Genomic DNA, 57,671 nt, shown 5'->3' with positions numbered 1-57,671 from the left:
CGGTATAAAAGGGGGATATTTTCCCGTTCCTCCGGTTGATTCCTTGCACGATATTCGTTCCGCCATGTGTCTTGCACTGGAAGAACTGGGTATCGAAGTCGAAGTACATCATCATGAAGTCGCGACTGCCGGACAGTGTGAAATAGGTACCAAGTACAGCAGCCTGGTGAAGCGCGCCGACTGGACCCAGGTATTCAAATATGTCGTGCACAATATCGCGCACTCTTACGGAAAAACGGCGACTTTCATGCCGAAACCCATCGTCGGCGACAATGGTTCCGGCATGCATGTGCACCAGTCGATCTGGAAAGCCGGACAAAATCTATTTTCCGGAAATGGTTACGCGGGCCTCTCGGAAATGGCGTTGTATTATATAGGCGGCATTATCAGGCATGCCAAAGCCCTGAACGCCATTACCAATCCGGGTACCAATTCCTACAAGCGCCTGGTTCCCGGTTTCGAAGCACCGATCAACCTTGCTTATTCGGTAAGCAACCGTTCCGCCGCAGTGCGTATTCCCTACGCCAACAGCCCCAAAGGAAGGCGCGTCGAAGTGCGTTTTCCCGATCCGACCGCTAACCCTTATCTTGCTTTCACTGCATTGATGATGGCCGGGCTGGACGGTATCCAGAACAAGCTTCATCCAGGTGACCCCATGGACAAGAATCTTTATGACCTTCCACCCGAGGAAGCCGCCAGGATTCCCAACCCTTGCGCCTCGCTGGATGAGGCACTGGATAGCCTGGATAAGGATCGCAACTTTCTTACCCGGGGTGGCGTGTTTTCGAATGATATGATAGATGGCTACATCGAACTCAAGATGGAAGAAGTGACGCGGTTTCGCATGACCACCCATCCGGTCGAGTTTGATATGTATTACAGCTTATGAGGATGAAGCCCGTTCGCCCCTGATTCCACAACCGCCGAACCAGCCTGGATGGTACCTGACAGGACATAATAATCGATGAACATCCTTATTGTTACGTTACTCGCCGCACCCATGCTCATGCTTGCCGGATGCGGCGAGAAAGCGCCGGCGACCGCCGCCAAAACGGAAGCGCAGACCCGGTTGCCGGATGAATTCACATCGGAAGCACAAATTCCGAGCATCCTGGAAAATGAGCTGACCCCGGAAGAAAAATCGGCGATATTAAAGGAAATCATGCCGGGGGGCTCGGAGAATGAAGCGACGCCGGAAGAAAAATTCCTGCAATTAAGGAAAGATGCCGAGGCTGGCGATGCCAAAGCCCAAAACGGACTGGGCGTCATGTACTACACCGGGGAAGCCATATCCAAGGATTCATCCGGTAAAATCCTGAGCAATGACCCTGTTACGGCTGCTGCCTGGTTTCATCGATCCGCTGCGCAGGGATATGCGGATGCCCAGTTCAACCTCGGGCTGATGTACGCAAATGGTGAAGGTGTCGCCAAAGACCCGGTCAAAGCGGTGGAGTTATTTCAAAAGTCGGCTGAGCAGGGCAATGTCGATGCCGAAAACAACCTCGGGGTGATGTATTTCGCCGGCGAAGGAATAGCCAGGGATACCGATAAAGCCAAGGAATGGTTCACGAAAGCCGCCGCCCAGGGAAATGCTGATGCAAAGGCCAACCTTGATGCAATGAAATAAAACGAATTGAACCCCGCCTCCATCGAGATCATTGGCGCACTGCTGTTTGGCGTCGCGCTGATCCACACCTTCTCGACCAAATATTTCGAGCAATTGGCGCATCGCCATCCCGCTCACGCAGGCATCTGGCATTTTCTCGGCGAAGTCGAGGTTGTTTTCGGCTTTTGGGCCATGGTCCTCGTCATCATGATGTTTGTCACGGACGGCAGGCACGCCGCCATCGCTTACCTCGATCGACAGAGCTTTACCGAGCCTATGTTCGTGTTCGCCATCATGGTCATCGCGGGCACTCGCCCGATCCTGCAGTTCGCCATGCTCAACGTAAAAACGCTCGCGCGGCTTATTCCCTGGCCGGAGGGCAGCGCGTTCTACTTCATCACATTATCGTTTGTTCCTCTGCTGGGCTCATTTATCACGGAACCGGGGGCCATGACGTTAGCCGGACTGATTCTGCTTGAGCGTTATTATTCCAGGGGGATTTCCACCCGGCTCAAGTATGTCACGCTCGGTGTGCTGTTCGTCAACATTTCCATCGGTGGAACAATGACATCCTTTGCCGCACCGCCGGTTCTCATGGTGGCGGGCAAATGGGGATGGGACACCACCTTCATGTTTACTACATTTGGCTGGAAGGCAGCGATCGGCGTGCTGGTGAATGCCTTGGCCGTCACTTTCCTGTTTCGACATGAATTATCGGGATTAAAAAATGAAGCGCGCGCCACACATGCCAAAGTCCCATTACCCGTGGTACTTGTGCATATCGTATTTCTGGCAGGCGTGGTAGTGTTTGCGCATCACCCTGTCGTCTTCATGGGGTTGCTGCTCTTCTTTCTGGGCTTTGCGAGTGCCTATGAGCGCTATCAGGACCGGCTGATTCTGCGCGAAGGATTGCTGGTGGCTTTTTTTCTTGCCGGGCTGGTTGTCCTTGGGGGACAACAGAAGTGGTGGCTGCAGCCCTTGCTGTCTGACATGGACAACACTGTGCTTTTTTTTGGCGCCACTCTCCTTACCGCGATCACCGACAATGCAGCGCTCACTTATCTGGGTTCTCTCCTGGAAGGCACGAGCGCAGAGTTCCGATATTCGCTCGTTGCCGGCGCCGTTACCGGCGGAGGGCTTACAGTCATTGCAAACGCACCGAACCCGGCAGGCTTCTCCATATTGAAAGGTTCGTTCAGAGATGGAGCAATACATCCTTTAGGCTTGCTGGCAGCCGCACTTCCGCCCACGATCGTAGCCATTCTTGCATTTCGCCTGCTTTAAACCTAAATCCGGTAGTTGATCGCTCACTTAATAAATCAGTGCCCATGCGGTAGTGCAGATTCGTCGTTCTTCAGCGCATTCAGGCTGTCATTCTCCGAGCGCAATATTTCGACTTGTTTACGCAGGCGGCTTATCAGAATTCGCTCATGCAACATCGTGGGGACCGTAATCAAGGCACCGATGAGCGTTCCAAGGCCGAAGCAGGCAGCAATCACAGAGGAAAGCGACGCATCGATGCGCCACAGCAAGAATACAACGCTTACCGCCACGGCGTTCTGAACCGCGAACATGACAATCAGAAAAACAATGATGAGCGCGACAATCAGTTGTAATTGCATGACAGCTCCTTCCCGGGCGAATGCTCGCTTCCTGGTGCTACGCAATGCCCTACCTGGAGGAAAATCAAGCGGCGATCCCGAATATCGAAATCCGCCGAATACTCGATATCGGCGCGATACCCCAGCATCAGTGGCACATTGAAGTGCGGCCCCATGCAGAGTTAACAGGACAGAAACTTTTTCCGGGTATGTATCAAAAAACTTCTTTCAGACCGAGGGTCAGGTATACGCCACGCGTTAGCCCACCTTAAATGGTCTTCCTCAAATATATTACCCCCGAACTTTACGAGTGAACCCGATCTCCATCCATTTCTTGATGCGGTTGGCGTCACCGATACGTGAGTTCTTTCCCCAGGAATCAAGCAATACTATGATAATTGCTTTACCCGTTATGTTAGCCCGCATGACAAGACAGCGTCCGGCTTCACTAAGAAAGCCCGTTTTCGATAAATCAATATCCCAACTTCCGCTACTCACCAGGCGGTTGGAATTGACGAACTGCATGCTGTGGTCTTCATCTGCAAACGCCACCGCATGCGCAGCGGTCGTCGAAAATTCACGAATGACATCGTAGTCATGCGCAGCGCTCACCATTTTTGCCAGATCACGCGCAGTGGAAACGTTGGCACTATTCAGCCCAGTGGAATCAACAAAATAGCTATTGCCCATGCCAAGCTCGAATGCCTTCAGATTCATTGCGGCAACGAACGCATTGATGCCCCCGGGATAGGTGCGCCCCAGCGCTGCCGCGGCACGGTTCTCGGAAGACATCAATGCCAGCCGCAGCATTTCCTGGCGAGTAAGGCTTCCCCCAACGCGCAAGCGCGAGCGGGTATTTTTGAGAACATCGATATCAGCGGCTTCAATGACGATTTCCTCATCCAGAGGCAATTTCGCATCAAGCACAACTATTGCTGTCATGAGTTTCGTGATGGAAGCGATCGGCATCACGTTATCCGCATTTTTGTTAAAAAGGATATGCCCATGCTGAGCGTCCATAACCAGGACCGAATGCGATCTAAGATTCAGCCCACCCTTCTGTGCGAAAGCCCCGCCAGTAAAGGCGAACATGAGGCAAATCACCAAGATAACTTTTTTCATTTGTCATTATCTGCCAGAAAATTCATCCGCCCCCCGCGGATTGGGAATTTGCGCGCAGTTAAGTTAACAAATATCGCGTAATAGGGAAAGGACTTTATAGCAATTGGGAGCGGTTAAACCTGAGACGAGAGCGCTATTGACGGTGAGCCGCAAGCTCATCCTTCAATCAGTGATCCGTTGCTCATCGGTATCCGATAACCTTTGATAAGCGCCAGCGAGGCACACTCGAGCGGAAGGGGTCGTGAAAAATAGAAGCCCTGCATTTCGTCGCAACCGTGCTTTATCAGGAAATCAAGTTGCGATCTGGTTTCAACACCTTCAGCTACCACCTTCAGCCCCAGGCTGTGGGCCAGCTTGATCATCGCCACGGCGATGGTTGCATCGTCGGGATCGGTGGTAACGTCCCGGATGAACGCGCGGTCAATCTTGATTACGTCCAACGGAAACCGCTTGAGGTAGGCAAGACTTGAGTAACCCGTACCGAAATCATCCATCGATATCTGCACACCGAACGCTTTCAGGTTTTGCAGCGCATTGGCGGTTGTTTCGGCTTCTTTCATCAATATCGACTCAGTCAACTCGAATTCCAGCAAATGGGGATCAATTCCGGTGACCTGCAGAGTCTTTCCAACACACGAATCGAGGTCTTGCTGCTGAAACTGCCGTGCCGACAGATTGACCGATATCGGATACAAGGAAAGCCCTTGGTTCTGCCATGTTTTTATCTGTTCACAGACTGTTCGCACCACCCATTCGCCAACTGAAACAATCAGTCCCGTATCCTCGAGCACTGAGATGAACTGAAGCGGCGGCACGAGCCCATGCGTTGGATGCTGCCAGCGCAGCAACGCCTCAAAACCGGTGATTTCGCCACTGACCAAACTTGCCTTCGGCTGATAGTGCAGCACGAACTCGCGCCGCGCGAGCGCACCACGAAGCTGAGTTTCAATTTTGAGGCGGGCTACTGCGCGCTCATTCATCTGCGGCAAATAGAAGCGATAAATGGCTGGGCCCTGCTCTTTAGCCTGGAACATCGCCGTGTCGGCATTCCTGAGCAAGCCATCCGCATCCGTACCATCTCCCGGATAAATGCTGATTCCAAGACTCGCTGAAATATAAATTTCCTGCCCTTCCAACTCGAAGAGCAGCGAGAGAGCACTAATTACCTTTTCTGCAACCAGGGTTGCGTCTTCGGCCTGAGCCAGATCGGTCAGAATGAACGCAAATTCGTCTCCACCCAATCGCGCAACCGTATCGCATGAACGCACGCATCGTTGCAGCCGTTGCGCAACCTGAACCAGTAATTTATCGCCAGTGCTGTGACCCATCGTATCGTTAACAATCTTGAAGCGATCCAGATCAGCGAATACGACACCTACCCGGCATCGGCTACGTTGCGCATGCTCCATCGCCCGCCTGAGACGATCGAGGAAAAGGCTTCGATTGGGTAACTCCGTCAGGGGGTCGAACTGGGCCAGATAGGTGAGGCGCTCCTCTGTAGCCTTACGGTCGATAGCAGTTGCAATAATATTGGCCAGGCTCTGCAAGAAGTTGATACTACCCGACGTGAAGCGGAGCGCTTCGCGGGAATAGGCCCCCAGTATACCGTACGGGCCGCCGGCGCCTGAGATAAGCACATCGGCACTACTGCGGATACCATGATTTCGCAGAATATTCGAAGGCTTGAAACGGGTTTCGGCGTGGAAATCTCCTACGATGACCGGTTGGTGACTCGCGAGAACAAACCGGTTCTGGCTGTTTTCATAAGTGAATGATATTTTGCGGCCTATCCAGCCGGCTTGCCAACCCGAACCTGCCTTGAGTACAAAAGAACGTAAATCCGGCGCAAGCTGGAGAACCTTGCAAAAATCGATGTTCAGGCCCTGGGAAACAATTACCGCAGCCTGATCCCATAGCTCGTCAAGATCGGCGCTGGCGAGTGCCCGTTGCCCGAACGCTGCAATAAGGCCCTGCTGCATGGCGTGCTCCTGAATTGCCAGTTCGGTCTGCTTGCGCTTCGTAATGTCAATGGCCGTGCCTACTATTCGTAGGTCGTTACAGTTCGTGCTCCATTTCACCGCTTTGGCGATATGCAGGTGACGTATGGTTTCGTGCCCGCGCAAAATCCGGAAATCAAGCTGTGCACGCCCATTTTCCGCACTGATTTTTTTTAGTTGCGCTTCCTGCTTGGGCAAGTCGTCGGGATAAGTATAGGATCTCCAGATTTCATACGTGATTGCGCTCCCGCGTGGGGCGCCATAAATCTCGTACATGCGATCGTCCCAGATGATGTTGCCGGTAACCGTGTTCCACTCCCAAATACCTATCGCGGCGGCTTCAGTGGCAAGAGAAAGCCGGGTCCTTTCTTCCAGTAAAACCCGTTCTCTGCGATTTGATTCGGCCCGGAGCCAGACATTTTCGATGACAGTGGGCAACCGTTGAAGATAACCCACGCTTTTCACCACATAATCAGCGGCGCCCAATTTGAGAGACTGCCGCGCAATTTCTTCGTCGCCGGAACCGGTAACCAGAATGATCGGCAGATCAAACCCGCGCACCTGGCACAGCTCCTTCAAAATATCGGTAGCGGAAGCACCGGGCAAATAATAGTCGAGTAGAAGAACGTCAATGGCAGCATCCGGACCGGAGGCTGCAAAACGCTGAAAAACCTGCTCTGCTGTCTGAACCGATTCAATGTGCAGGTGTGGAGCGATGGAAGCCAGTTCTCGCTTGGCCAGATCGATTTCATGAGCATCAGGTTCGACGTAAAGAATCCTGAGCACGGCGGCTCTTCTATAGGTTTCCGTGCGAAACTTGTCGAATGCAGCACGCAGCACCAGCGCCAGCGTTTCAAGGAAGCCGTCACGCTTTATGACGTAATCGTCCGCGCCGGCCCGGAGTAATTCGACTAATACCTCTTCGTCGCTCGAACCGGTAAGCACGACGACGGGAAGCGGCAAATGCTGACTGCGAACCCGCGCCAGCAACGTTCTACCACTGCCATCAGGAAGATTGAGATCGGTCAGGATCAGATCGTAGCGAGGTGAAACATCTTCCTCCGCTCTCGCGATCACGGGGGTTTCCAGACTGGTTCCATAAATTTCATGGAACCGTTCGATCCGCGCCAATGCCTCGGCCAGTGTCCCGACTACGTCCAGTTGAATATCCGGCGCGCGTCTCTTCAGCTCCAGCCGCACCAGATCGGCGTCCAGCGCATTATCCTCCAGATAGAGGATTCTCATTATGCCGGCTTTGAAAAGCTATGCATATTGAGAACTGTCCAATAGAGCTCGATCTGCCGCGCCACATCAATGAATTTTTCAAAATCCACCGGCTTCACGATGTAGGAATTTGCACCAAGCAAATAGGCTTTACGAATATCATCATCCTCGGCCGAAGACGTAAGAACCACGATTGGGACAGTTCCGATATGGGGGTGCGCCCGAATGACGCTCAGGACTTCCAATCCGCTGATTTTTGGGAGCTTCAGGTCGAGCAGTATCACGGAAGGCACGGGATCTCCTGCCCTCCAGCCTGCCACGAAATCAATTGCTTCCTGACCGTCACGCATTACTTCGAGGGGATTGGCCAGATTGTGCCGGATAAACGCGCGCCGGGTCAGGTCCACATCCATTGGATTGTCTTCAATGAGCAAGATTGGCAACGTAGTATTCATCGATAGTTATTGCTAATCCAGCTCGGAAACAGCTGAAGTCACTGCTGTAGCGGTACCGTATAGAGGTAATTTGAGATAAAAGACCGACCCACCGCCCAGTTCGCTTTCTGCCCAGACGCGCCCTCCCATCCGCTCCATGGCTTTGTGCACCATTGCAAGCCCGATACCCGTTCCGGGGTAATCCTCGGCTCGATGGAGGCGCTGGAATATCTCAAAAATCTTGTGGTAAAAACGCATATCGAATCCAATTCCATTATCCCGAACCGAGAGGATGCAGTAACCATCCGCAGGCTGCGCAAGAATTTCGATAGCCGGTTCAAGGACAAATCGGGAAAACTTGAGCGCGTTATCGATCAGGTTACGCAATGCAATTGCGAGACCATCCGGATCGGCACTAATGCGCAAATCGTCGACTTTGACCGTTAGACGCACATTTTCAATGCTGTCCTTGAACTGGTCCAATAGCTGGGGCAGGAAGCTGGAAAGCCTAACGGCCGTTGTAGACAGTTTTCGCCGTTCAAGCTTTGAATAAGAGAGCAAATCTTCAATTAAACTGCTCATGTGCGTCGTTGCCACACCGACATTCTTCAGAAAACCCCGGCCTTCCTCATCAAGACACTCGTGGTAACTTTCGAGCAGAAGACGGCTATAGCCCGCTATCCCGCGAAGGGGCGCCCTGAGATCATGCGATACCGAATAACAAAAATTTTCCAGCTCTTTGCTCTTGGCCACGAGCTGAGCAGTGCGCTCATTGACTTTATGCTCGAGGTTTACCTTGGCATCCCGCAGCGCTTCTTCCGCACATTTACGTTCGGTAATATCCTTGATCATCATAAACGCCAGGTCTTTATCATTGCCATACTGCAAGATTGCGCCGGAATAACTGAAGATACGCGTCCATTCTCTATCCAGGCGCCTGACGCGCAGCTCCAGATCATGCAGCTGCTCACCCCCGAGAATGCGTGCCAGCGGCCAGTGCTCGATAGGCAAAATGGCGCCCTCAACAGTGGATAACTCATAGAGCCGTGCAAAGCTGCGTAGATTGATCAAGACCCCTTCCGCATTACCGATGTCATGCATCCTCAGTGCTGCCGGGTTCCAATGCAGTAATTTTCCGCTTGAATCCGAGATCACAAGACCTTCACTCATGCTCTTCATCACCACCTGAAGCTGTTTTTCAGTTGCGCGCCGCGCTTTCTCCTCCAGCCTCTGATCGTTTACATCGGTATTGGTACCAAGCCATTGCACTACTCGGCCTTCCGCATCCTTTAACGGCTCCGCCCGTGTCAGGAACATCCTGTATTGCCCATCCGCGCCGAGTAGGGGAACTTCCATGGCAAACGCCTGCCCGGCGACTGTAGCTTCGTTCCATTTTTCTATTACCCCAGGCAGTAGCGCTGGATCATGCACCCTGCGCCAGCCCCAACCTTTCATTTCTTCGGGCGTTGTGCCTGTGTAGTCATACCAACGCTGGTTGTACCAAGACCTGGATCCATCGGCTTCCGATATCCATGCGAGCTGCGGGATGGTATTGGCAATGATTCGAAAACGCGCCTCATTTTCCTGCAACGCTACCTGGGCACGACGGCAGTTCGTAATATCCAGCATAATGGCAAGAATTTCTCTGCGGTCTGATTGCGTAACCAACTGCAGGTGGACTTCGGCTGGGTAAAGGGTGCCATCGGCACGCAAGCACATCGTTTCGAAAATCAGAACCTCTTTTTCGCCATTGACAAGTGGACTGATCATGGTTCGGAACGACGCTTCGTCCAGTTCCGGCTGGATGTCGAGTAGCGTCATCAGGGGTAGCTTATCCATGTCATAGCCCAGATTGCGCCGTACACCCTTATTCAAATAGTGAAAATGCAAGGTCTGAGCATCAAAAAGACAAATCTCGGTCAAACTTTGATCGAGAATATCGGCAAGTCTGGCGTGCGCATTCTGTATTTGCATAGCCCCAGCTGTGTCATATCGGGCCCCCGAAGCGCCCGCAACACTTTTTGCCCAGCCTTTATATGAAGATGTCATTAAGAAAATCTGGAGCTACCGGGAAACCTGGCTGGCTCAGATAATAATCCGGAGAAATAACAGCACTATGAAACCCTAAAACAAGGTGTGTGAATAGCTGTAAGATTTTACAGCTTGGCAGGTGAGAATCAGTTCGAGAATCCCTCGCACAGGAGGAAGAAAATGCCACCCATGATCCCGCATCGATAAATTCCTGCCGATAATGAGCGAGAATGATTTTCTAACTACAATAAGCGAGAATAAGTGCTTTTCCCGGAAGAGTAAGGTATAAGCCGTAACCCATAACTACAATCCTTCATACCTCTCGGCCGTTGCGCTTCGCTCGAGCCATCTTGCCGAAAACGGTATCGGTCTTCATCTTATAATCCATCTATTTAACAAGCGGACATATCACCCGTTCGGAGATAAACATGCAAGAACTTCATGCAACCTGGACCGCGCTAACGCTCGGCGGATTTACTATTTTGCCGTTGTCTCTGCTGGCCGTCATCGCTCTGGCCATTATGCTGGAGAAGGGATTTGTCTATTGGCGCTACGCTCGCCTCTCGCACGATCTGCTGAACCTCGTCGAAACCTATGGCTTTGAATGGCACGACCTCGAAAAAATACTTTCGGGCCTGGATGAGCGCCACTACTACAAGCGATTTTTCGAGGTCGTAATCAGCAATCGCCACCGTCCATCCTGGTGGACTGAATCTCGGGCCGCGGATGAAGCCCAACTGATAGAAAAATCCCTCGCCCGCAGGCTATGGTTTCTGGAAACCACCGTTACCGCCGCGCCCCTGCTCGGACTCGTAGGGACGGTTATCGGCATGATGCGCGCATTCCAGATAATCGGCGGCGAGGGCATCGTCAATCCAACCGCTGTAACGGGCGGCGTGGCTGAAGCGCTTATTGCGACTGTGGTCGGCCTGATAATCGCGCTGATTTCCCTCTTTGGATTCAATTACTTCTCTGGTTTGCAATCACAGACTATGGATGAGATGGAGCGTTTGGGTACGCGCCTGATCGACCATATCCGATTAGACCAGGAGGGCGACCATGAAGCTGCGTAAACCGAGGGTTTATCGCAAAGGCCGAATCGAGATCATCCCCATGATCGACGTGATGTTCTTCCTGCTTGCCACATTCATGCTGGCGTCATTGTCGATGCAGAATCTGGATTCCCTTCAGGTAAACTTACCCCAGGGGAAAGCCGAAAAGCTCCGTACCAAGGCACCTGTAACGCTGACGCTGACAAGCGACAGCAAAATCTTCATTAACCAGACGTCCGTTACCCTGGAAACACTGGCCGATACGCTGAGGCCATTACTCGAGGATTCCGAACAGAAACTGGTGGTATCCGCAGATAACGATGCGCCGCAGGGTATCGTCGTGCAGGCGATGCTGCGAGCCCGGTCCGCTGGCGCGCAGCACTTTTTGATTGCGGTCAAGCACCAGTAATACATGCTGACACTGAAGTCCAGGCCGAAGGAAGTCCAATTCTGGTGGCCCGTGCCGCTAGCGGTCATCATTTGGGTGATCATCATCTGGGCATTCGGATTTCTTTTTGCGTCTTCAGAGGGCGAGACCGAAACGCCACCGCCGATCGAAGCAAGCTTTGTTGAACTGCCTGAAGAAAAGCCCGCACAAAAGGCGTTGCCGGTTCCCCAGAAGAGCACCAAAATTCCTCCCCCTGTCAAGCCTCAACCACAGCCTAAGCCGCCGCCACAGCCCCGCCTGGGCGCCGAAAAAGCGGAACCCGTGAAACGTCTCGCTGAAAAAGGAACCGTAAAAAGCGAGGCCCGGGCGGATAGCTCATCAGCCGCAAAGACAGCGCCAGATTCAGCGCAGCCGAAAGATATGCTGGCCTATATGAATGAAGCGCGGGAACGCCGCCGTGCGGGTGGAATCTTCGAGGATGAACCCAAGGAGCCGGAAGCTGCCGAGCGCGAACCTTCCGCGGAAGAGCTCAGGATGGCGAACGTCATGCGCAACCTTAAAGAGCCCGGCGCAAGCGGAATATTCCAGATCATAAGAATGGGGCCGCACAACGCGCAATTCCTGTTCCGCGCTTGGAAACAGAACAGCAACATCCCGCGGCGGGAGCTGATCGAAGTGAATGCCGGACCCGGTGTAGATATCCAGCGTGCTGTCGTCCGGAAAATGATCGAGCTGATCCGTGAGTATCACAAAGGCGATTTCAATTGGGAGTCATATCGTCTCGACCGGGTCGTTGTCCTCTCGTCGCGCCTGGAAGACAGCAAGGGACTGGAGGATTTCCTGATACGCGAATTTTTTGGCGACAGCGAGGCACCGGTTCGACGACGGTAGCAGTGGAATCGAGAACAGGTATCCAATGAATTGAATGATTGTGCAAGCGGTAGGGGCGTCAACAAACGCCCGCGGAACGTTTGGCGATTATCGGCTGCACGTTCGCTTCATTGATGGGCTGGACCTTGTCAAACCTTCCGGGTGGACGTTTCAACTCGATTACGCCCCGCCTTTTTTGCTCGATAAAGCGCCTCATCAGCGGCTGAGATGAGCATGCCCGCATCTTCGCATTGTCCGTAGCCCGTAGCGACGCCCAGGCTCACAGTCATGGAGATTTCTCCGAACCGACTGTTAACAGGCTCTGCGCTGATAGAACGACAGATTCTTTCGGCAAGGGCTTCAGCCTGACTCCCGTCACAACCCGATGCTATGATGAGAAACTCTTCACCGCCATAGCGCCCGATGCGGTCATAACCATGCAATGCAAGTCCCATGCGCCGGGCTGCCTCTTGCAATACCTCGTCGCCTGCCGGATGCCCATAAGTATCGTTGACTCGCTTGAAGTGATCGAGGTCCGCTACGATAACGCTTGTGCAGGTACCTTGGCGCGGCCCCCGCTCCAGCTCCTTTTGCAAATAAGCCATGATTGCGCCTCGATTCCATACGCTGGTCAGATGGTCATGCGTTGCCTGGATATGCAACCTGCCATGTAAACCCAGTATCCGTTCGGCGACCCGTAGCCGGGCTGCCAGCTGTTCTTCATCGAATGGTTTGGTAATGAAATCATCGGCGCCTGCGTCCATGCCTTCAAGATAGCTGCCCTTGCTGTCCAGCGACGTAAGAAGAATAACGTAGGTATATTGCAGGCCAGGTTCTCCGCGAATCATTCTGCACAACTGCAAACCATCGATATGCGGCATCATCCAATCAGATATGAGTAGAGGATACTCGCCCTGTTGCCAGGTTTCCCAAGCCTCGTGCCCATCCTCTACAGCCGTTACCGTATGCCCCAATTTTCTGAGGGTAGCGCTGAACAAAAGGCGTGAGGTGGTATCGTCTTCCGCAATGAGTATTTTCATGATGGATCCGTATCCGGCGGGAGCAGGCAATTTTCCGCAATCTCGCTCTTGACACGTTCAAATTCGCCTTCGATTTGTTCTATCAAAACCGCAGCTCCGCTCATGCTGCCTGCTTTACCCAAGAGTTCCAGTTGTTGAGCAATATCCGCCATGTGATGTGCACCGATATTCGCACTGGCACCTTTGAGAGCGTGGGCGGTCTTGCGCAGAAGTTCAGGATCGCCTCCATCAAGCGCATTTTGAAGCTTGTTGAGGCGTTCGACCCCATCGCTCAGGAACGACGTGAATATCTGCCCGATCAAGGATGGCTCCGTCGCTTCTGCCAATGCGCGCAAACGGGCAATGACTGCCGGGTTCAATGCGGAGGAAATGTCCGGGAGAGATGAGGAGACTGGAAATGGAGGGCAGTCAGGTGAATTAGCGCTGCCCGCCTTTTCATCACTCCTTGTTATGTGCTCTTGGGCTTCACACCTATGTTGCAGTTCTTTACTGGGCACCCAACGTGTCAATGCCGCGGCAAAATCTTCCTGCGTTACCGGTTTACTGATGTAATCGTCCATGCCTGCGAGCAGGCACCGTTCTTTATCGCCATGCATTGCCTGCGCCGTTACCGCAACGATGGGGAGCCTCGATTTAAGGTCGGGCCGGCGACGAATCGCAGCAGTGGCTTCAAAACCATCCATCTCGGGCATTTCACAATCCATAAATACGATATGATAGGAAAATGCATCTATCATCTGCATTGCTTCCCGGCCACTGGCAGTGACATCTACATTACAGCCCAGATTCCGCAGCATCATTGCTCCGACAATCTGGTTAGTAGCGTTGTCCTCTGCAAGCAGCACGCGCGTACCGGCAAATGGGCGTTCCAGGTTGTGGGCCGACTGTGTCTCACGGGTTTCAGGGAGAGAAGACTGACTACTGATGAGGCTTACAGACCGCTGGTGACAGTGTGCGTCCCAGATGCTCACCAGAGTCGACAATAGTTCTGATTGCCGCGCCGGCTTGACCAGATAGGCCGCAAAACCAACCTTCTTGAGCCGCTCCCTGATATCGCCTTCTTGTCCCAGCGAACTGAGCATCACTAATTGTATGTTGTGGAGCAATGGATCCGCTTTAATGATTTGACCCAGCATTTCTCCGTCCATCTCCGGCATTTGATAATCAAGGATCGCGATCTGATACGGATCGCCTGCAGCATGGGCCTCGCGCAACACCCGGAGTGCTTCCACACCTGATACGCAACTCCCGATGCGCATCTTCCAGACGCGGAGTTGCTCTTGCAGCACCAAACGGTTAGCTGAGTTATCGTCCACGATCAACACACGAACACGTGCAAGCTCAACATGCGGTCTCGTGTCGACCGGCTGCTCTCTCTGTAAAGGCAGACGCAGAGTAAACCAGAAGGTCGATCCAACGCCAACCCGGCTTTTTGCAGCGATGGTGCCACCCATCAACTTAACCAATTGCTTGCTGATAGCCAAGCCCAGACCGGTACCTCCGTAACGTCGTGTAGTGGTGTTATCGGCCTGCGTGAATTTGTCGAACAGGCTCTCCAGTTTATCTGCCGCGATGCCGAGTCCGCTATCCTCCACGCTTATACGGAGCGAGACGTCGTCTTCGCCGAGTTCGTCGGCCTCCACATCGATGAGTACGTGACCCTTGTCAGTAAACTTGATGGCATTGTTGGCCAAATTAGTCAGTATTTGACGGATACGCCCCAGATCGCCAAATACATAGCGCGGCACATCCGGCGGATAACGCACTATTACATTTACATCTTTCTTTCTTGTCGGCTGCATGGCAATCATACCCGCCACCTCTTCAATAGCCTGAAGCAGGTCAAACGGAGCAGGCAAAATAACAAGTTTTCCTGCCTCGATCTTTGAAAAATCAAGAACGTCATTGATAATGGTCAGGAGTGTCTCGCCGCTGGCACGTGCCAACCCTGCCAACTCGCGCTGTGACGCCGTTAGTGAGGTATTCAAAAGCAGGCCGACGGTGCCGAGCACGCCATTCATGGGCGTGCGGATTTCATGACTCATATTTGCGAGAAACTCGCTCTTGGCACGGTTCGCCGCCTCTGCTGCTTTTCGGGCTTTCTGTAGCTCTATCTCAATATTTTTCCTCGCTGTAATATTCTGGCCCGAAAAGTAGAATTCCCGAACATCCTGTATTGTCGCCACGTTCCATAAAACCCAGCGGGAGGAACCATCCTTGCAGCACATCTGGCTTTCAAAGGAAACGGGAATGCCGGTCATAAGCTTATCCAGCTCTGCCGTAGTATCCGCACGTGAACTGGAGAAGACGAAGTCTATGAACGGCCGAGACAGCAGTTCCTCCGGTGAATAGCCAAAAACCTTGGCCCAGGTTATGTTCAATCGTCTGAAGTAACCATCGAAGCCGCTGATGGCAAGAAAGTTGAGAGATTGATTAAAGTAACGGTCTCGTTCAGTTTGAGCGGCGGTAAAGGCACGGGAAAGATTACCGATCTCGTCATTTGAGTCAATCCGGAACTGAACGGCTTGGTCCACGTCTTTGATATTCCGCGTCTCATCTTCGAGCTGCACGAGATTTTGTACTTTTCGTCGCACAACCCGATACGAAACAGCGAGCCAAACCATGAAAAAGGCGAGTGTGAGAAAGACGGCGTAAACATAAAGGGTAGAGCGGCGCTCGGCCGCAACTACGGCACGGAGCGTGCGCTCGTCGAACAGCTCGTAAAATTCGTTCACCAATCGCATGATCCCGGCCTTTGCAACATGATAGCTTTCATCATACAAGAGGCGACGGGCCAACTCGGGATCGGGTGTGCCCTTCACATTAAACTGGCCGGCCGGATCCTGAAACCGCCCTTTCATCGCACCAAATGCCTTGCGCTCCGGCTCCATCAACAGGCGTGAACTGTTTTGGGCTTGCTCGAGCTTTGCAAGCTCTGCCGCCGTGAATCCGAGCGCTTCCATTCTCGATCTCAGTGAGAGCTTGCGCCCAGGACCCGGTCGGAAGCCCGCATCACCAATCATGAGGTCCCAGTAACCGCGCTCATAGTGCGGCGGGCGCTCGTGGCCGCCGTCGCGGATCGCAATTATATCCAGGTACATTCGTTCAAACTTTGGGTTGCTGGTGGCCACGTAGGCACGAGCCATGCTCGTCAGGTCGTCGGAAGACCGGCGCAACTCATCCGCGGCAAGGAAGGAAGCGTAGCGAACATTCAGGGCATCATCCAGTTTCCGGTTCTCCAGGAAGCGAAGCGCAATAAATAAGGTAAGCAGGGAGATAAGCACCCCTGTCACAAAGTAAAATATGTAACTCATTTTCCGAATTGTCATTGATCTCCTTCTGTTTTGCTCTGGCTCCATCGGGCTGCTGCGGCGCGTGGACTTGTGATCTAAAGGTGGCTCAGTTATTAACGGATGTCTAATTCGAATCCTGTGCCGATTTACGCGGACGGGAGCAATTACGACCGATCTCTCGGACAGCATCCTGACCGCGACGTAAGAGCAAGTCCGTAATGGTTATATGCTTGGCCGTTGCACCCAACCTGAACATGGCGACGGGTGGCATCGCTGGCCGCCAGCTATTTATCGCATGCTGGCAAAAACCGGCTTATCGAAGTCACAGCAGAGGAAATTTCGCCTGAGATGCTGGACCCTCTGGGTTTAAAGCAGAGCCATTCCAGTCGATGAAGAAAATATGATCCTTTACGGGCTATCCGGTCCACTCTCATACGGCGCAACGTGCTTCGCTTATTGGGCCAGTCCCAGGCGGAGTCCGGTTATATCGTCTATTCCCCGTCCTTCGTTACATCATTGCCTTTCAGATACTTGTCCAGAAACTCCAGTATCCGGCGGTTGGCCTCGATCTGATTCTTCTTCTTGGTGAAGCTGTGGCCTTCATCCGGAAAAACGATATATTCCACCGGGACATTATTTTTTTTGACGGCTTCCACGATCTCATCGCTCTCTGCTTTGACCACGCGAGGATCGTTGGCACCCTGGATAACCATTAAAGGCTTTCTTATCTCCCTGGCGTGAAAAAGCGGCGAGGTGGCGACGAGGATATCGATGTCATTTACAGGATCGCCGATCTCATCATAAATCGCCTTACGGACCGATTCCCAGTAGAGCGGTATGCTTGCCAGCGTTCGCAACCAGTTGCTCACTCCAAAAATATCAATGCCCACTTTAAAAGCCTCGGGGCGAAACGCTAAAGCTGAAAGCGTCATATAACCACCATAGCTGGCGCCCATGATGCCGATGCGCTCATGGTCAATGTAGCCGAGGCTGGCCAGGAAGGTCTTGGCCTCTATGCAATCCCAAAGGGGCTCACGCCCGTGCTTGCGATTAGCTGCGGTAAAAAAGGTTTTGCCATATCCGGAGCTGCCGCGGTTGTTGATACCCAGCACCGCATAGCCGTGGTTCACGAGATATTGGATCTGCGCGTTATATCCGCGCATCGTTTGCCCGCCCGGACCGCCATGGACATAAATAATGGCGGGCACCTTGTTTGTCGCGGAGGCTTCGTGCGGCTTGTAATAAATAGACGGTATGACCATTCCGTCGAAAGACCTGAAACGGACCACCTGCGCATCCACCAAGTCCAAAGGGTCGATTTCCTTGCTCAAGCTCTGGGTAAGCTGCTGAAACTGCTCCGTATTGAAATCGTGAACGAACAGGTTATCGGGAGAGCGATCCCCATTCACGTAGAACGCCATGCGGGCGCCACTCTGCGAAAAGACGACGCCCCGGATTTCTCCCTCAGGCAGTGACAGCGACGGGAGAGCCAAGGGTTTCTCTTCCTCCGCTGCGCCCTCGCCTGCCACAATCTCCACAATCCGAACCACCACGCTACCGTCCTGATTGATTGCGGTAACCCGAAATCGTCCATTCCTGGAGAAATAGGTGTTGATCACATTCCAATCGGCGCTTTCATGATCTTTGACCACTCTGGTGGTCAAGTCATAGGTGCACAGACGCTTGAATTCGCTTCCCTCATTGGTGAGAAAAAATAGTTTTTGCGAAGCCGGGTCGAAAGTCTCGGCTTGCAAGCTGATGGCGCCCTCATGAGGGGTCAGGTGTTTTACGTGCTGCCGGGTGGCATCGAACAGGTAAATATCGCTATCGGATGTGGTATGTGCCCTGTTCAGTGCAATCCATCGCTCATCGCGGCTGATGGGGCCAAGGTCGAATCCTTCCTCGTTCCTGTATATTAAAACGCGGGCATAAGTCCGGGCGTCATACCGGTACAGATCAAAGAACCTGGGATCCCGCTCATTGCTGGAAACAAAAAACGCGCTTCCATCCGGCCTCCACCCCATGAATTGCGCCTTGAGCCCATCTCCCGGCGTCAGATCTTTTTCCGAACCGTCTGGAGCAAGCAGAAAAAGATGATAATTCTCATCGCCCCCTTTGTCCCTGGTAAACAGCACCCGGTCATCGTGGGGGAAAAAACTGACGGAAAATGTACTGTCTGATGCGGACCGGGTCAGAGGCTCTGGCGGGCCTCCCTCTACCGGCAGCGTGTAAGCGTTGAAGATACCCGATGCATTGCTGCTGAAAAGAATGCGCTTCTCGTCAGCGCTGAACGAAGCGCCGGCTATAGAAATTGTCGCCATGAATTGCTCAATGGTATAGCGTTTCATGTAAGGATAGGCCTCATTGATAGGTATGCCGGCGTTCTCGAGAACACAGGCAGCGGAAAAATGAAGCACGCCCGATTTGCGCCGACACAAGAACTTTACAGGATATGCATCAGCGTTTTTGCGCTTTCGCGCCGATAGCAGCGTGGTGAGAGGTCGTGTCGAGAATAATACAAATAATTTCGGATAGAGTATCTTTAGTAATGATGAAGGCCGACCGATATGGCGGCGCCCGGCGATAACCGTTTACTTGATCCCGATCACCATCAAGTCCGCCCCGGCCAACGGCTCTACACGCATGGTGGAAAAGCCGGCTTCCTGCATCCATCCTTTGCAATCGGCACCCGTGTAATCGAAGCCTCCCGGCGTCTCCAGCAGCATGTTCAGGCTCATCATTAATCCAAATGCGTTCTTTGAACGGTCATCGTCGATGATGGAGTCATAAACGATGAGCGCACCGCCTGCGGGAACCGCATCATACGCCTTGCGGATGAGCATTTTTTTCGTGGGCAAGTCCCAGTCATGCAGGATATGCCCCATCAGCACGACGTCTGCCCTGGGCAGGTCATCCTTAAAAAAATCGCCGGATATGAACACGACCCGGTCCGCGACACCCGTCGCCACGGCATACTGCTGAAAGACCGGTTCAACTTCCATCCGGTCGAACCCCAGGCCGCGCAAGTGAGGGTTCGCAAGCGCGATCTGCACAGCGAGGTCTCCCTGGGCGGTACCGATATCGACGAAGGTCTGGTACCTTTGCCAGGGGAAAGCACTCGCGATGAGCGTATTAGACGCGTGGCTGACGCCGGTCATGGCCGTAAGAAATTCCCTCAAGCCCGCAGCGTCGCCATAAAGGGTCTCGAAGAGATCCGCTTCATTATTCTTGCATTCGTTTTGCGGTTTGCCAGTGCGGAGCGCTTCGGTCAGGTTATTCCAGATCGGATAGAGGCGGCGATTTGCCATCTCGAGGATGCCACCGATGTATGAGAGTTTCTTCCGGTCGAGATACAGATCGGTCTCCGGCGTATTGCTATAACGATCGCCCTCCCGCTTCAGGAAACCAAGCGCTACCAGCGTATCAAGGAAATCGCGCGACGCACGAGGATGCAGACCCAACCGTTCTTGAAGTGAATCAAGGTTCACCGGGCCTTGCGCCAGTTCCGTGAAAACCCCTATCTCGACAGCGCAGAGTAAAGTTTTAGATGGCCAGAAGGCCATGCCGGTCTGCAAAATATTTTCGGGAGTAAGCTGCTCTTCCATAGATTCTCCAGATGAGGTAAATGACGATTACGGGAAGCTAAAGCCGTCCCGATAGGCTGCGCTTCAGCTGCACCTGGGGGCTTCGTTACATTATCCTACCACTCCGCTATCGGACTTTTTATATTCGGACCAAGACATCCAGCTAACCATGAGTACCGACGCTGAAACCCGATAGTTCAATTGCCAAGGCGCGACAAGTTAAAGCATCAAGTAGCATCCTTACATTTTATTTCCCATAAAAGCTCCCTGGTTCCAGATTCCGCTTCTATCGATTGCAAAATCACAGGCGTTTGCTCATTGATGAGTATGTATTGTGATTTACATATCTTATTAGCACGATTTGTCAATGTTCTGATTGCCCAATCCCGACTTATTTGACAAGGTTTATAATTGGTCTTGATGAAATAGTGCATCCCATCATTTAATTTCTTTGAAGTCTGCTCATACTCGGGTGAGCTAGCACAACCCGCGAACAAGGAAACCACCAGCAAACCGACTGCAACACGTTTCATATTTCTCCTTTCAGAATTTAATAACCCGGCTCATAGCCCTGCTGTCGCTCCCGGTCATATTCCCGCTCATGGCGTTCGGCTTCCCTGGACCGACACTCATTTTGCTGGCGGTCGCTCAGTCGACTCATTGAACCGATAACAGATTTCCCACCGATCATACTATTCGAGAAGCTCGCGCCATGTTGCGTGCGGACGAGGCTTGTAATCGTTAAGATCGTGCGATCGGTCGGGATAGTCAACCTTGAGTCTTTCCGCCGCTAGGTCGATTGCTTCATCCAGCCATTGTGCCATAACAGTGATTGGACCGGCCGGGGCCTCGGATGAGTCGATCGGATGAAAAGTGATTTTGTATTCACGCATAATTATCTCCTTATCTGGTGTCGCTAATTCATGATAGCGATAGAAATTCAAATATCAATCTCTTTAATACCCATCGCCGCAAGCGTTTTCGCTTCAACCCGAATCCAGGTGGGCAGAATGAAACGAGCAGGTTCAAACATTGGTATGCCGCAGGCATCGTGGACCTGAAGCGTGGAAATTGGAGAAATTGCCCAGGTGCAGGCGCATTTTTACTTGAGGAACAGGGCTAAAAAAATAGCTGTAGGAACATACAGCTTGTCAGGACCAAATGAAGGATTAGAATCGCCAGCCAGCCTTGATGTTCCCCCACTTGCTTTTGGACGCCGGATATCGAGGACTTGATCTAGCCCCCTTACACGCAATGGGTAGTCAAAGAATGCATAAGCTTGAGGTACTCTTAATTGGCGGATACTGGCCCGAACTGATGCTGACGGCGCTTGGTTTATTGACACGGGCCGGGTTTACCGTGGATGTGATTTCGACCAATGCTTTCTTTAAAAAAAATAGATCGATACGAGATTATTTCCTTGCGGAAAAAAATGATCTCCTCGTGAAAATTGCTTCAGAAAAGATAAAAAAAGAATACACATTAGTTGTTATCGCAGATGATCCCACATTAGGAAAAATATTAAATTCCCACCTGTCCAATGAAGAAAAATTAGCGTTGCTTCCGGTTTCGTCGGATAAGCACTTTGCTCATATCTTTTCTAAAATTGGCTTGTCCCAGGCTTTTAAAAGAAGTGGACTGCTTACGCCCGATTTCCGGATCGCCAATGATGAACATGAACTGAAAAATGCTGTAAGAGAATTAGGCCATCCTGTCGTTATCAAGCTCGATTCATCTTCGGGCGGCGCAGGGGTATTTGAAAGTTCCCACGACGACGAATACGGGAATTTGATAACCAGCATAAAGACCTATCCCGTCCTGGTGCAAAAGAAGATAAAGGGCGTCGAGGTGTCCATCGAGGCTTTTTATCAAAATGGCAGGCTTATTCATTTTGCCTGCTCGATGCCGGAAAAATACAAATACAAATTCGGACCCACCTCAGTCAGGCGATACGTACAACTTTCTCAATTGGACGAAAAGGTTTTTGAGGATCTCAGGTTACTGGGGAGGGCATTGGGCGCCGATGGTTTCGTAAACATCAGTTCCATCCGGTCTGACGTGGATCAAAAACTATATTTTTTCGAGGCCGATATGAGACCGAATTTGTGGGCCAATCACTCGCGCCACTTCGGCGATGATCCAGCCAAGGCGATCAATAGCTATTTTTCCACACGGGAAATCCTTAAGTCTCCTTATCCTGTTAACCCCGGCTACCCGGAACAGATCCTGCTATCGCATCCTTTTAGAATAAGCCTGGACGATTTGATCTTGAACCATTATCAGGTTTGGACGCACCTTCCAGAGAACTTCTTATATTTAATGTTGCGCTACCGCGCCTGGGCATGGGTGACAGACGCCATGGCCAAACGGTATAAGCGTTTATTGCCCAAACCATACCGGGCGCTCGTTAAAAAACACCTTTCATCAATTAAATATTCGTTTTCAAGCGGCTCAGGGTAGAAGGCGCAGGGTAGAAATAAGGTGAAACAATCCCGCCCGCTGTTTTTCCTGTTTGCAGCTCATTCCCGACCGGATGTGCCTGACTGGATTCTTGTCTCCGCTACGGCATCCGGAATTTTATTCTTCGGCAAACGCGTGACTTTGGCGCCAGAGCGGTTTGAAGCCACCTCTGACAGTATCTCGAGAACCTCCCGTGCGTATCGTTCCTGCGTAAACCTGCTCTCTGCCCATTGTTGTGCAGCGCGTCCGATGCCGAGGCTCGCCTTCGGGTTATCGTGCAGGAACTGTATTCGTTCAACCAGCTCTTTTACATTTTCCCATTCATAGAGAAGGCCCGTCTTGCCGTGCTGGATGATCTCCGCTGTTGCCCCCCTTGCGCTTCCTATGACGGGCTTTCCCGCAAGCATCGCTTCCACAGCCACCCGGCCGAAAGCCTCCCATCGGGAACACACAAGCACGACATCGGCATTACGTATGAGGGGCATCGGATCTTCGGCATAGCCGTAAAATTTTATCCGTTGCGTGACGCCGAGGGTCATTGCCTGCTGCACCAGTTCCGCGCGGTAGCGTTTCCCATCGTCCCCCACCAGCAACAAATGAACATTGATGTTCTTGCCGGCCAGCTCCGCAAGCGCAGAGATTGCCTGGTGCTGGCCTTTCCACCGATGCAGGGAACCGATAATAACGCACTGGAAGAATATTCGATCCATGACCATGCCGGTTGAATTCCCGGTATCGAGACATGGAGTAACCGACTGGTAAATTACGCGGATCTTGTCCATATTACGGAGATGTTTGTAATCATTCCCAACAGATTGGGAAGTGACAATAATCGCATCGGACAAACGATCCATGAGGTACGAGACGGCAGGTTCGCCCAGATCGAATCTCTGGCTGGGATTGTGACGCAAGGACTCGTGCGAGTGCCAAACGTGCGGCAGACGTAGAAGTCGCGCGGCGAGCGCGCCGACCCCGGTTACTATCGTATTGGTGTAGACAACGTCCGCCTTCCAATTTTTAATTACCTGGGCCACCCGGATACTCATGAATGCTGTTTTCAGGAGGCGCATCACACGATATGGAAGCGCCCTTGGGCGAGACATCCAGACAGGATAGCCGACAATTCGCCATTCAATGTTCAGGCGGTCAAGCTCGTCCAGAAGCGGCCCCTTCTTGGGAACCAGTACCAGGATCTCGATATCTGAATGAAAAAGTCCCTGCAGCAGTTCGAGCAAAGCCAATTCCGCGCCGTACCGACCGGCGGAATGAGAAATGAAGCATACGCGCATAGGAGAGTTCCCGTGAGCCCAGACGAAAACTGGAAATCCAGCATCAATAAATTGAGAATACCTGGCCGACGATCTTCTTCGGGTGGCAGTTATTCATTAGGCACGAGAATTGATGATAAAAACAGCTGTAAGAAATTACAGGTGAGGGCAGCGAAGAAGGTTTAACTCAGGTATTTACGAAGAAAGAGGCAACGATTTACCGTCCTCCAGCCGGTGGATCGTAGCCCATAACGCAAGGCTGTGCCATTGCAAGTTGCATATGCTGAAGCTTGGCTGCGGAACAGGTGGAATTGAGCGGGAATGCCGATGATACTGCCATGCCGCGATGTCCATTTGCTGCCCCCCGCGTCCTCCATCTTCATACGATGCATTGCCGTTTGTATCTTAATTTGTGGTATTTTCGATTTTATATAATGGGAAGATGTTACCTACTTAAGCACGGAATATATCAACCTTAGTTTCAAGACATTTTCTTAAACTGAGGTCGTTCGCACCTACCTCGAACCAACCCCCGGGCTTCTGGTAGAAATCAAGCCCGCGACCGATCTTGATGATCCAACCGTTGTCGAGGCGGATTTCGCGGTCATGGATGTTGGGGTGGAATTTCACCTCCAGCTCAACATCCAACTCCAGGAGGCTCTGTTTGAGCTCGTCGAGTTTCTCGGCAATGTCAGCCAACTGGGTCTTATCGTCGTAGCCTGTGATCAGGCTGATTTTTTTCACGGTGCCCGCCTTCAGTACTGTCTCGCAAAAGCGCACGAAATTCTGAATCTGATGCTGGAGCCGGATATAAGGATCTTCGATGACAACGGTCTTCGCGCCATGGAGATAGGGTCTGATGATCGACTCATAGCTATGGCCGGTGTCCCCGTAGAGGATCGTGAAGTGCTGCTCCTTGAGTTCCGTCGGGGTCGATGCCACCGCGGCAGGTACCGGTTTAATCGGAGGCGGTGCGGCTGAAGGCGCAGCTTCGATGGTTGGCGCAGGCTGAACGACTGACTGCACGTCAGCTACTGCGTCGGGGTGCTCACCCGGCTGAGTCAACCTGCGACGGGCAGGCTCTTGCGTCGCCGGCGCATCCTTCGACTCCGGGCAGAACACGACGACTTCCTCTCCGCTCGCCTTGTAATAGGACAGGTTAATACGTGCAAACTCGTCGTCCGGCTTGCGCTTGTTCATCTGCTCCTTAACACGGCGGCGGCATTCCGTCGCGTAGGCCACATACTCCTCGAACTCGTCGTCCGCGGGTGGCCCGTTTGGGTGCAGTATCTTTAAGAAGGCGCAGACGGTTTTCTTGATGCCTTTTTCATCGCGTCCCTCGATCGACTTGCCGAGGCGAATGCGCTTGCTGACTTCCTCATACCGGTTCGTGTGCTTGAACTGGTAGTGGAAGGCCTCGGCCAGATAGTCGGTGATGAATCCGTAGCGGTTGGTCAGGAACTCGCTGCTGTTCTTGGGCATTTCCCAGCCCGGAATATAGGCTGCAAAGCGGTCCATCACGGCCAGATCGAGCTCTGGGGGCAGCGGCTGGAACAAGTCGTGTTCGTTTGAGTTCACCACTTGCTGCACGGAGACATCGATATTGCCAACGAAGCTCAAGCTGGCATCGGCAATGACCTCCGCCCCGCGTGAAAAGCGACCGTTGGCCATGAAGTCTTTCATGATCTGTATGGTGTCCGGATCACGCACCTTGATCCCGCCAACTTCGTCAAAGGCAACGGTGTCCCAAAAGCCGACCAGACCCACCTTGCGGCGTGCGTTGTTGTAGAACAACGTAGCCTTGGTTGCCTGACCGCCCGAGATCAGCGTGGCATAGGGCGAAAATTCACTGAAGAAGTAGGACTTGCCGGTGCCGCGCGGGCCTAGCTCGATGTAGTTGTAGTTGGGCTCCACTAAGCAAGCCAGCCTGGCGATGTAGTGCATCTGTACGCGTTTCGACAGCTTGCTTGGCTCCAATCCGACCGACCTTAAAACAGCCGCGATCCACTCATCGCGGGTGAAATCCGCGCGGCCTTCGGTGTAGCGCTCGAAATCAAAGCGCGAAAGTTGAATCGGCCGTAGATCCTGGATGGAGAAGGCATAGTCGTCATCATCGATATCGTTGTGTGCCAGAGTCACTTCGGCCCAAATACCTCCCTCCAGCAAGCGGTCGTTGTCTCTATAGAACTTCTCGCTAATGGCAATGCGCTGAGAGTTGAAGTTTTCCAGAGACGCCCAATGGCGCTTCTCCTTCTCGACATAGCGGACATGAATCTTGTCAATGAAACGGTGTTTGCCCTTGGTCGCCACTTTCGATTGCGCTGCGTTGGCTTCATCCGAGCGCACATAGTTTTCCTGTAATGTCGAAAGCACCGCCCCCATTCCGGCATCCATCTCCGCTTGGTCATTACTGGCGCAATACTTGGCAAGCAGAAACTCTAGGACGAACGTCGGGACGTTGGTACCTTTCTTGATTCGATGCAGCAAGTCCTTGCGAAGCACTTTGCCGTCGAAAGTCGCGTTTAGCTTTTGGTCCAGTTCGTCCATAGGGCTTATTCCGTATAGTCGGTTTCAATAGCAAGCGCGCAGTATGCCGCGAGCGTGGTTGGATTCAGCGCTTTGACAGAGAACTTGCCCCTGAACTCGTCATCCATGCGCAAGGCAATCTGTTTGCGCTGGCCCGGCATCAAGGTCACCGTTCGGGTGGCGGGATTCACATCACCGCCAAGGCGTGGTTCACCGACCACATTGCCCTTGCTGTCCTGCGCTTCCAGCAAAATATCGACGCTCATCTCTTGCGAAAACATATCGTCGGCAATCAGTATGACTTCGATGACCGGCAGCCTCGTAGTGATTCGTTTTGCGCCGTTCTTGTAGTTGAGCTCCACCACCACTTTGCGCAGTTCCGCATGGCCCACGGTATCCAGACGAGCAACCAGCACCGGTACAACGGCCTCCGCCAAGGACACCCCACCGTGGAAATACAGGTGCCCCGCACGATAGGGCGCCATGCTGCGAGGTAGAGCCACTTGGGAGAAATCACCTCGAATACCAACCTTCTCCGCGCTGACGACCAAGCTATGACCGTCTGCCGACCCGTCGCCCAGCATCATGCGGTCGTGTGCGTTTACCGGCCATTTTCCCTGGGGTTTGACGCACACATCCCCAGCCTCCGCTTGCGCGTTGAGGAAGAAGCCGTGGTCGGTCACGATGACCGCTTCCTTGAAACCCATGCCACGCAACTTGTGCAGTGCAACGCGGATCAGCTTGAGTGTGCCGGGAATCAGACCCAGCGTCGTCTCGGGGTTGCTCTCCAGTTGGCTGTCGATCTCCGTAGAGCGCAACACCAGCAGGTCGACGGTTTCCGCAATCTTCGGTTTAGCTTTGCCCCGCACAAAATCGTTGAGTAACATTTCCGAGAAGCGGTCACCGTAACGCTTGGCCAGCACATTCATGCGCTGCGGGACGTTGCCCACCGGCGCCCCATCCAGCTTGGGTACGAGCGCATCGTTCTCCAGTGACAAAGCCAAGCCCGTGCGTGCGCCAGGCAGCAAGCTCGCCATGCCCACCAGGGTGATGGTCGGCAGTTGCGCGTAAGCTGCTCGCAGCTCGACCGGCCCGTCCTCTGCCAGCAGCTTTTCAAGGGCGACGCCCAACTCGTAGCGCAAGGCGTCCACCATCAGGTAGGCCACCTTGCGCCCGCTTTCCTTGAGGCGATCTGCCACCAAGCGATCAAAGGCATCGGCGTTGGCCAGGCGCCCGGCAGGTGGCCAGCCAGCGGTCTCGATGTGTTTCACAAACACGCCTTGAACCTTTTCGGCCAGGCTCCGATAGCGCGCCCGTGCCTGGCCGATCACTTCATGCATCAAGCCGTGCTGGTCGAGAAAGTCTCCCGCGGCCTGCTCAAACTCGCGCTGCGAGCGGTCTGCTTCACGCAAGCTGCCGAGGTAGAAATCGATCAGCTCCGCCTGGGAACGGGCGTGGTCCGGCAACTGGCGTTCAAAGTCTTCACAGGCCTCGACCAGGCTCAGGCCGGTCCGTACCAACTCCCATTGGGCCTGGCTTTCACCCTTACCCAGCCAAACCGAGTTCTTATGGCGGGCCAGCACCCGACGTGTGGCATCGGTGTCGCCAGTCACAATGCCCTTGATCGCCTTGCGCAGGAAAGTTCGCTCCTCGAAGGGGAAGGTGTCGCGCTCACCCAGGTCTTCAATCGCCCCACACAGATCGGCGAGATTGAGTTCCGCTTCGATGGCCTCGGCCCGCTCGATGTACACCGAGCGTGACTTCGGATCACTGCGCAGCCGGTCGCACACATCCTCGACGATGGGCCTGGCTTCCATGGGCGCATGTGGCACCCCTTTCAGGGTTTCTGGCAATGCCCCCGGCAAATCAAAAACGAACTCGCTGAACAGCACGTAGCGCCAAAGTTCATCTGCCAAGGCGGCCCAGGTCTTACCGCGCGTCTTCACGCCCAAGCCCAAGGTGGCGCGGAGGAAGTCACGCGCCTCTTGCCCCCAACCTTCCTGCTCCTTCAGCGCTTCGGTTTGGCTGATGCTCGGCGCCAGTAACGCGGCCAGAATCTCCCGGCCGGACTCCACCCGCAAGGTCGCGCGCAACTGGGGCCAGCTCACGCCGCCACCGATGGCATCAATCACTGCAAAGGTCGGCCCCGCAGGCGACCCGGTAAACACCTGGCGGATCTCAGTGGCGTGATCCGGCCTGGCACGCAGGCAAAGGCTCAGGTATTCGTCTCCATCGTCTTGCGGGAACACCGCACCGCATTCTGCGTACAGCGCGAACGGGTCCGCCTGCTTTTGCTCGTCGGTCTCCGGCCGCTTGGTGGGCACATAGATCAATACTCCTTCGAGCGGCGATCCTCCTTGTTTGGGAGGCTGCCCCACCTCGCGCAGTGCCAGCAGTGCCGCCTCGCGGCTTTCAATGCTGCTTTCCGAGGCATCCACCACCCGCACTTTGTCGGTTGCTAGATCGAAACATTGCTCGCGGTATCGCTTGTCGGCGTCGTACACCACCAGGGCGCCGGCCTGTTTCAGGCGCGGTCGCAGCACGCTCTCGCGAATAAATTCAGCAATACTCATTCATCACCCCCGGCCTTCTTTTTGCCGCGCGCCTTCTTTGGTTTGGCCTCGGGCTCGACATACAAATTCTCCAAATCGTGCGCGATGGCCAGCGACTTGTCGGTCTTGCACTTTTCCCGCACGCGCTCGGGCCAGTAGTTCATGGCCAGGTGTGCCCAGTCGTAATCGCCTTTCTCCAGCTTCGCCGAAGTGTCCTTGAGCACCTTCTGCCAGGGCTTGTGGCGGAACAACAGCCACAGCGGCGCGGCGCTAATCTGCACGCCGTCGTCGTGGTTGGGCTTGTAGGTGGGTGCGAGCTTGAGCAGGGTGTCGCGCAGCTCGATCAACTCCAGTTCGAAAGCTTGCAAGGCTTCGAACTGCTTCTCGTCATCCCGGCTGCGAGCAGAACCCTTGTTGCGCAGCGTCGTCACGTCAGCGCCAATCTGTTTTAGCTTGGGCTCAATGAAGTCGTTGATGGCGGTGTACAGCGTTTGGCTGGTGAGGCTGGGGTAATAGACCCACAATGTGTAGCTGCCGGACGTCGTGCTCAATGGCCAGTAGATGGGTGCTTTACGACGGCTCTTGGAATAGCGCTGCAAGTGGAAGGGGAAGAAATCACGTTGAAGCCAGCGGCGCACGTCGCTGGGCACGGGAGCATCGACACGGGCCAGCACTTCTTCGACCAGACGCGCCAGGTCGTGCGGGTGGCCGACGTCGTCCACCAGGATTCCAGCGTGGGCATGAAACGGCGCCGCACCATCGGGCAACATGCCGGGACTCTTCGCGGGTAGTGGGTCGAAGGGCTCCGGCTCGGCGGGGGCGGCGCGTTCGCTGGTGGCCAGGCGCCAGTCGAAGCGACTAAAGGCCACGCCGACGGCCCAGGAGAGCAGGCTGTCGGTTTGGTCTATGGGCGCGGTGTTTCCTTCTTCATCGCCATCGTCATCTGCATTGGTTTCGGCATCGCCCTCATTCGCCGCACCCTGCCTGGGCTGTAAAGCAGCGCGGTCGGCCTCGCTAAAGCCGTAGAGGTCGAAGGCGATGGCGTCGATCTTAGCCTGGATGCGCCCCAGCTCAGCTTCGATGATAGGTGGGTCGTAACCGTCTAGGCGAGCGCGCAATGCGGCGGGCAGCACAAACGCATGGGAAGTTTCTTCGATTGTGTCCAGCGTGCGCTTAAGCGACCAGGCGCGACGGGCCAGAGCAACGAGCGCAACTTGCTGATCGGAGCTGAGGTTGGGGACGGGGGTTTGCTGGATTAGTCCCACTTCGAAGGATTGCGCTAACTCCACACGCGCCAACTGCACCGAAACCAATAGGCCAAAGGCTTGGCTGTTGACCAGGGCGCATAGTGCGAGCAAGGCATCTGGCGAGTCATCGGCGACAAAGGCGGTTGGCCCTTTGTGGCCAAAGATGCAGTCACGAGGAATGGCGCGAAAACTAAGTCCATTGGTACGCAGCGGCCAAGTGAGGCCGGAACGTCCAAAGAAATTATTGGCCGTGTCACGTAGCATCCAGACATTGGATCTCACCCCACCTTTGTCGTTCAGGTTGTTCTTGATCTGTGCACCGCTTTGCGACCAATTGACCTGCAAAAACACATCCGAATAGAACGGGGAAAAAGCACCACCCTTGGCAAAGCCGAACCATCCGTCGTGGTCTCCCTCCCACCACACATGAACAAAGCGAAAATCATCAGCCGATGCAAGCCCTTGCTTCGTGGTTCTGTAATCTGACTCAAGGGCTGGGATTTTCTTGAAGAGCTGACGCACCGTCTCATTCACCCAATACGCAAACGGTGCCCCCGGCACTGCCCGGAACGACTCCGGCGCCACCTGAAATACCCGCGTATCGTTTTCCGCCGCCCGCAAAGCCGTACAACTGGTCAGCAGATTGGTAGCTTTGTCTTTATCCGCCAACAGGCGCAAGAAGGTGGTCATGCCTGTTTCTCCAACACATAAGCTGCCGCCTCAACGGCAGCATCGTCCATAACGCCAAAACCCAGGTCAGCCATCACTTCGGGGCGGGCAATGCCCAACACCACGTCCTCACGCCATTTCTGAAAGCTGGAGAGGAAAAAGCAAGTACGCGAAGTGATGGCACCAATGCGTCCTCCAGCGCGCAGCAGCTCCAGCCCGCGCTCGACCATGATGGCCAGCAGATCGTTCTTGCTGCGTGGATAGGCTTTGGCGAGTTGATCTTTGGTGTTGGCAGCCAGCGCCCCAAAGGGCGGATTCATCACTACCACATCGAACACCTCGCGGCAGAGATCGATCAGTCGCAAGCCCTGCAAGGCATCCTGGGCGAACAGGCGGCCTTGGTAGGTGGCTTTGGCGGCTTGGGAGAAATCGGTAAGCGCGCTGTGTAGGTCGGTTTCGATCTGCGCCCAGGTCTTGGCTTTTTGCCGGTCGTTGAACAGGTCGGTGTTCTTGCCATATACCTTCTCGATCAGGTGAGGCAGATCACGCTCCACTTGGAGCAGAACGCCCATTTCCGGCAGACCCTTGAGCAGTTGCAAAGTCTTCTCGAACAGCTCTGCATCGCGCTGATCCAGGCTGGTGGCGAACTGTTGGCGCAGCTCTCGTTCTGCCGGCGGCGCAATGGCGGCCACCACATGCCCACGGCAGATTGGTGGCCGTTCTTTGGCCTTGACCCCTGCGTCATGCCAAGCCCGCTGTGCCCGCAGCCATAGCGCAAGCGAGGCGATTTGCGCTGCGCGCGGATCGATGTCCACGCCATAGATGTTGTGCTCGATGATCAGGCGGGGTACGTCACGCTGAAATGTCGCCTCGTCCTCGTAGGTCTGGCTCATTGGCTTAAATGCCGCCTGTGGATGAGTGGACACATCCAACGAGCCGGGGCCGTTCTGCTGCTCCCAGACCCATGTCTCACGGTAAATCTCGGCGAACAGGTCGAAGGCATACAGGCCGAAGTGCATTGAGCCGCAGGCCGGGTCCAGCAGTTTGAGGGTGCGCGGATCGCGCAGTTTGGTGGTAGCCTGCGGCGTCTCGTCGGGTTTTACCAGCAGGTATTGGCACCGCTTGCGCAATGATGTTTGCCCGCCGGTAGCGTTGAACCACAGCTGGCCCAGCGTGTTGTCCACGAGGAATTCAACCACGTAGCGCGGAGTGAAGAACTGGTTGCGCACCGCCAGCTCGCGGCTGTTGCGCGGCGCCTGGCTGGCATCGCGCATGGCCTTCCGCTCTTCCTTGGAGTTGAAATACTGGTAGATCCAGCCGATGGTCTCATCCTCACTCCATAGCGTGGCGATGTCGGCATCGTTGATCAGGTTGAGCACTTGCAGCAGCGCAGCTTCGCGCGGGAACAAACGGCCCTGCGGCGAGAAGCGGTCGAAGAGCCCGGGCAGGTCTTGGCTCAGCTCATCGAACACACTGAACAAATAAGTGCGGTAAGCATCGCCGGTTTCACCCAGCCCCGTGCCAGCAAGGCGGGCATAAAGCTGAAACCCTTTGGCCTGGAAGCCGTTGCCCACCGACTCGATCAACAATCCACGCGCTTCGGCCATGCGCAATGCCGCCAAGCGGTTGAGCACCGTAAAGGCCTGCTCGCGAACGATACGGTCCAGCCCCTGCTTGGCATCCATGTCGCCACCGGCGCAGTAGTGCGCCAGGGTGTCGCGCAAGATGCGCGCGGATTCGCGCTGGGCATCATTGATGTGATGCAGGTTGGCCAGTTCCGTAACGCTGCCTGCGTTCGGGTCCATGCCATAGTCGTTCTGGAATTGGCGAGTGAACTCCTCTTCCAGCACGCGGCGCGCGTCGTTGACGAAGCGCTGTAGGCGGTTTCTTGTTGTTTGGTCGAAGGCCATCAATCGATTCCTATTGGTCCGTGCCGGTGTCATCTGCACCGGGGGCTTGCCAGTGCTGACCAAAGAGCGGGCGCAGTTCCTCGATAACAGGTGGCAAGGCACCGCCACAGGTCACGCCCAGGTAAGTGGCGGCTCGTGTGGTGCCTACGTACAGGTATTTATCGAAAAGCGACGGGTACAGCGCCGCGAGTTGGTCAATGCCGATAAAGAAGACTGCCTCGAACTCCAGCCCCTTGATGTGCTGGATGTCGAACACGCGCACATTGGTTTCTTGCCCAACGGCCTGGCCCTCGCGGCAGGCAATAACTTGTATGTTGTGCTCGGCCAGGGCGGCATTCAGTGCCTCGGCCACTGGCGCCACATCGTTTTCTGAGTTCACGAAGATGGCGGTGGATGGCAACTGGCCGACGAAGCGCTCGATCTCACGAATGCGATTGGCCAGCCAACTGACGATGACGGGCTCTTCGGCTGCATGCTCCAGTAAGGCAGGCGCCACACCCACGCCGTCCACATGCGCTGGCAAGCTGGCGTTCTGTTCGGTACCGCCCACCGCGCGAATCATGGCGCGGGCCAAGTCGTTGAGGTGTTTGCTCTGCCGATAGGAGACGGTGATCTCCTTGATGTCCAGGTCTGCAAAGACCCAATTCAATTCGTCAGCGGAGCGCGCACCCCAGGTGGTCAGGCGCTGGTTGAAGTCGCCGCAGGCGAAGAACGAACGCAGCCGTGGATGGGCCAGAGCCGCCATGCAGGCGAGTTGAATGGGCGAGAAGTCCGTCGCCTCATCCACAAGGATCTGGTTGCGGTAATGCCCCAGGATGGGCTGGAGCGATGACCAGGCGGGGCTGTCGATATCGCGTTGAACGTTGGGTTTGCTGATCAGGTCTCCTGCTGCGCGCAGGATGGCCAGCAGCACAATATCCAGTTCGAGCGGGTGGATGTCGCGGGCTTCAAAACCCTTGTTAAGGTACCAGTTGCCGGTTTGCTGGCGTTCACGTCGGAACGCACGGTAGCGCTTGGGAATACCGTCGAGGTACCGCTTGACCGGATTTACAAAGCGGCGGGCGTTGCTCTGCACCAGAAGGCTCGCTCCCACTTCGGCGCGATCCGCTTCCGTCAGGGTGCGGTCGCCTAGCCATTCGATGATCTTGCTGTTGCGAGACGTCTTGCTGAGCGTGCGTTTGGAGGCAATTGCGCGTGCTTCTGCCCGCACGGCTTGCATATAGGCGTTGAGTGCCGCGGCCCGTCCGGTGCGGGGTACCGTGACGTCTTCTTCCTCATCGGCATCGAGGTCGTCTTGCTCGTCGGCGTCTGTTGTCTGGGTCTGCTGCAAGCCGTCGATGAAGCGCGCCAGCTCATCCAGGAACGCTCGGTTGCGATTGAGCTGGAAATTCAGCGCGGCTTTGATCTTGCCGTCAGAGGCTTCTTTCAGGCTGGTAACGAGTGCCTGTACCTTGGGGAGCTCTGCGGCCAGCGATCCGAACGTGGATACCAAGACGCCATCACCCGCCCGAGTCAAGATAGCTTGTAGGCTTGCACCGAGGCCCTGAACTTCTGGCATTTTGGCATCATGAAGCAGAGCCGCCGCTTCATGCAGGTCCTGCCCGTAGGCGTTGCGCTGCCATGTGTCGAAATTTTCGAACCACTGAATGGGATGATCGAGCGCTGCTTCGCTCAAGCTCAGCAGTCCGTCCTTCAGGACAAAGGTGCCACCACCCGAGGCGGTCCTGAGCACGCCAAAAGTATTCCTGGCGAGCTCGCGTCGGTAGTCCTGCCAGGTTCTGATTCGCTGATCAGGGGCAGGAACGCCCTCGCGTGCGAAGGCTTCTTTGAGGTACTGCTTGAGCAACTCGGTTGGCGTGAACATCAGCCAACTGTTGGCGTGCGCAATGCCTTGCGCCGCACTTACCGTCTCGACAAGGCGTTGTTCACCTTCTTCAAGAAATGCGGTGTCAAGCTTCTGGCCCAGGCGGCGGATCAGGGTCGTGGTCTTGCCGGTACCGGGTGGCCCCAAGATCAGCAAGCGCTTGTCGAGAGGCAGCCGGAAAATTTCGTCTTGGTACTGATCGAGAATGGGCTGATCCCTCAGCCCCATCTTGGTGATGACGCTGCGCCGCACGCCGTTGATGATATTGGCCTTGACGGTCTCTTCGGCCAGGAGTTGGCCTAAGATGTCTTCGGTAACTTCTTCGCCCTCGACGTCCGTCAACAGTGCCCGCAACGACTCGATGGTAATCGAGCCGAAATGCTCAGCTTCAACCACGGTGTCACGAGAATCCCAGCCGTCGGCGAGTGCGGCAGGCCGGAGTTGGGCGCGCTCCAAGACCTCGACAACCATGCCATTTGGCAAGGTGAACTCGGTCCCAATCGCCAGGGAGGCCAAGCGCCCGACAGGGGCGCGGTAGCTGGCGAGATTGGGGAAGCCTGAGACCGGACTGGTACGGCAGATGTAGTAGGTGCGCTCTTCGCCTTCCTCATCCATGACCACAACACGGGCAATCGCCGGCTCGGCCGCCAATACCTGATAGCTCTCTCGGTTTGCCTGGTTGATCTGATCCAGCTTCTGGATGGCCGAACTGGACGTCATCGTGTTGATGCTCGCCAATGCGTCAGACCCCAGCGTCCGCTCATCGTGAAGCTTGCTCTTGGCTGCAGCAGCGATACTTTCGAGTTGTGTCAATGCCTCGCCCGCGACCTCTTCAACGTGCTGCCTGAATTCTGTTGTCAGCTCCATCGTTAGTCCCCTTCTATTCCAGGCTGGTCGCCGACGACAAACGTCACTTCGATCTCCGCATAGAGGGCGAGCTGTGCCTTGATTTCATGAAGCTGCTGGATTAACGCGTCGATGTCCGAAGCCGATGTCATCTTCACGGGCACAGAAATCGACCTGGAGAGCTTGGCAGAACCTTTCTCGCCGGTCTTGGCACAAACTTCTTCCATGCGTTGGCGCAGGCGCTCCTGGCCTTGACGCTGAATGGAGCGCTTGAGTTCTTCGAGGGTGCTGTTGATGTCGTAGTCGCGGGCCAGGAGCTTTTTGAGTCCAGCCAGATCCTGGGTGGCCGCCAGAGTGAGCCCGTCCAGACGGTTCACAGCGTTGCCGCGCTCTTCCTGGGTGAGTTCTTCCCATTCGGGGATGCGCTGCAAGTCTTCGACGCCCTCTCTCAAGCGCAGCTTTTGCTGCTCAGGCAGAGTGGTGGTCGCATTACGCACGCGGCCCTTCAAGTGAGTGAGTTGCGAATTGAAGTCAGCGGTGTGTTTGTAGAAGTCCTCTTTGCACAAACGCTCCGATAGGATTCCCAAGTCTTCGGCGAGCTCACGTCGCAGCTCTCCCGGCACGCCCGTGTCGGGCAAGGCCTCGATGTCGCGGCGATGGGCTTGAAGGTCTCGCAGAGTGGTATCCAGGCCGTTGTCGAGCACGCGTTTCACTGCCAGCGCCCACTTAAGGTTGTCGTAAATGGCGGAGGTTTCGGCGCCCAGGCGCTGGGGTGCGTCCGACGCATCGGTAAACAGGACGTCAGCAATGTCCTGGTTCAAGGTGCGGATGCGGTCGCTACCCGCCAGCCCGAGGCCGCTGAGTTTCTCGGCCAGGGAGCCGTAATCATACTGGAAGCGCGGGAAGTACTTGGTAGCCGCCTTGCTGATCTCCTGCTCCAGCGGAATGACCATATCGCCGACCAGTTCAGTGAGCCGCTCCGCAGCTCGACCGAGGGTTTCGATAGACGGGCGCTCGTCGCGCAGGGCAACGCCGATCTGCTTGAAGGAGTTGTTAGTCTTCAGGGCATCGATTGCCTGCTGGCCTGCGGCAGTGACTTCTCGCCCCGAAACCTTGAGCTTGATTTCACCGGCCATCAGCATGGCGGCTACGATGTAGCGCGCCGTATCTGGCGACCAGCCGAATGGGTCGCCGCTGAAATCGTCGAGCAAGCGCTTGCCATCGACCATGCCGCGCTTGTCGATGTAGTCGCGGATGCTGATCATCGCCTTGTGATCAGTCTTGAAAGAGGCACGACCCGCAACCGTCTGCACCAGGCCGAGCGGGTCAAGGCTGCTGCTGATAGCAGCGGGGTTGGCGACCTTCATGAATTTCTCGGCGGTGTCGGTGCCGGCGCGCACTGGTGCTTCGACATAACGGTTGAACACCTGATCAGCCACATCGGAGAGCAGCTTCCTGGCCGCTTCCAGCAGGTCAGCATTCAGTGCCGATACCGCCGTTGCTTGGCCACGGAAAACGAACGAGCCGGCCTGCAGAGTTTGCTTGATCTTGCTCTGGAGTCGGGTCGCGAGCTTGGCGGCGCGGTCGAGCTGACCAGTGCAGTAGTCCTTGACCTCTTGGTCGGGCTCGTTGCGATGGAGTTCGGCGATGCGCTGGCAACGATAGATTTCGTTGGCCAGATCGTCCAGCTCGGGGTTGGATCGGGCCAGCAACCCGATGATGTTACGCCCTGCGCGGCTGCGGGAGTCGTCCAGCATGCGGTTCTTGGCGATGTCGTAGTCGCTGGTAGGCACCAGCTCCACGACGGTTTGGATCGTGCTCTGATCACCGGCCAGGCTGGTGATGGCGCTGCCGGCCTGGACCTTCAAGCCTGTCGCAACGGCCATCGTGCCGTGGAGGCTGACGCGCGGCAGCGGGTCGAAAGATTCGCGCAGCGCATCGTTGAAGATACGCTTCACATCCACGGTGCGCAGTGCAATGGCACCGCGTTCTTGTTCGATGTCACGCAGCTTCTCGCTGAGGAAGACGAGGCTGCCATCCTTTTCCCCCAACGGCACGTGCACGTCACCCAGCATCTCGTCGACAGCTTTGCGCACCGTGTCGAGCTGCGAAGGCGCAGTGATGGAGGGGTGCATCAGGCTGGCTACGTTCTGTGCCGACACTGGCAAATTGCTGAGGATCTGCAATACGGCGACGGACTTAGCGATATCCTGATGGAGCTGCGAGTCCGGGAAGCGAATCTGGACCTTGCCAACCGCTTGGTGAATGGAGGTAAAGGCACGACGAATGTCCTTCTCCAACTCGTCGTACAGCGTAACGGTGGTGGCGAGCCAACCCACGGACTGATCGGCCATCGCCTTGGAACCGCCTTCGCCCTTCAGGACGTCTTGGATCACCTTGATCGCAGAGCGCAAGCCGATGCCACCGGTGGACTTGGCCAAGGCACCCAGCAGGTGCAGCAGGATGTCAAAGTGAGCCGGCAGGAACGGATAGAGATTAGTGAAACTCTCCTTGCCGAAGTCCGCGTCATAATACTTGGCGTCCTGCAGTTTGGTGTTGTGCCGCAACGCTTGGCCGTGGGCATCGAACAGCTTACCGAGTTCAGTCTCGCCGGCCGGCGACTTGCCGAGCAGGCGGCGGTAGCAGATCTCTTTGATGTCGCTCGATTCGAGGTCGATCTGGATCGGGAAGCGATCCTTGAGCTTGTAGAGTTTGTCGGAGTTCAGCGCGGCGCGCGGGTCATCTTCGGTGAGTGTCTGCTGCGCGGTAGAGATGATCCAGGCTTTGCCGTCGCCCAGCCGCTTGAGGTTCTTGGCCAGGCCATCGAGGTTGAGGATCAGGTTGTCACGCGAGGCAACATACTGACCCACTTCGTCGACGATGAAGATGATGTTCTGCTTACCGCTTTTCTCACGGACGATATCGATCATCTCCTGCACGCGCTGGTCTTCGAACTGGAAGAAGCCCTCGGTGCTGGACGAGAAGGATTTGGCTTCCGGAAAGAGTGCCGGGTACATCTCGTGGGCGATCTTCGGGATCAGCCCGTCGATGGCCAATGGATTGTTTTGAACGCGAACCCAGGTCGCGCCAGGCAGCGCCTGAGCGATGCACTCATGCAGCTCGGGGGTGCGGCCGTCCTTTTCGACCATGCGCTCGAAGGCGGCAACTTTGAGGTTTCGCGAGTAGCCCGCCCACTGAAGTACCTTGAAGTAGAGGACGGTGGAAACGTCTTCCATCGTGGCGCCGGCAAGCATTTCACTGGCGAGGTCCAGCATGACCACGGCAGCTGGGAATCGCTGTGCTACGGTGCTCAGCAGGGCCTTGGTCTGTGGCTTCTGCAGGCGGTCCTGCAGATACTTGATGAACGGCGTGCCGTCGATGGTGCGCTGATCATCAAACGCCAGGCCGAGATACTTGGTGAACGAGCTCTTACCTGATCCGTAGAAGCCAGAGACCCAGACACCGACCTCATTCTCCCCGCCGGTCTCCATCGCCAGTTGCATCCGATCGAGGAGCTTGCGGAACTGCTCTTCAATGCTCTCGGTGACCACGTACTCCGATATCTCAGCCTTAAGGCGACCTTCTTGCGAGGCGCCATAGGTAATGACCTTCTCGATGATCCGGTAGATGTTCTTGCTTGGGTCGAAGAGTGATCGGATAGTCATAGGTTTGCCCCAGGGTTCATATGTCTGTTTCAGCCGCCGACGTGGACGGAGCGGTAGTTGCCATCTTCCGGGTAGAAGCCGAGAAACTTCAGGCGCGCCTTGCCGGTCCGGACGCCGGGGTACAGAAAAATCGTCGGCACGTGAAACTTGCCTTGGAGCTGGCTTTCGATGGCTCCAATGCGCAGAAACGGATGCAACGCTTCTAGGTCAGTCACTAAGAGCAGCGCGTTCTGCTGGCCTTCGAGCGGCTGTAGGGCATCCTCTAGACGTTTCAGTAGACCGTTATTCGCTGTTAGCATGTCCGCCAAGGCCTTGTTGGTGCGCGGCCAATCCAGCGGCGCTAACTTGTCTTCCATCACGCAGAGCGACCAGAATGGGTCATCTTTGAGCAAAGACCATATCTGTTCTGCAATAGAGAAGGTGTGCACGTCCCAGCCCTCTTGGTGGAGCTTGGCCACCCAGGCAGGCGTCTGCCGCTTCACCTCGAGGATCTGTTCAGGGGGAAAGACGAGGTAGTAAATCGGCTCGAAGCTCCCATGACCGAGCTCCCGCCCATGCCGGATGCGCTCGCACAACTCGTCGAAATCAGCTTTCAGTGAGGACATCGCAGAGCGCCTCCATGTCTTGTTGTTTCCAGCTGATTCGAGTCACATCGCCAGCCGCCTGGACGATGAGAAGCCCCTTCAGCGAAAGCCGCTTGATCTCTTCCAGCACGTCTTCGCGCGCCAAGCCGAATAGTTGCCAGTCTTCGTGTATAAGAAGCGCGTTGTCGCCAACGCCGGCAAAGTGTTGCTCGTAAGCGAGGTAAGCTGCCGGTGATGAGGAAATACGGAACGGAATAATTTTGCGGCTGGTTTTCTGGCCTCGTTCAAGCAACCCATAGTCGGCACAGCAGCCGGTCAGGTATCCGGAGACGTTTCGTACCATGCTATCGGACCAACGCCTTACAGTTTTCCCGTCATCGATTGCACGCTCGACAAAGGTACAGGCATCCTCATTCGTTATTTGCGTGTATCCGCCGACATAACGCGGCCAATAAACGTGGCGAATAAATTCACCGAGGATTGGATTGGCGCGACTCGTGAACACGAGCATGAGTTGCGTCAGATCTGAGGTTGAAAATGTTGCAGAAAGTCGTTTGAGATGTGCAGCAGGTGCTCCACCCGCAATTAGATAACGTGGGGCGAAGCATTCAACGATAATGTTGCGTAGGCGGCGTGCGGTAATAGTGGGGAACCGGCCCGACTCAAGTGCGAACTGATACAACTCGCCTGCTGACACGCCAGGCGACCATAAATCCAGCAATGTCTTGGTTTCGTTGATAAGCCCAAGACCTGCTCCCAATCGGGACGTGTAAAGCTTATTCTCTGCCACCGCTAGGCCACGAGATACGGATAGGTTTTCGTACCTCCTGAGAAAGCTGCTAAGTAGGCGCTTGCGATTGTCTTTACGCTATCAATAGAACCGATATCTTTTATGTTTCCAATAGCAAAGGGACCCATCCTAACAGGCGTTTCCATTTCAGCTAAACGCCTCAACGAGTCCAATGCTATCTCGTTATTTTTTAAAACCTGGATAATAAAATTTTCACCGACGCTGCTCTGCACCATCACGTGAAGGTCCTGCTCAACTTCTTCCGGCAAGCGGAACAAGTGGTAGCTACCTACGTTCAAATGCTCATCGTGCAGTCGTCGAGCTGCCTCGATAATGCCGTGATACTGGGCGAGCCGGGAGGTTTTCGAGAAGACAGGCTCAAGGAAAAACCGGCTCGACGACTCATAAAACGCCGTTGGCCACCATGCGAACTGAGCACGCTCCCCAAGAAACCCGACTAGCAACCTTATATGCAGCAAAGTTGTTAGATATAACGATTCCTTCATCTTGTCTCGTCACTAATAATAATTATTTTCGCACCTTCAAACATTTCACCAGCGCTACCTCGACGGTACGTCTGCATCTAGCGGTCGCTGTGCTCGTACACCCAAAACCTTCTTCTTTAGCAAAGTAAAATTTAATTTGGGGTTCACAAGAAACAGCCTAATCAATTAATACTATTGGCAAGAAATAGTTACTGAGATTGTTTGCAACTAGAATCTAAAGCTCAGCAGTTGCCGAAGATTGTATACAAAAGAACTATTTCTCGCATGTATCTTCGCATCGCGGCCGAGCTGGGTCCATCGATCAGTGAAATGTCTCACTCCTCCAATACCGGGGATCGGTTTCTGTACGTCGAAAAAAGGTTTAGGCGGGACTTACTGCCCACAGACACGACTGAGTAAGGGCTACATGCTCAGGAACTACCACCGCAAAATATGTCTTAGTTTCTATGCGTTACCTGACAAGAACGTTTGACCTATAGTGTAATCACGTCATAAAACAGAGCCTTAAAAGATCAGAGCGCGCCCGGACTGGTTCGCCCAGCTTCTATTTTTCATTTTTATGAATCAGCAAACAATTGGACTGAAGTACACCCATGGCCGAGTATGGGTATGCCCAATGCGCCGCCCAAGCGTTTCGTCTGTTTAATTTATGTCTTAAAGTCGGTCATGTTTCGGAGATAACAGCCGGACACAAAAACTTCGCGGTTTGGTACTCTCCCCATTTTTAACTGCACTCAGAAGTAGTGTTCAGGCGACCATCGCCAACTTCTGATAAGGCGTCCCTCCGCCGATGGCAGTATTCGGCCTTTCCGCATTGTAACGCCACAGCCATTGCGTAGCGGTTTCCTGCGCATGGGCTATGGATTCGAAGATCGTGAGATCCAGCCATTCGTACCGGACAGTGCGATTGAATCGTTCCACATAAGCGTTTGGTGCAGGCTTGCCGGGCTGTATAAACCGCATGACCTGTAATTGACTCAGCATTTATAGGCGGGTTCGCATTACTAGTGGGTTTAATAAGGTGCTACTAAAGCATGCATTCCGATAATCCGCGTGTAGGGTGTCTCATCACGTAGACCAATATTCCCAAGAAATTGCCGAAACCACTTCTCAGCTTCACCACTGGTTCCCACGCATAAGTTTCCATGCGGGAAACAAGAGTTTAGAATTCTGCTTCTTTACCTGCTCCACATTAGTTCAAAAATCCAAGCTGCTGCAATGTCGAGTGAATCGGAACCTTACGCCTCGAAACCTTGTTTTTGGTGCGCTTACTTATGCGTTCACTCTTGCCCCTGTAAAAAGACCAATGTGAGGAAGCCAAAAGTAATGTGCTTGTTTGGAATTAACGGCAAAATCCGTCATTTCTGAACCTTTAAAAAGGCGTTCTAATTCTTTTTGGGTAAATGCTCGCTGCTTGTTCTCACCTCTTCCCGTTTACCTTTATATTCGATAGCCTCAGTAGTTAAAGTGACAGGAAAACGTTGATCTTGCCAATCTCTTATTGCTGCTCTCAGGAATGCTCTGACACGTGCTTTATAGGTGTCTTCAATGGTTTTGGACCCAGCGTTATTGGATATTCCAGTTCCGCAAGCTTTTTAATGGTCAGTTTCCGCTTCCGGCACTCATCGAACCAGCGGGGAGGCAACCTTTCAAGCAAGACAAAGAAACCGTTAATTGCTATTTGTTAGTTCACTGAATATTGCTTTGCTGCAGCCGCAAGCCTTAGCGCCTTTGGAACCGCAGTGCTTGTCAGTCGTATGAAGGGCTTTGATAAATTCCCGCTTACCGATAACTCCATGAAGGGCAGCAGGAATAGCAATACGAAACGAAAAAGTGTCTCCGCGTCTTGCAGATATGGGGTATGGTTGGACATTGATCCGTAGGCGTGCTTTGTAGTACTTTTATGTAGCAAAGCATAAAAAACCTACGGTCAATCAGTTACTTACCTTAAATTCAATAACTTAGAACTATTGGCGGAGAGGGTGGGATTCGAACCCACGTGCCAGGTTACCCTGACCATCTGATTTCGAGTCAGCGCCGTTATGGCCACTTCGGTACCTCTCCGTTGTGGTATACCATTTTATCAGTTTATCTCACGTTTATCTCGCGCTCGTTCAGAACAACATGGCAGAATGTTCATGAATTCTGCTTGTCTCTCTCCCATGCACGTTCTCCCCCGTTTGCTTTTTATCGTTTTCGGTTGCGGCCTCGTCCTTGCTGCCTGTGATTCATTTGAAAAATCGGTATCGCCATTCGACAAAACCGATGAGCTAGTCGTTATTACGGTAAACAGTCCCGATACCTATTATGAGACTGCCGAAGGGGGACATGCCGGATTGGAGTTCGACCTCGCTTCGGAGTTCGCGCGCGAACTGGGTATAAAGGTCAGGTTTAAAATCGTGCCGAAACCGGATGACGCCTTGTTGAGCCTGGAGAAACATCAAGGACATTTTGCGGCTGGCTTGACCATTACCCCCAAGCATGCATTGCGTGCCCGCTTCGGGCCGGTCTATCAACTCGTTCAGCCCCAGGTTGCCTACAATACAGACTACCCGAAGCCCAAAAATTTGAACGACCTCGTGGGGAGAACCGTCGAAATTGCCGGTGGCGCCACTTATACCGAACCACTGAATAAGGCAAAGCAGCACGTTCTGGAACTAAAATGGGCTGAAGTGGATATTACGCCCGAAGACCTGCTGGCAAAACTGGCAGAGGGAAAAGTGGATTACGTGATAGCAGACTCCACCCAAATCAATTTGGCAAAGAATTTCTTCCCTAATTTGGGCGTAGCGTTTGATTTAGGTGAACCAGCCGGCAAGGCATGGGCCTTCTCACCCTATGCAGAACGCGAATTGTTGGAAAGGACTCGGAAGTTCTTTAACCGCATCGAACAGGACGGCACTTTAGTGCGCTTGCTCGACCGGTATTATGGTCACACTCAGCGGCTTCTCCAAACGGATGTGATTGGTATTCTGAAGAAAAGGCGCACGATACTGCCTGATTTGCGCGACTACTTTCATGAGGCCGAGGAGTTGACGGGCATTGACTGGCGGCTGATTGCAGCGTTGGCCTACCAGGAATCACACTGGGATCGACTTGCGGTTTCGCCCGCCAACGTGCGCGGCATCATGATGCTGACGGAAATTACCGCCGACCGGATGAAGGTGACCGATCGACTGGACCCCAAGCAGAGCATACTTGCGGGTGCACGTTACCTGATGTTGTTAAAAGATGGGCTACCCACACGTATCAAGGAACCGGACCGTACCTGGATCGCGCTGGCAGCATACAACCAGGGCTCCGGCCACATCGAGGATGCGCGCATTCTGGCCCAGCGTCTTGGCCTCAACCCGGATTCGTGGGTGGACCTGAAACAAACATTACCGCTACTAAGCCAGAGCAAATATTTTCGCAATCTGAAGCATGGCTATGGGCGAGGCGGCGAAGCGGTCATACTGGCGGAATCGGTGCGTACCTACTACAAGATTTTGCTGAAATATGAACGGCCTTATTCGTGGGGTTTCCCGATCAAGCGGTGAGGTTGGTTCGCTACCGCTAACGTAGCGAGCTTCCGGTAAACGCTGCCTGCGGTATTTACGGGGGTGGAGAAAATGATGTGGTGCTATCCACCTCATCCATTTTGCGCAAATAATAATTGTTGAGTCATTACAGCAGTCAGGCTATATTGAGCTTATCAATTTCCCACGAACTTTTAATCCATTGTTAACTTAGGAGGATGCCATGACCTTACGCTTAGGCGATACTGCACCTGATTTCGAGCAAGATTCCACTATCGGAAAGATCAGGTTTCATGAATGGATAGGCGATTCCTGGGCGGTACTGTTTTCGCATCCCGCCGATTACACGCCTGTGTGCACAACCGAACTGGGGTTGACTGCAAAGCTCAAGTCGGATTTCGACAAACGCAACGTCAAGGCAATCGGATTATCGGTCGATTCATCGGAGAAACACGCTGGGTGGATCAAGGATATCGAGGAAACGCAAAACTGCCGCGTCGATTTTCCGATCATCGCGGACCTGGATAAAAAGGTTGCGACGCTGTACGACATGATTCACCCAAATCAGTCGGATACCGTGACGGTTCGGTCGCTGTTCATCATCGATCCGAAAAAGAAGGTTCGGCTCATCATCAGTTATCCGTTGAGCACGGGCCGCAATTTTGACGAGGTTCTGCGAGTGATCGACGCACTGCAAATGACCGACAAGTATACGGTGGCGACACCGGGTAACTGGAAAAACGGCGATGACGTGATTATTCCCCTGACGATAAAGGATGAAGAAGTCATCAAGCAGAAATTCCCGAAAGGTTACAAGGCACCCCGCCCATATCTGCGCATCACGCCGCAACCAGATAAATAACCTGTTGGCATTGTTTCTGAAACATCGATTCACTAAAAGCGCCCTGATTTTTTGGGCGTTTTTTTATGTTTTGGAGTCTCGTTGCAGCAGAAGTCACACATAGCATGCGGCGCAATGCGCTTCGCTTATTGTCGCCCTACTTCTTATACCTTGCGGGATCGAGGTAATAAGAAATCCATAACCTCAATCCATGCAACATGGCTTGATTACGTTGTCGACCTCATGCGAATAAGGTAGGGCGACAATAAGCGAAGCGCATTGCGCCGTATGAAGTGAAGCGGTATGTCAATCTTCATATTCAAGCTTATTTTCATCGCCTCCTGCCCAATCTGCCGGATAAATACCCTTTTCAACTAGCCGATGAAAGGTGGAATACGGCCATTCGTTCACCCGTTTAACCAAACCGTGCTTGAGCGGATTGATGTGAACGTAATCCATGTGCGCATGGAAGTCTTTCTCATCGCGAATCAAATGCTCCCAGTAACGGCGTTGCCATATGCCGCGTTCACCACACGCTATTCGAACCTTGGAGCGCCGCTCGGTAATTGGTAATGCCTTGGAAAATGTAAGTTTGATCAACCGCCACCGCGTCGCAAAATCGGTATCGCCGGGTGGGAGTTCGATGATGCAATGGAGATGCTCTGGCAGCACCACCCAACCATGGATAATGAAAGGATGACGTTGCCGTACCAGCCCCACTACCTTGCGCAGCAAATCTATATGCCGGATTAACAGGTCGTTACCCTGTCGTTGCAGCAGGTTAACGGTAAAGAAATAGGTACCACCCGAATGCCAGGCGCGTCGATAGTCAGGCATGCAATAATGAGAAAATTTTCATACGGCGTTATGCGCTTCGCCAATTAGCGCCCTACTTCTTTTTATTTGCTGTGGCCTCGCCAGCGTGCAGATCGCTCTCTGGCTCGAACCAGGCAAGTTTCTGGTGCAGCTTCACGACTTCACCCACGATGATGAGTGTCGGCGGGATGAGATTGGCGGAAGTGGTGAGATCGGGAAGTGTTTCCAGCGAACCGGTCAGTACGCGCTGTTTGTGAGTGGTTCCCTGTTGCACGATTGCGGCCGGGGTTGTAGCCGGCAGACCATGCGCGATCAGTTGGCGGCACAATACGGGCAATCCAAGCAGCCCCATGTAGACGACAATAGTCTGATGTGGCCGCGCCAGCATCGGCCAATCCAGATCCACGCTGCCGTCCTTGAGATGGCCGGTCACAAAAACGCACGACTGAGCATAGTCGCGATGCGTGAGCGGGATACCGGCATAAGATGCAGCCCCGGTTGCCGCCGTGATGCCCGGTACGACCTGAAAAGGAACGCCCTGGCTGGACAGGGTTTCGATTTCCTCGCCGCCACGGCCAAAGATAAACGGATCGCCGCCTTTCAGCCGCAGCACGCGTTTACCTTCTTTCGCCAGCCGTACCAGTAACTCATTAATGGATTCCTGCGGCATGACGTGCTTGCTGCGTTCCTTGCCCGCATAAATACGCAGCGCATCGCGGCGCACCATATCGAGTACTTCGGGCGAAACCAGGCGGTCATACACCACCACGTCCGCTTGCTGCATCAGGCGCATCGCTCGAAAAGTCAGCAATTCCGGATCTCCCGGCCCGGCGCCTACGAGATAAACTTCTCCCTGCATCTCTTCCCCGGCCTCTCTCTTTTCTGCGCTGTCAGCCTCGTTTTCCAGCAGGCGCTCCAGGTAAGCCTTGGCCGCCTGATCCCGGCCGGCAAAAATCATCTCGGCAAACGGCCCCTGCAGTGCACCTTCCCAGAATCTGCGCCTTTTCTCGGGGCGCGCGAAACTTGCCTTCACCCGCTCGCGAAAATCTGCTGCATAAGCCGCAAGACGTCCATATGCCGCGGGTATCATGGTTTCCAGACGGGCTCGCAGCAATCGTGCCAGCACTGGCGATGCACCCCCGCTCGAAACCGCGACTATGATAGGCGCCCGGTCTATGATCGATGGCATGATGAAAGAGCATAAAGCGGGGGAATCGACTACGTTGACAGGGATATGCAGCCGCCCGGCGGCCTCTGATACGCTCCGGTTGACTATGGGGTCGTCGGTAGCGGCAATGACCAGGGCGGCATCACGCAGATGGTCTGCATGGAACGTCTCGGCGCGATAGGTGATCCTGCCCTGCTCAAGTTGCTCGCGCAGCGCCCCATCGAGTTGTATCTGCAGATCCGCACCGAGCTGTGGAGAAACCAGCGTGATATGTGCACCCGCGCGCAACAGCAACGTAATCTTGCGTGCGGCCACTTCGCCGCCGCCGATCACCACGCAGTTACGGTTTCTGATATTGAAAAAAATCGGTAGAAAATCCATTTGTTCCATTCGAGTTCGACGATTGTATCTTCGTACTTTACCTGAAAATACGTATTAGATGAGCTAGCCCGATAAGTTCTAGCGATGACAGAAGCGCTTTATCGTTTCTGGGCGTTTTGAGCGATAGAACCATTTGTAAGCATATGGAATCGGCGCGCCCATGGTTCAGGAAGACCTCGCTTTCGCGAAAAGGATGTTGCCGCTGTTTGATTGCTGATTTACAGCTATCAGTCTTGTGCGCACGCCTCCGGCTGAAATACAAGCTCCGCATTCTTTTTGATTCTTTTCCGAGGTTCATTTTTCATACCCCTCCTTATTTGCTATGATGCGTCTCTTGCTTCGCGCGAACCGGTTTCATGCTCAACATTGATTTACATTGTCATTCCACGGCTTCCGACGGCTTGCTGACGCCCACGCAACTGGTGGAGCACGCAGCCACGCAGGGAGTGGCAGTGCTGGCGTTGACCGATCACGACGATGTGGCTGGGCTGGATGAAGCCCGTCGGGCTGCGGTCGAGAAAAATATCATCTTTATCAATGGGGTGGAAATCTCCGTTAACTGGCGCGGCCAGACCCTGCACATTGTCGGGCTTGGCATAGACCCGGAACACCCGCAACTCGCGCAGGGCCTGACTTCGATACGCGAGGGCCGGACGGTGCGAGCCGGCAAAATCGCGGCGCAGCTCGACAAATTCGGCATTCACGGCAGTCTTGAAGGCGCTTGCGAACATGCCGGCAATGGGCACCTGATAGGTCGGCTGCACTTCGCACGCTTTCTGGTCCAGCAGGGTTACGCCAAGGACGTCAGATCGGTCTTCAAAAAATATCTTGTCAAGGGTAAACCCGGGTATGCACCGCACCAGTGGGCACCCTTGAGCGACGCCATCGATTGGATACGCAACAGCGGTGGCAGAGCTGTGATTGCCCATCCTGGCCGTTACAAACTGGGCAAGGGTGCATTGGACGAGCTGCTGCTTGAATTTCGTACCCTTGGCGGAGAAGCGATCGAGGTTATCACCGCCAGCCACACGCCGGAACAGTCCATGCTGTTTGCGCGCCATAGCCAGCGGCTGGGTTTATTGGCTTCGCGCGGCTCGGATTTTCACGGACCGGGCGAGAGCTATTTCGATCTGGGCCGGATGCCGCCACTGCCTGATTACTGCAAGCCGGTATGGCATGACTGGAAAGTAGCGGCATAATGGGCGAGTTGTATGTTCGCCACGCTCAAAGCAGATGCATATTCGGAAGATGCAATGACATCTCAGCGACTTTTGTTTGCGTCCTGGCGGTCGACAATTAGTAATTGGACCTGCCTGAAGCATACGATTTTTTACGGATGCCCTAAAATTATAATTAAAAACTGTTTCTCACGTGGCCCAATTCTTTTCCATTCACCCGGCTAACCCTCAGGTACGCCTGATACGGCAGGCAGCAGCTATCGTACGCGCAGGGGGTGTCATCGCCTACCCTACCGATTCGTGTTATGCACTGGGGGGCCAACTGGGCGACAAGAACGTCATGACGCGCATTCGCGCCATTCGGCAAGTGGGTGAAGACCATCACTTTACCCTGATGTGCCGCGATCTGGCCGAAATTTCCCGTTACGCAAAATTCGATAATCGCGAACACAGGCTGCTCAAGGCCAGCACGCCCGGCAGTTATACTTTTATCTTCCAGGCAACGCGAGAGGTGCCGCGCCGCTTGCTGCATCCGAAACGCAACACCATCGGTGTGCGGATTCCCGATCATCCCGTGGTTCAGGCGTTGCTGGCGGAGTTGGATGAGCCGTTGTTGAGTTCCACCTTGATATTGCCCGGGGATGAGCTCCCCTTAAATGATGCGGAGGAAATCCGGGCGCGGCTGGAGCACCATGTCGAGCTGGTGCTGGACGGCGGCGCATGCGGCCTGGAGATGAGTACCGTGGTTGATTTGACCGGGGATACGCCGGAAATCATCCGGCAAGGCAAGGGCAGCCTTGAACCTTTCGGAAAGATGCATGGATAGCATCATCCAGAGTATTGCCATTTATGCACTGCCGGTAATTTTTGCCATTACGCTGCATGAAGCCGCGCATGGGTATGTGGCCAAACACTTTGGCGATCTCACCGCCTATTCACAAGGACGCGTCAGCCTTAATCCGCTGCGGCATATCGATCCCATCGGTACAATTCTGCTTCCCCTGGTAACGCTGTGGCTGGGCGGCATCCTGTTCGGCTGGGCCAAGCCGGTACCGGTCAACTTCGCGGCATTGCGCCGTCCCAAGCAGGATATGCTCTGGGTGGCATTGGCTGGGCCGGGTGCAAATCTTTTCATGGCGTTGGTATGGGGGTTCATGATCAAGGTTGGCCTCGACCTGCCTGAGAGCGATCTCTCGACGCCCCTGATTTTGATGGGTGAAGCAGGTATCAAAATCAATGTAGTATTGATGGTGCTGAATCTGCTGCCTCTACCGCCGCTGGATGGCGGCCGCGTGGCGGTAAGCCTGCTGCCGCCCCATTTGGCGCAGCATTTTGCGAAAATTGAGCCTTACGGTTTTATGATACTCGTGCTGCTTTTGATGACAGGCATATTAGGTGCGGTGATCGGACCTTTTATCTCTATTACGATACAGTTGGTGGCATGGGTATTTGGATTCGAAGTGTAGTGAACGGTTGACCAGGAATTCTGGCCAAGGATAATTGAGGGTAAGTAAAGTATGTTCGCTGATCGGGTTTTGTCGGGAATGCGTCCCACCGGTGCCCTGCATTTGGGGCATTATCACGGCGTGCTGAAGAATTGGGTAGAGCTGCAGCACCAGTTTGAATGTCTGTTCTTCGTTGCCGACTGGCACGCTCTGACGACTCACTACGATACACCGGAAGTCATCGAGCAACATGTCTGGGATATGGTGATAGATTGGCTTGCCGCGGGCGTGGACCCGGCACAGGCAACATTATTCATCCAGTCGCGGGTGCCGGCGCACGCTGAACTGCATTTGCTGCTCTCGATGATTACACCGCTGGGTTGGCTGGAACGCGTGCCCTCTTATAAGGATCAGCAGGAAAAATTGTCCGAGAGGGAGCTGAGTACTTACGGCTTTCTGGGTTATCCCCTGCTGCAAAGCGCGGACATTCTCATTTATCGCGCCACGCGCGTGCCGGTGGGCGAGGATCAGGCGCCACATATCGAGTTTACCCGCGAAATTGCCCGTCGCTTCAACCACATATATGGCAAGGAAGCGGGATTCCGCGAGAAAGCGGAGGCAGCGATAAAAAAGCTGGGTTCAAAAAAATCCAGGGTCTATCGCGAGTTACGGAATCGCTACCAGGAGCACGGCGATCAACAGGCGCTGGCTGCGGCGAAGTCATTGCTGGACGAGCAGCAGAACGTGAGCCTGGGTGACCAGGAGCGGTTATTCGGGTATCTCGAAGGTGGCGGAAAAATGATTCTTTCCGAGCCGGAAGTGATGCTCACTCTTGCTTCGAAAATGCCGGGGTTGGATGGGCAGAAGATGTCCAAATCTTACAATAACACCATCAGCTTGCGGGAGGATCCCGACAGTGTGATGAAGAAAATTCGCACCATGCCGACGGATCCGGCGCGTGTCCGGCGCAGTGATCCTGGCGACCCCGCAAAATGCCCGCTGTGGCAATTCCACCTGGTCTATTCGAGCGAGGAAACCAAAAAATGGGCGCAGGAGGGTTGCGTAAGCGCCGGTATCGGCTGCCTGGACTGCAAGCAACCTGTCATTGACGCGATATTGTCTGAACAAAAGCCCATGCATGAACGCGCCCGCATGTACGAGGAAGATCCCAGCCTGGTGCGGAATATCATCGCCGATGGGTGTGAGAAAGCCGATAGACTGGCTCAGGAAACCATGCGGGACGTCAGGGAGGCAATGGGGCTGGATTACGCTTGAGTGCTTCGCGGCGGCCTTTCATGGATTTGTATGGCGTAGTGCCTGTGGCCCGATGGAATAGCAAGCACATGCAGAGCGCCTGCGGATATTCAAGGTGAACGATTCCTCTTGCCCTCCCGTCACTAATTCGGTGGCGAAGATCCACGGTGAACCGCTGGCCGAACTGCCTTCGGATTTGTATATCCCGCCGGATGCGCTGGAAATATTTCTCGACACATTTCAGGGACCGCTCGATCTGCTGCTTTATCTTATCCGCAAACATAACCTGGATGTGCTGGATATTCCCATGGCGGAGCTTACGCGGCAATATATGGGCTATATCGAAATGATGCGGGCTAATAAACTGGAGCTGGCGGCGGAATATCTCCTGATGGCCGCGGTTCTGATTGAGATCAAATCCCGTATGCTGCTGCCGCTGCCTGTTTTGTTGGCTGAGGAGGAAAGTGACCCGCGTGCCGAACTAGTGCGGCGTCTTCTGGAGTACGAACAAATGAAAGTCGCGGCGCAGAGGCTCAGTGAGTTGCCGCAAGCTGGACGTGATTTCACGGTTGCTGGAATCCAGATTGATCAAGCGGTGATTGAGTACTTGCCGGAAGTCAGCGTGGATAATCTCCGCGACGCCTGGCTTATGCTGATGGCGCGCTCCAATGTGAATCGGCGGCACCATATCACTCGGGAAGAGCTTTCGGTTCGAGCCCATATGAGCCGGATTCTGCATCAATTACAAGGACAGAACTTTGTCGAGTTCAACGAGTTGTTCAATTCTGCTGCCGGGGTGCCGGAATTGGTGGTAACTTTTCTAGCGCTGCTGGAACTTGTCAGGGAAAACCAGGTGGAGGTAAGTCAGCCTCGCGCTTTCGGGATTATTTATGTCAGGCCAATCAGTGCCCTCATCGCCAATTAGTATTGCAGAAGCGTCCAATCCTCGGGGAATTAAACAAATTCTGGAGGCGGCGTTACTTACCAGCCAGGACCCGTTACCGTTAGCGGAACTGAAGAAACTATTCAATGGGGAACTGAGTGCGGAGGTTCTGCGTCGGTTGCTCGAAGAGTTGCGCCAGGACTGGGATGGGAAGGGAGTGGAACTGGTGAGTATTGCCGGTGGCTGGCGCTTCCGTGCCCGACCGGAGATGCAGGAATTTCTTGACCGGCTTAATCCCCAGAAACCGCCGCGATACTCTCGTGCGGTGCTGGAAACGCTTTCCATCATTGCATATCGCCAACCGGTAACACGTGGCGACATCGAGGAAATACGAGGTGTTGCTGTCTCGGGGCCTGTGCTCAAGGCGCTGGAGTCGCGTGGCTGGATAACAACTGTCGGACATCGCGACGTCCCCGGCCGACCGGCCTTGTACGCAACGACGGCGGGTTTTCTCAACGATTTGAATCTCTGTTCCATCGAGGAGTTGCCACCCCTGGAAGAATTGGGATCGCTGATCGAGCCCGAAGGCGCCACGGAAATGACGTCGGGTCAAGTCCCGACCACCCTCCCGAATCCTACCGAGTCAGGGACGCCTCTTTTGCAAACCTCTCCTGTATCACAAGCGTCACAATCCCCTCAGACGGCCCCGGCATCCAAGGCGGTTGAGCAAAAATAACTTTTGCAACGGACGCTTGTGAGCGCCAACTCACCGAACAGTGGAACCGCCGGTAGTGATCAATGCACATGATCCCCTGGCGGGGGCAATATTTCCTTTTCCCGATTAAGCTGAGCGACCTGCTGCATCAGCATATCGGTGTTTGACCAGCCCGGGCCATCCGCATCCGGAATCCAGCGCGCACGCAGATAACCGAAGCGGTCCACCAGGAACTCCATGTGCGGCGGCAACGTGCCCTCCCCCAGCAGATCGGCCTTGTTCAGCGTACGCCGAAACAGCTTATAGCTCTGCACGATCTCGTGCGCGCCGTCGACCACCAGCGGTAAGGGTACATTGGCCTGGATCTGCTCCAGCTCGTGCGCATCCGGGTCATCCTCCGGCACCGCCAGCAGCACCGTATTGGCCGCAGCCAGCCTGGCATCGAGATCGCGCAGCTGCGCCAGCCGCTCGCGCGACTGCGGCCACGAGAACAGCACCAGCAGCACATTCTTCTTGCCGCGGAAATCCTTCAGGGTGCCGCTTGCGCCATCCTGTGCGGTATAGGAGAAATTGGGCGGGCCCATGCCAGGCTGCGGCTGTTCCGGCTTGACCTGCGGGCTCATCAGGCGCGCCTGGTAGCCGCGCGACATGGCGTGCAGGAAATTGACCACGTCCCAGCGGTCCTCTTCCGAGAGCCTGTCGGCGAATTCGGGCATGCCGGTGCCGGGAATGCCGAAGGAGAGCCAGTGGAAGAAGTCGCCGGCGGTATGCTTGGCGGTGTGCGGCTCGGTGAGCATGTCCACCGGCGGCTTGGCGAAGCTCTTGGCCATCACGCCGTTGCCCTTGCCCTGGGCGCCGTGGCAGGGCACGCAGTTCTCGGCAAAGTGGGCCGAGCCGTTGGCGATGGAAATGGTATCGAACGGCACCGGCGTCTTGCGGTAGGTTTCCGGGTAGGCGTCCACCGCCAGGGGCGGCAGGCCCACGCCCAGGGCCACGGCGGCCAGCAGGAGCGGAATGCCCAGGCGGCGCTTCATGTCCCACTTGTGGGTACGCCCGAATGCGATCGCCGCGCCGGCGGCGGCCAGCAGCGCCAGGCCGCTCCAGACGCGCAGCATCACGCTCGGGTCGCCCCAGGTGGCAGCCAGGGAGAAACGGAAGGAGTAGGGCCAGTTCTGGATGATGGCGTGCTTGGCCGGGACGGTATTGGCGACGATGGTGGCCAACAGTACGATGCCCAGCGCGATGACGAATTCGAAGCTGACCCACTTGCGCAGCCTGTGCCCGCCGGCCGCGGCCAGGCCATCGGCGTGCTGGGCCAGCAGCGGCAGCCAGCTGCGCGCGCGCGCGGCGATGACGAGCACCACCAGGAGCAGGGCGATCTTGCCGTTGAGCAGCCAGCCGTATTCGGTGGCGACCAGGGCGCTGTAGCTGCTGTCGACCATGCGGTAGGTAATGAAGATGCCGGTGGCGATCACGGTCAGCATGACCGGCAGGGCCATGGTGGAGAAGCGCTTCAAGGCGAGCGCGTCGGCCGTGGCCGACGTTTCGCGCGCGTGGAACACGGCGTGGATGCGCTGGATGGCGGCTGTCTGGATGCCGGTGCGCGTGCCGCCGGGGTGCAGGTCGCCTGCCTGCGGCACCTCGGTGCAGGCAAAACAGACCACCAGGAAAGCCGGCAAGGCGCCGAACCAGACGCTGGCCATGATGATGTGCAAGGCGTAGGGCAATACGGACAGGAAGGACAGGTCTTCGGCGGCGGCGTGGCTGGCGAGCGCGCCCACAGTCAGGGTGGCGGAGGCGACGGTGGCGCACAGGATGTATTGCCATCTTGCCGGGGGGGAGACGCGGATATAGAGGGCGATGGCGCAGACGAGCGCGGCGCAGGCGGCGCGTCCTGCCCAGACGTGTCCCATGTGGGTATTCTGCACGAGCGCGAGCCAGGCCTGCGGATGCCAGGCGTTGGCGTCGATGCCGGTGGCCTGGGCCGTGGTGGTGGCGAGGATGCCCATCAAGCCTGCCAGGAGGATCAGCGCAAGCCAGGGCAGCGCCCGCTCCAGGCGGCCCACCCAGGGGGAGTGGATGGAGCCGGCAATGGCCAGGAAGACGCAGCTTCCGACCAGGATCATGTTGGACGCAAGCTGTAACCAGCGCAGCAGCGTCGCGATGACCTCGATCATTTGGCGGGTGTTTTGCTCTTTACGGTGAAGTCGTAGGACGAGTCAACCACGTGGCCGTCCACCGACAGCACCCGGAACTTTACCGTGTATTTGCCGGGCGCCAGTTGCGACAGGGGCAATACGATGGCTCTGCGGTCGTCCTCGGCGATGTGCGGCCGGATGTCGGTAACCGGGGCCTTGGCTGCGTCCAGCACGGTCAGCGAGGCATAGTCCTTTTCGATTTCTTCGTTGAACCAGAGCCGTACTTGCGTGGGGGTCTGGGTGAGCTGCGCCCGGCGCGGCGGTTCGGCCTTGACCAGCATGGCGTGCGCCAGGACGGGGGTGCTGTGCAGCCCTGCCCCCAGTGCCATGAGCAGGATACTGCCCATCATGACCTGTTTGAGGGAGGGAATCATGATCGATTGCATTCTTGGCTCCTCTTCGTGAGCTGCCACCGCCACGGGAGCGGGTGGGCAGATTGATCTTTTCTGTCTTTTTTGGCTTTTTATCCGGACCATATTATTGTTATCTGAACCTGTTACTTGGACTGTATGGCGCCGGTTTGGTTCGGGCGCTGCCCCGGCGGCAATCGCCGCCGGTTATTCCATTCTCAGGCGCCCGCGGGGGTGGATTTACGCCCGCGCAGGAAGAAGACGCCGGCACCGACCACAATGACGGCGATGGCGCCGATGAGATAGGGCGAGGTGCCTTTGGGTTCGCCCACGGAGAAGGGGAAGCGCGAGATATACTCCTCCTTGCCGGCGACGGTGACCAGGCCTACGAATTTGCCGGGCTGGTGAAAGTCGTATTCGAAGTTGATGGAGCCGTTGGGGTAGACCTTGGCCGGGATATGCAGCAGGGTGATGGCGTCCAGGTTGCCCTCCGCGCCTTCGGCCGCACCGGTATCGCGGATGATGCGCACTTCGGTGGGCAGGGGCCGCAACGCTTCTTCAATGTAGTCGAGGGCGACGACGGTGCGGCCGACGGCCGGGATGTCTTCGCAGAATTCTTTCTCCTGGGTGCTTTCCGGCTGGTAGCCGGTAAAGTGCATGGTATAGGGGCCGATGGTGAGTTTGCAGATGTCGTCGGCCAGGGAGAGTCCGCCGTGGGCGTGCACCTGGGTGGACAGCGGCAGGGCCAGGCCCAGCATCAGGCCCAGGAGGGCAGGTTTGAGAGAGGGTAAGGACATTATCAAGGTCACCTATAAGAAATGATGAATCGTCGATCCTACGGCCCGATACTCAGGTTGCCGCCGGGGCTGTCCGGGTTGTCCGGGTTGTCTTTGTTTCGTTTCGTTTTGTCGTTTTCGTGGTCTACGGGCGGCGCGAGGCACGCCAGCGCTGCATGCGCTTGGATTTCATGAGCTTGTATCCCAGCAGGATCAAAAGCAGCAGGGCGATCAGCGGCCCGACCGCGGTGCGGAATATGTTCGCGTAGTTGATCATCTGTACCCGCAAGGGGTACTGGTAGCGCAGGGGCGGCAGGCCTTCGGCGGTGATGATGATGGTATAGAGGCCCTGGTCCAGGCTGGTCTCGCCCTTGATCACGCCGTCGGGGTGGTAGCTTGGCCGCAGGTAGCTTACGGTCTCGTCGTCGGTTTCGCTGGTGCCTCTGACGACGCGCATGCCGATGGGCATTTCGCGCAGGGCCGGGTCGATCAGGTCGACCACCAGGTAGGTGTCTCCGCTCTTGGGGATTTCGGTGCAGTATTGGGCGCTGGGCTCAAATTGCGGCTGGTAGGCGCTCAGGTGCACCATGTTCTCGCCAATGCGGCGCACGCAGCTGTCTTCTTCCAGCGAGACTTTTCCGTGCGCGCCTGCCGCGCCGGCATAGAGCGCCGCGGTCAGGATGAGCATTGCCTGTATTACTTGCCTAATCACGAACGGGTTCTCTCCGCGTTGTTCGTTGTTACGAGGTTACAGGATTCACTGTTTCAGCGAATCGCCACTTGGGCGGGCTTGCCGTTCATCCGCGGGCGGGAGGCCTGCGGGCTGTCGTCATGCCGATGCTGCTTTTCTAATTCTACTATTTTTATCCTGCATAAAAAACACCGATCCACCTTTCCGTCTGGCGACGGCGGCGGACCGGTGTCATGCCTTGCGGGACGGGGCTAGGCCTTGCGTCCCATGCGGCTTAGAGCTTGGTGAAGACCGGTATGACGGCGCCCGCTATGCTGTTGATGTTGCG

General features: G+C 55.0%; 43 protein-coding genes, 1 tRNA gene and 1 pseudogene (1 of these 45 running past the window's edge). 15 read left to right on the top strand and 30 right to left on the bottom strand.

Annotation, left to right across the window (positions count from 1 at the left end):
- From glnA to BLP78_RS07505, 3 genes are all read left to right on the top strand, one after another.
- A protein-coding gene (gene glnA, locus BLP78_RS07515; protein WP_090458078.1) for a type I glutamate--ammonia ligase crosses the window boundary here: on the top strand, positions 1 to 889 show its 3' portion. 521 nt of this gene lie to the left of the window's left edge; 889 of the gene's 1,410 nt are visible here — the last part of the coding sequence; its start codon lies off the left edge, out of view; it ends in the stop codon at positions 887 to 889.
- A gap of 75 nt (positions 890 to 964) precedes the next feature.
- Positions 965 to 1,627 carry a tetratricopeptide repeat protein gene (locus BLP78_RS07510; protein ID WP_090458076.1) on the top strand — a complete coding sequence of 221 codons (663 nt, stop codon included), beginning with the start codon at positions 965 to 967 and terminating at the stop codon, positions 1,625 to 1,627.
- 6 nt (positions 1,628 to 1,633) lie between these two features.
- Positions 1,634 to 2,890 carry a putative Na+/H+ antiporter gene (locus tag BLP78_RS07505; RefSeq protein ID WP_090458074.1) on the top strand — a complete coding sequence of 419 codons (1,257 nt, stop codon included), beginning with the start codon at positions 1,634 to 1,636 and terminating at the stop codon, positions 2,888 to 2,890.
- A 35-nt stretch (positions 2,891 to 2,925) separates the two neighbouring features.
- On the opposite strand, the gene BLP78_RS07500 is transcribed toward BLP78_RS07505, so the two are convergent.
- From BLP78_RS07500 to BLP78_RS07480, 5 genes are all read right to left on the bottom strand, one after another.
- Positions 2,926 to 3,228: a LapA family protein gene (locus BLP78_RS07500; protein ID WP_090458072.1), complete on the bottom strand. Its 303-nt coding sequence runs from the start codon at positions 3,226 to 3,228 to the stop codon at positions 2,926 to 2,928.
- A gap of 270 nt (positions 3,229 to 3,498) precedes the next feature.
- Positions 3,499 to 4,329, bottom strand: a complete 831-nt coding sequence (pbpG, locus tag BLP78_RS07495; RefSeq protein WP_090458070.1) for a D-alanyl-D-alanine endopeptidase — start codon at positions 4,327 to 4,329, stop codon at positions 3,499 to 3,501.
- A 155-nt stretch (positions 4,330 to 4,484) separates the two neighbouring features.
- Positions 4,485 to 7,571: an EAL domain-containing protein gene (locus BLP78_RS07490; RefSeq protein WP_090458068.1), complete on the bottom strand. Its 3,087-nt coding sequence runs from the start codon at positions 7,569 to 7,571 to the stop codon at positions 4,485 to 4,487.
- Positions 7,571 to 8,005 (bottom strand): response regulator, encoded by a 435-nt coding sequence (locus BLP78_RS07485; RefSeq protein WP_090458066.1) that lies wholly within the window; start codon positions 8,003 to 8,005, stop codon positions 7,571 to 7,573. The genes BLP78_RS07490 and BLP78_RS07485 overlap by 1 nt, the downstream gene beginning before the upstream one ends.
- A 12-nt stretch (positions 8,006 to 8,017) precedes the next feature.
- Positions 8,018 to 9,958 carry a PAS domain-containing sensor histidine kinase gene (locus tag BLP78_RS07480; protein WP_256330159.1) on the bottom strand — a complete coding sequence of 647 codons (1,941 nt, stop codon included), beginning with the start codon at positions 9,956 to 9,958 and terminating at the stop codon, positions 8,018 to 8,020.
- Between the two features lie 485 nt (positions 9,959 to 10,443).
- Between BLP78_RS07480 and BLP78_RS07475 the strand changes: the two genes are divergently transcribed.
- From BLP78_RS07475 to BLP78_RS07465, 3 genes are read left to right on the top strand one after another with little or no spacing between them, the layout of a single operon-like run.
- Complete coding sequence (locus BLP78_RS07475) at positions 10,444 to 11,088, top strand: MotA/TolQ/ExbB proton channel family protein (protein WP_090458064.1); 645 nt, start codon at positions 10,444 to 10,446, stop codon at positions 11,086 to 11,088.
- Positions 11,075 to 11,476, top strand: coding sequence for an ExbD/TolR family protein (locus tag BLP78_RS07470; RefSeq protein WP_025041929.1), 402 nt, complete (start codon positions 11,075 to 11,077; stop codon positions 11,474 to 11,476). The genes BLP78_RS07475 and BLP78_RS07470 overlap by 14 nt, the downstream gene beginning before the upstream one ends.
- A 3-nt stretch (positions 11,477 to 11,479) precedes the next feature.
- Entirely contained in the window at positions 11,480 to 12,346 is an 867-nt protein-coding gene (locus BLP78_RS07465; protein ID WP_090458062.1) for a hypothetical protein, read from the top strand.
- 128 nt (positions 12,347 to 12,474) lie between these two features.
- Here the strand turns inward: BLP78_RS07465 and BLP78_RS07460 are convergent, their stop codons facing one another.
- From BLP78_RS07460 to BLP78_RS07435, 6 genes are all read right to left on the bottom strand, one after another.
- Positions 12,475 to 13,365: a GGDEF domain-containing response regulator gene (locus BLP78_RS07460; protein ID WP_090458059.1), complete on the bottom strand. Its 891-nt coding sequence runs from the start codon at positions 13,363 to 13,365 to the stop codon at positions 12,475 to 12,477.
- Positions 13,362 to 16,694 (bottom strand): PAS domain-containing hybrid sensor histidine kinase/response regulator, encoded by a 3,333-nt coding sequence (locus BLP78_RS07455; RefSeq protein ID WP_090458057.1) that lies wholly within the window; start codon positions 16,692 to 16,694, stop codon positions 13,362 to 13,364. The genes BLP78_RS07460 and BLP78_RS07455 overlap by 4 nt, the downstream gene beginning before the upstream one ends.
- Before the next feature lie 455 nt (positions 16,695 to 17,149).
- A complete protein-coding gene (locus BLP78_RS07450; protein ID WP_256330158.1) occupies positions 17,150 to 18,979 on the bottom strand; it encodes a S9 family peptidase in 1,830 nt (609 codons plus the stop codon).
- Between the two features lie 270 nt (positions 18,980 to 19,249).
- Positions 19,250 to 20,263, bottom strand: coding sequence for a methyltransferase (locus tag BLP78_RS07445; protein WP_176752813.1), 1,014 nt, complete (start codon positions 20,261 to 20,263; stop codon positions 19,250 to 19,252).
- A 206-nt stretch (positions 20,264 to 20,469) separates the two neighbouring features.
- Positions 20,470 to 20,775 (bottom strand): hypothetical protein, encoded by a 306-nt coding sequence (locus BLP78_RS07440; protein ID WP_090458055.1) that lies wholly within the window; start codon positions 20,773 to 20,775, stop codon positions 20,470 to 20,472.
- 159 nt (positions 20,776 to 20,934) lie between these two features.
- On the bottom strand, positions 20,935 to 21,135 hold the full coding sequence (locus BLP78_RS07435) for a hypothetical protein (protein WP_090458053.1): 201 nt from the start codon (positions 21,133 to 21,135) through the stop codon (positions 20,935 to 20,937).
- 376 nt (positions 21,136 to 21,511) lie between these two features.
- Between BLP78_RS07435 and BLP78_RS07430 the strand changes: the two genes are divergently transcribed.
- Positions 21,512 to 22,702, top strand: a complete 1,191-nt coding sequence (locus tag BLP78_RS07430) for an ATP-grasp domain-containing protein (protein ID WP_176752812.1) — start codon at positions 21,512 to 21,514, stop codon at positions 22,700 to 22,702.
- 59 nt (positions 22,703 to 22,761) lie between these two features.
- On the opposite strand, the gene BLP78_RS07425 is transcribed toward BLP78_RS07430, so the two are convergent.
- The 13 genes and pseudogenes from BLP78_RS07425 to BLP78_RS07370 form a co-directional block, all read right to left on the bottom strand.
- Positions 22,762 to 23,991: a glycosyltransferase family 4 protein gene (locus tag BLP78_RS07425; RefSeq protein WP_090458049.1), complete on the bottom strand. Its 1,230-nt coding sequence runs from the start codon at positions 23,989 to 23,991 to the stop codon at positions 22,762 to 22,764.
- 432 nt (positions 23,992 to 24,423) lie between these two features.
- Complete coding sequence (gene brxL / locus BLP78_RS07420) at positions 24,424 to 26,517, bottom strand: BREX system Lon protease-like protein BrxL (protein ID WP_090458048.1); 2,094 nt, start codon at positions 26,515 to 26,517, stop codon at positions 24,424 to 24,426.
- Positions 26,518 to 26,522: 5 nt separating this feature from the next.
- Positions 26,523 to 29,069 carry a PglZ domain-containing protein gene (locus BLP78_RS07415; RefSeq protein ID WP_090458046.1) on the bottom strand — a complete coding sequence of 849 codons (2,547 nt, stop codon included), beginning with the start codon at positions 29,067 to 29,069 and terminating at the stop codon, positions 26,523 to 26,525.
- On the bottom strand, positions 29,066 to 30,985 hold the full coding sequence (locus BLP78_RS07410; RefSeq protein WP_090458044.1) for a BREX-1 system adenine-specific DNA-methyltransferase PglX: 1,920 nt from the start codon (positions 30,983 to 30,985) through the stop codon (positions 29,066 to 29,068). Before BLP78_RS07410 ends, BLP78_RS07415 begins: the two co-directional genes overlap by 4 nt.
- Entirely contained in the window at positions 30,982 to 32,874 is a 1,893-nt protein-coding gene (locus BLP78_RS07405) for an Eco57I restriction-modification methylase domain-containing protein (RefSeq protein WP_090458043.1), read from the bottom strand. The genes BLP78_RS07410 and BLP78_RS07405 overlap by 4 nt, the downstream gene beginning before the upstream one ends.
- A 10-nt stretch (positions 32,875 to 32,884) precedes the next feature.
- Entirely contained in the window at positions 32,885 to 35,605 is a 2,721-nt protein-coding gene (locus tag BLP78_RS07400) for an ATP-binding domain-containing protein (RefSeq protein WP_090458041.1), read from the bottom strand.
- Positions 35,606 to 35,607: 2 nt separating this feature from the next.
- Positions 35,608 to 39,249, bottom strand: a complete 3,642-nt coding sequence (gene brxC / locus BLP78_RS07395; protein WP_090458040.1) for a BREX system P-loop protein BrxC — start codon at positions 39,247 to 39,249, stop codon at positions 35,608 to 35,610.
- Positions 39,250 to 39,278: 29 nt separating this feature from the next.
- Positions 39,279 to 39,854, bottom strand: coding sequence for a BREX protein BrxB domain-containing protein (locus BLP78_RS07390; RefSeq protein WP_090458038.1), 576 nt, complete (start codon positions 39,852 to 39,854; stop codon positions 39,279 to 39,281).
- Positions 39,835 to 40,623 (bottom strand): BrxA family protein, encoded by a 789-nt coding sequence (locus BLP78_RS07385; RefSeq protein ID WP_090458036.1) that lies wholly within the window; start codon positions 40,621 to 40,623, stop codon positions 39,835 to 39,837. Before BLP78_RS07385 ends, BLP78_RS07390 begins: the two co-directional genes overlap by 20 nt.
- Before the next feature lie 2 nt (positions 40,624 to 40,625).
- A complete protein-coding gene (locus BLP78_RS07380; RefSeq protein WP_090458035.1) occupies positions 40,626 to 41,129 on the bottom strand; it encodes a BrxE family protein in 504 nt (167 codons plus the stop codon).
- A gap of 747 nt (positions 41,130 to 41,876) precedes the next feature.
- Positions 41,877 to 42,086: pseudogene (locus BLP78_RS07375) on the bottom strand (transposase); the annotation flags it as partial.
- A gap of 713 nt (positions 42,087 to 42,799) precedes the next feature.
- Entirely contained in the window at positions 42,800 to 42,985 is a 186-nt protein-coding gene (locus BLP78_RS16240) for a DUF6538 domain-containing protein (RefSeq protein ID WP_371128867.1), read from the bottom strand.
- A gap of 115 nt (positions 42,986 to 43,100) precedes the next feature.
- Positions 43,101 to 43,193: transfer RNA gene (locus BLP78_RS07370), tRNA-Ser, on the bottom strand.
- Between the two features lie 74 nt (positions 43,194 to 43,267).
- Between BLP78_RS07370 and mltF the strand changes: the two genes are divergently transcribed.
- A complete protein-coding gene (gene mltF / locus BLP78_RS07365) occupies positions 43,268 to 44,668 on the top strand; it encodes a membrane-bound lytic murein transglycosylase MltF (RefSeq protein WP_256330157.1) in 1,401 nt (466 codons plus the stop codon).
- A 202-nt stretch (positions 44,669 to 44,870) separates the two neighbouring features.
- Positions 44,871 to 45,509, top strand: a complete 639-nt coding sequence (locus BLP78_RS07360) for a peroxiredoxin (protein WP_090458031.1) — start codon at positions 44,871 to 44,873, stop codon at positions 45,507 to 45,509.
- A 285-nt stretch (positions 45,510 to 45,794) separates the two neighbouring features.
- Here the strand turns inward: BLP78_RS07360 and BLP78_RS07355 are convergent, their stop codons facing one another.
- On the bottom strand, positions 45,795 to 46,325 hold the full coding sequence (locus BLP78_RS07355) for an REP-associated tyrosine transposase (protein WP_090458029.1): 531 nt from the start codon (positions 46,323 to 46,325) through the stop codon (positions 45,795 to 45,797).
- Positions 46,326 to 46,377: 52 nt separating this feature from the next.
- On the bottom strand, positions 46,378 to 47,853 hold the full coding sequence (cysG, locus tag BLP78_RS07350) for a siroheme synthase CysG (protein WP_090458027.1): 1,476 nt from the start codon (positions 47,851 to 47,853) through the stop codon (positions 46,378 to 46,380).
- A 356-nt stretch (positions 47,854 to 48,209) separates the two neighbouring features.
- Between cysG and BLP78_RS07345 the strand changes: the two genes are divergently transcribed.
- From BLP78_RS07345 to scpB, 6 genes are all read left to right on the top strand, one after another.
- Positions 48,210 to 49,052, top strand: coding sequence for a 3',5'-nucleoside bisphosphate phosphatase (locus BLP78_RS07345; protein WP_090458025.1), 843 nt, complete (start codon positions 48,210 to 48,212; stop codon positions 49,050 to 49,052).
- Between the two features lie 172 nt (positions 49,053 to 49,224).
- Entirely contained in the window at positions 49,225 to 49,857 is a 633-nt protein-coding gene (locus BLP78_RS07340; RefSeq protein WP_090458024.1) for an L-threonylcarbamoyladenylate synthase, read from the top strand.
- The gene (locus BLP78_RS07335) at positions 49,850 to 50,497 is read left to right on the top strand and encodes a site-2 protease family protein (RefSeq protein ID WP_090458022.1); all 648 of its coding nucleotides are present in this window, start codon (positions 49,850 to 49,852) and stop codon (positions 50,495 to 50,497) included. Before BLP78_RS07340 ends, BLP78_RS07335 begins: the two co-directional genes overlap by 8 nt.
- Before the next feature lie 51 nt (positions 50,498 to 50,548).
- Positions 50,549 to 51,751, top strand: a complete 1,203-nt coding sequence (locus BLP78_RS07330; protein WP_090458020.1) for a tryptophan--tRNA ligase — start codon at positions 50,549 to 50,551, stop codon at positions 51,749 to 51,751.
- A 94-nt stretch (positions 51,752 to 51,845) separates the two neighbouring features.
- Positions 51,846 to 52,655 (top strand): segregation and condensation protein A, encoded by an 810-nt coding sequence (locus BLP78_RS07325; RefSeq protein ID WP_090458018.1) that lies wholly within the window; start codon positions 51,846 to 51,848, stop codon positions 52,653 to 52,655.
- A complete protein-coding gene (gene scpB, locus BLP78_RS07320; protein WP_090458016.1) occupies positions 52,621 to 53,349 on the top strand; it encodes an SMC-Scp complex subunit ScpB in 729 nt (242 codons plus the stop codon). The genes BLP78_RS07325 and scpB overlap by 35 nt, the downstream gene beginning before the upstream one ends.
- A gap of 59 nt (positions 53,350 to 53,408) precedes the next feature.
- Here the strand turns inward: scpB and BLP78_RS07315 are convergent, their stop codons facing one another.
- From BLP78_RS07315 to BLP78_RS07300, 4 genes are all read right to left on the bottom strand, one after another.
- A complete protein-coding gene (locus BLP78_RS07315) occupies positions 53,409 to 55,505 on the bottom strand; it encodes a CopD family protein (protein WP_090458015.1) in 2,097 nt (698 codons plus the stop codon).
- Complete coding sequence (locus BLP78_RS07310; protein ID WP_256330156.1) at positions 55,502 to 55,912, bottom strand: copper resistance CopC family protein; 411 nt, start codon at positions 55,910 to 55,912, stop codon at positions 55,502 to 55,504. Before BLP78_RS07310 ends, BLP78_RS07315 begins: the two co-directional genes overlap by 4 nt.
- Positions 55,913 to 56,094: 182 nt before the next feature.
- Positions 56,095 to 56,673 carry a hypothetical protein gene (locus BLP78_RS07305; protein WP_256330155.1) on the bottom strand — a complete coding sequence of 193 codons (579 nt, stop codon included), beginning with the start codon at positions 56,671 to 56,673 and terminating at the stop codon, positions 56,095 to 56,097.
- Positions 56,674 to 56,797: 124 nt separating this feature from the next.
- A complete protein-coding gene (locus tag BLP78_RS07300; protein WP_231623408.1) occupies positions 56,798 to 57,340 on the bottom strand; it encodes a hypothetical protein in 543 nt (180 codons plus the stop codon).
- Positions 57,341 to 57,671 lie beyond the last annotated feature (331 nt).

This window comes from Nitrosospira sp. Nsp1, from assembly GCF_900100985.1.
GTDB lineage: Bacteria > Pseudomonadota > Gammaproteobacteria > Burkholderiales > Nitrosomonadaceae > Nitrosospira.
This window is presented reverse-complemented; position numbering and strand designations above follow the sequence as displayed.

Excerpts from the sequence above, each read along its gene's own strand:
- BLP78_RS07510 (WP_090458076.1), top strand. The coding sequence starts at position 965 with ATGAACATCCTTATTGTTACGTTACTCGCCGCACCCATGCTCATGCTT.
- BLP78_RS07500 (WP_090458072.1), bottom strand. The coding sequence starts at position 3,228 with ATGCAATTACAACTGATTGTCGCGCTCATCATTGTTTTTCTGATTGTC.
- pbpG (WP_090458070.1), bottom strand. The coding sequence starts at position 4,329 with ATGAAAAAAGTTATCTTGGTGATTTGCCTCATGTTCGCCTTTACTGGC.
- BLP78_RS07490 (WP_090458068.1), bottom strand. The coding sequence starts at position 7,571 with ATGAGAATCCTCTATCTGGAGGATAATGCGCTGGACGCCGATCTGGTG.
- BLP78_RS07485 (WP_090458066.1), bottom strand. The coding sequence starts at position 8,005 with ATGAATACTACGTTGCCAATCTTGCTCATTGAAGACAATCCAATGGAT.
- BLP78_RS07480 (WP_256330159.1), bottom strand. The coding sequence starts at position 9,958 with ATGCAAATACAGAATGCGCACGCCAGACTTGCCGATATTCTCGATCAA.
- BLP78_RS07475 (WP_090458064.1), top strand. The coding sequence starts at position 10,444 with ATGCAAGAACTTCATGCAACCTGGACCGCGCTAACGCTCGGCGGATTT.
- BLP78_RS07470 (WP_025041929.1), top strand. The coding sequence starts at position 11,075 with ATGAAGCTGCGTAAACCGAGGGTTTATCGCAAAGGCCGAATCGAGATC.
- BLP78_RS07465 (WP_090458062.1), top strand. The coding sequence starts at position 11,480 with ATGCTGACACTGAAGTCCAGGCCGAAGGAAGTCCAATTCTGGTGGCCC.
- BLP78_RS07460 (WP_090458059.1), bottom strand. The coding sequence starts at position 13,365 with ATGAAAATACTCATTGCGGAAGACGATACCACCTCACGCCTTTTGTTC.
- BLP78_RS07455 (WP_090458057.1), bottom strand. The coding sequence starts at position 16,694 with ATGACAATTCGGAAAATGAGTTACATATTTTACTTTGTGACAGGGGTG.
- BLP78_RS07450 (WP_256330158.1), bottom strand. The coding sequence starts at position 18,979 with ATGGCGACAATTTCTATAGCCGGCGCTTCGTTCAGCGCTGACGAGAAG.
- BLP78_RS07445 (WP_176752813.1), bottom strand. The coding sequence starts at position 20,263 with ATGGAAGAGCAGCTTACTCCCGAAAATATTTTGCAGACCGGCATGGCC.
- BLP78_RS07440 (WP_090458055.1), bottom strand. The coding sequence starts at position 20,775 with ATGAAACGTGTTGCAGTCGGTTTGCTGGTGGTTTCCTTGTTCGCGGGT.
- BLP78_RS07435 (WP_090458053.1), bottom strand. The coding sequence starts at position 21,135 with ATGCGTGAATACAAAATCACTTTTCATCCGATCGACTCATCCGAGGCC.
- BLP78_RS07430 (WP_176752812.1), top strand. The coding sequence starts at position 21,512 with ATGCATAAGCTTGAGGTACTCTTAATTGGCGGATACTGGCCCGAACTG.
- BLP78_RS07425 (WP_090458049.1), bottom strand. The coding sequence starts at position 23,991 with ATGCGCGTATGCTTCATTTCTCATTCCGCCGGTCGGTACGGCGCGGAA.
- brxL (WP_090458048.1), bottom strand. The coding sequence starts at position 26,517 with ATGGACGAACTGGACCAAAAGCTAAACGCGACTTTCGACGGCAAAGTG.
- BLP78_RS07415 (WP_090458046.1), bottom strand. The coding sequence starts at position 29,069 with ATGAGTATTGCTGAATTTATTCGCGAGAGCGTGCTGCGACCGCGCCTG.
- BLP78_RS07410 (WP_090458044.1), bottom strand. The coding sequence starts at position 30,985 with ATGACCACCTTCTTGCGCCTGTTGGCGGATAAAGACAAAGCTACCAAT.
- BLP78_RS07405 (WP_090458043.1), bottom strand. The coding sequence starts at position 32,874 with ATGGCCTTCGACCAAACAACAAGAAACCGCCTACAGCGCTTCGTCAAC.
- BLP78_RS07400 (WP_090458041.1), bottom strand. The coding sequence starts at position 35,605 with ATGGAGCTGACAACAGAATTCAGGCAGCACGTTGAAGAGGTCGCGGGC.
- brxC (WP_090458040.1), bottom strand. The coding sequence starts at position 39,249 with ATGACTATCCGATCACTCTTCGACCCAAGCAAGAACATCTACCGGATC.
- BLP78_RS07390 (WP_090458038.1), bottom strand. The coding sequence starts at position 39,854 with ATGTCCTCACTGAAAGCTGATTTCGACGAGTTGTGCGAGCGCATCCGG.
- BLP78_RS07380 (WP_090458035.1), bottom strand. The coding sequence starts at position 41,129 with ATGAAGGAATCGTTATATCTAACAACTTTGCTGCATATAAGGTTGCTA.
- mltF (WP_256330157.1), top strand. The coding sequence starts at position 43,268 with ATGAATTCTGCTTGTCTCTCTCCCATGCACGTTCTCCCCCGTTTGCTT.
- BLP78_RS07360 (WP_090458031.1), top strand. The coding sequence starts at position 44,871 with ATGACCTTACGCTTAGGCGATACTGCACCTGATTTCGAGCAAGATTCC.
- BLP78_RS07355 (WP_090458029.1), bottom strand. The coding sequence starts at position 46,325 with ATGCCTGACTATCGACGCGCCTGGCATTCGGGTGGTACCTATTTCTTT.
- cysG (WP_090458027.1), bottom strand. The coding sequence starts at position 47,853 with ATGGATTTTCTACCGATTTTTTTCAATATCAGAAACCGTAACTGCGTG.
- BLP78_RS07345 (WP_090458025.1), top strand. The coding sequence starts at position 48,210 with ATGCTCAACATTGATTTACATTGTCATTCCACGGCTTCCGACGGCTTG.
- BLP78_RS07335 (WP_090458022.1), top strand. The coding sequence starts at position 49,850 with ATGGATAGCATCATCCAGAGTATTGCCATTTATGCACTGCCGGTAATT.
- BLP78_RS07330 (WP_090458020.1), top strand. The coding sequence starts at position 50,549 with ATGTTCGCTGATCGGGTTTTGTCGGGAATGCGTCCCACCGGTGCCCTG.
- scpB (WP_090458016.1), top strand. The coding sequence starts at position 52,621 with ATGTCAGGCCAATCAGTGCCCTCATCGCCAATTAGTATTGCAGAAGCG.
- BLP78_RS07315 (WP_090458015.1), bottom strand. The coding sequence starts at position 55,505 with ATGATCGAGGTCATCGCGACGCTGCTGCGCTGGTTACAGCTTGCGTCC.
- BLP78_RS07310 (WP_256330156.1), bottom strand. The coding sequence starts at position 55,912 with ATGCAATCGATCATGATTCCCTCCCTCAAACAGGTCATGATGGGCAGT.
- BLP78_RS07305 (WP_256330155.1), bottom strand. The coding sequence starts at position 56,673 with ATGTCCTTACCCTCTCTCAAACCTGCCCTCCTGGGCCTGATGCTGGGC.
- BLP78_RS07300 (WP_231623408.1), bottom strand. The coding sequence starts at position 57,340 with ATGCTCATCCTGACCGCGGCGCTCTATGCCGGCGCGGCAGGCGCGCAC.